This window comes from Ilumatobacter sp. (assembly GCF_046290335.1).
Taxonomy (GTDB): Bacteria; Actinomycetota; Acidimicrobiia; order Acidimicrobiales; family Ilumatobacteraceae; genus Ilumatobacter_A.
Window position 1 is genome coordinate 1 of record NZ_JBKAGH010000011.1, and the last position, 42,435, is coordinate 42,435.

Consider the following 42,435-nt stretch of genomic DNA (forward strand, 5'->3'; position numbering starts at 1 on the left):
TGACTGGGGGTCGTGCGCTGACTGGGGGTCGTGCGCTGACTGGGGGTCGTGCGCTCGCTGGGGGTCGTGCGCTGGCTGGGGCTGCGACGAGGCTCCGGTCGAGTATTCGCACGGTCGGAGTCGGCAGCGACGACCGATGGTGAGAACTCGTCGAACTCGTCGGCGTCACTGCGCCGATGCCAGAAACCGGGAGGCGGTCGCAGCACCGAGGTATTGAGGTCGCTGCCCCGCACGACGGGACGAATCGAGCGCGACCGGCCGACGGCAAGGCCGAAACCTACGCTCGCCTTGCCGACCGCGCCGATCAGCCGGGCCGCTGGTCGGCGCCGCAACAGCACCGACTGGCTCCGTGCGCGATGGATCAGGCCGTCGCCGAGCGACGAGGATCGCGTCGTGGTTGCGGTGTCAGTGCTCACGAGCGCGGAATCCATGATGGGTGATCTCGAGCTGCTCCGATGCCGCCTCGCCGTTGGAGGCAGCGAACGTCGGGCCGCTCCACTTGACCGGGTACGCCTCGTCGAACTCCCAGGACCGTAGCCGAGTGCCGTCGCCATCGAGCAAGGTGATCGCCGCGGACTTGCGTTTGAGTTTGTTGCCGTTCGCAGCGAACTGCTCGCCTGACGCTTCGTTCAACCACGCGAGCAGGTTGTCTTGGCGGGTGAACCCGCGCTTCAGGGAGATGTTCGGCCACGTCATCCGACCGGGCAGCTTGTGCACGAAGCTGTTCTGACCGCCCTCTTGGACCTCTTCGGTCTCGATCGACACCTCGAGTCCGCTCACCTCGTTGAACCACCCGATGTCGAGACCGTCGACTTCGAAGAGGAAACGAGCCGAGTTGGCTCCGTGCTCGTATGGATCAGGCATCGGCGAGTGCGTCCCACGCACGTTGGTTCATGTCAGCGACGAGCTCGATCAGTCGAGCTCGGTCGGCGTGCTCGAGGTCGAGCAGCGTCTGGAGGTCCCAGTGGAGGTGGTAGGCGAGGTAGGCGATCTCGCTCCACAGCGATGATTCGGGATAGAGCTTCACGCCGTGCTCCCGTCACTCTCGAGCGGAGGAGACGACCTCTTCGACTCGTGCGCGCCGCGGTCGAGGAGCGGCAGCCGACGACGCAGCGTCGTCGGCCTCGCGCTCGTCGGTGAGCGCAGCGTCGTCAGTGTCCGGATTCGCAACCGCATCGCTCACCGAGGCGTCGTCCTCGAACCCGGCGTCGTCGTCGAACTGGGTGTCGGCGGGCAGGACACTCTCCTGCAACGCCGCGACGTCGGCCTGATCACCGAAGTTGATGATGCCGTAGAGGTCCTGGAGGAACGCCAGGTCCGCGGCGAAGAGGCCTTCGACCTCCTCGACGCCGACGTCGGGCAGCGTTCCGAGCTCGGTGATGACACGCGCCAACACCAGGATGGTGAGGTACGGGTCATCGGGCCCGTCGATGGTCCGATCCCGAAGGGGTTCGATTTCGTCGCGAGCCGTCGCCAGTCGCATCGTCCCGTGACGATGCAACTGGCCGTCGCTACCGACGTACCCCTTCGGGAGCGTGAACTCGAATTCGGTTCGCAAGACGCCTGCCGTCAGGCCCAGAGCAGGTTTTCGTGACGGATGGTCAACTCCTCGATCATGGCCTCACCCGACTTCGCGTTGAGATCGGACACCGACAGCTTCGAGGGAAAGCATCCTTCGAGGTTGAATCGAGCGATCTCGTCGAGTTGGCGGTTGAGGATGACGATCGACCCGGTCTTGCGCTGCACGGCCGCCCCTGCATCGACGGTGTCGTCGTACCAGTCGTTGACTGCCATGTCGGCGGTGAATCCGCGCTTGAGGACGACCTCGGAGAAGGTCTGACGATCGGGATACTTGATCTCGAGCGTGTTTCCCTTGGCGCTCATCGTCCGGTGGGTGATGACGCTCAGCTCGCTCGACAGGCCGGTGCAGCCCGTGAAGTACCCGAGGTTGACACCGTCGAGTTCGAAACTGAAGTACGAGCCCTGTGCGGCATTGAATTCAGCTGCCATTTACTTCTGCCTTTCGAGGAATTCGATCTGCAAGGTGATCTCTTCGATCATCGCGTCGCCGGAACCGGCATCCAGGTCGGAGCACGACCACTTCGACGGCCAGGCTCGGTTGACGTTCCAGCGAGAGACCTCTTTGCCTCCGAGGTTGTAGATGACGATGGAGCCGTCGGAGTAGGCCTCGTCTCCCTCCACCATCTGCATGTGCCAGTCCCAGAACTCGCGGTTGCCGGTGAACTCACGCTTGAGCGTGATCTCGCTGTACTTCACGGTGCCGGGTGTCCAGCGCGTGACTTCTTGACCCGACGCGTTGACGATGACGCTCTCGACCTCTTCGATGTCGATACTGAGTCCCGACACCTCGGTGAACACACCGCTGGCGACGTTCGAGAACTCGACGTTGAAGAGCGACGAGACGAACGGTGTGGTCTCGGCTGACCCGGGGACGATGGTGGTCACTGCGCGGCTCCTTCGCTGTGGCTACGAATCGACATCAGCTCTCGTCCTTGAACTGGCTGACGCGGAAGATCACGAACTCGGCCGGCTTCACCGGTGCGATACCGACTTCGACGACGACCTTGCCTTCGTCGATCGAGTCCGGCGGGTTCGTCTCGTCGTCGCACTTGACGAAGAACGCCTGCTCGGCGGTGTTGCCGAAGAGCGCTCCGTCGCGCCAGAGTCCCCGAAGGAACGAGTTGACGGTGCGTTTGAGCCCTTCCCAGAGTTTCTGATCGTTTGGCTCGAACACGGCGTACTGCGTGCCGTCCATGATGGTCTGCTCGATCATGTTGAACAAGCGACGAACGTTGATGTAGCGCCAGTCGCTGTTCGACGACAGTGTGCGGGCGCCCCACACTCGGATGCCCTGCGTCCCGAACGGGCGGATGCAGTTGATCCCGATCGGGTTGAGCAGACCCTGCTCGGCCTTGGTGATGTTGGTCTCGACATTGAGCGCGCCACGCACGATCTCGTTGGCCGGAGCCTTCCAGACACCGCGGGTCTCGTCGGTACGGGCCCAGACGCCAGCCAGGTGGCCGGACGGCGGGACCAAGATCTCGCTGTCGCCGTTGGTACCGATCGGGTTCGCCACCTCGATCCACGGGTAGTACAGCGCCGCATATGCGGAGTCGTACATCGCGACGTCGCTGCGCCATTCCTTGATCTGCTGGGGTGACATTCCCGGAGGAGCGTCGAGCACCGCCATGCGGTTGCCCTGACCTTCACAGTGGTTGATCACCGCGAGCTGGACGCTCTTCCACATACCGAGGTCGACGGAACCATCCTCTTGACGGGCGGCCGTGATGAGGTCGGGCACGATGACCATCGTGACCTCGTCGGCGATCGTGAGACCCGAGATGCCGGTACGGGCCGACTCCGACCCGTTGAAGGCACGGCCGGACACGCTGACCGGGGTCGGCTCGGCTGGCTCGATGTCGAACGTTCCGGTCGGCATCGTCTGCAGGTCGGCGGCGAGTTGATCGACGTCGATCTTGGTGTCGACCTTGACCTTGGTGGAAGTGCCGTTGATCGTGCTGGAGATCCCGCCGAGCGTGACACCGCTGTACACCTCGGGCTCGTCGTTGCCCGCTTCGTCGATCGTGATCGAGAACGTCGGAGCGTCGTCGTCACCCGCGTCATCGGCTGGCGACTCCTGCGTGATCGTGATCGACACGTCCGCGTTGGGCTCGACGGTCGTGAACTCGACGGCGGAGCCGAGTGCCCGATCAGCTGACGGCAGAGCAAGCGTGCCGGGCACGCTCGATGGCTCGGTGTGCGGGATCCGCACGATGTACGCCATCGATCCGCCGTTGTTGAAGTAGCCGTAGACCGACAGGGGCAGCATGGCACCCTTGACGAAACCGCCGTAGAGCTTCTCGAATTGGGTCCAGTTGGTCACGAGCCGAGGCTTCAAGCCGTCGGGATCGCTCGAATCGTCGGTCGGAGCTTTGGCGGTGAACCCGACGAACGCCGGAATGGCGGTTGCTCCAGCGGACAGTGACGCACTCGAGGAGGGAACTTCCTCCACATATACGCCAGGGGTGAGATAACTCGGCACTGCTTCCTCCCGTGATCTTTCTGTTGTGTCGGACGCCACGTTGGCGTCCGACGCACGCGAGAACCAGCAGTAGTACACCCGCTCCCGTGAGTGACGTCACAGTAACACTGAGCGGCATCGAGCGGAAGGACCCCGGCGAATTTGACACAAACCTGAGGACTCAGGCGGCTTCGCTGCCGGAGGCACCGTGAAGCGTCAGGGCACCATCTCTTTGGTCGCGCCGGGATTTCCCACGGTGATGACCCCGCCGTAGGCACAGTTGCACATCGACGAGTTGTTGAGCACGGGCATGTTGCCGATCAGCACCGTCGGGCTCCCCGGCACCCACGGCGCGACGGTCATCGGGGTGCACGTACCGGGCGTCAATACACCCAACGCGGCCGCAGTCTGGGCTGCGGTGATGGGATTGGCGAGCGACATGCACACACCGAAGGGGGCAATGTTCATCATCGGCTTGTTGTCGGCGATGTTGGCCGCCGGTTTGCCTTCGATGAACACCTTGTTGGCCGGTGGGACCAGCAACGTCGACGGAGCTGCGCCGAACGAACACGACAGCGTTGCGGTTGCCACCACCGGAATCCCCATGCGTCCACCGTACCGGAACGGACCGGCCCCGTCGCCGCGGCTCGACATGCGGGCACGCCGCCGAGCGCCGCATGCCGCGATGCCGGTGTGGATGCCGGTGTGGATGCCGGTCTGGATGCCGGGCTGGACGCCCGTGTGATTGACTGACCGGCGTGTCGGGAGGTCATGGTGGTAGTTGAAGCAGAGGCGGGTCAGCAGGCGTGGTTCGAGTTCGGCCGCCAGTTGCTGATCGATGTCGCCGCCCGCGCCGAACACAGCGGCCAGAACGAGACCGAGTCACTCGACACCGGCGTGGTCGGCGCCGCCCGAACTCGATTTCACCGATCCTTGTCCGAGAGCGGCGCCTTCGCCACGATCGCCGCGAACGCCGGGCTCGCTCCCGCCGATGCCGAGATCCTCGCACTGTTGGCGACGGCCGAATCGAATCTTGCGTGTGGTCGACTCGTCGCTGCGCTCCATGGGGACACTCGCCGTGCGCGCCTGACGCTCGGGCTCCTCCGCGACGTCTTCGGCCCGAACCACTCGGGTCCGCTCGCGGTCGCACCCGAGGCGCCCATGTGCCGCTCGGCGCTCGTCGACGTCGAGGCCACGGGTCCGTGGGCTGACCATGGTGTCCACCTGCACCCCGGGGTCGTGTGGGCGTTGCTGGGTGACGGTGCACCCGATCCCGAACTGCCTGACGACACCGAAGATCACGTCACCAGCATCAGGCACGCTGACGGCGCCGACTCAGACACCGTGTCGCTGCCGTCGGAATCGGTGCACGACCTCGTCGTGGTCAATGGCCCCGACCGGATGCGTCGCCGCCAGCACGGCACCACGGCCGCCTTCGGTGACCGGTTCCTCTGCGCAGCGATCGCGGACGACACGACGCCGGCACATTGGGCGTCGCTCGTTCGCGAAGCCACCGTGACGGGCCGCGGCATCGTCGTCGATGTCGACGGCACGCTGCCCCGGATCGGCGCTCGATGGATCGAACGGAGCCGGCACCTCTCCTGGGTGATCTCGTCGGCCAACGGCCCCCCGGTCGGAGAGTTGCCGCGCCGCAAGTGGATGAGCGTCGAAGCCGACGCTCGCGCACCGAGCGATGCCGAGTGGGCCACCGCGCTCGGGCCAGACGTCGAGCGAACCCACCGGCTCACGTTCGATCAGCTGCACCGCGTCGCAAGATCGCGCGAGGCCAGCGGCGGCGACCTCGATTCGGCCGTACGACGTCTCGCCAGCGGCAAGCTCGAACAACTGACCCGACGCATCAAACCGACGCGCGGATGGGACGACATCGTGCTGAGTCCCGATCGCCTCGCTGCGCTGCACGGCATCGTCGATCGCTACCGACTGGCGAACCGCATCTACGACGAGTGGGGTTTTTCTGCGTCGCCATCGCGCGGGCTCGTTGCGTTGTTCTCCGGTCCATCCGGCACGGGCAAGACGCTCGCGTCGGAGATCATCGCTGGCGCGCTCGGGCTCGACGTGTTCAAACTCGATCTGTCCTCCGTCGTCAGCAAATACATCGGTGAGACCGAAAAGAACCTCGAACAGATCTTCGACGCGGCAAGCGCTGCCAACATGGTGTTGTTCTTCGACGAGGCAGACTCGCTGTTCGGCAAGCGTTCCGAGGTCAAGGATGCTCGTGATCGCTACGCGAACATCGAAGTGTCGTACCTCCTGCAGCGCCTCGAGTCCTATGACGGGCTCGTCGTCATGGCGACCAACTTCGAAAAGAACGTCGACGAAGCGTTTTTGCGTCGAATCCACGCTCGGGTCGCGTTCGCGCTCCCCGGCGTCGACGAGCGACGCTCGATCTGGGAGCACAACATCCCGCCGAACGCGCCGACCGACGGCCTCGACCTGCAGTGGATCGCCGAGCGGTTCGAGCTCAGCGGTGGCACGATCCGCAACGCCGCGGTGCAGGCTGCGTTCAGCGCTGCCGCGATTGCCGAGCCCATCACGATGCGGGCCATGGTCGCCGGTGTGGCGGGCGAGCTCCGCAAGATGGGTCGGCTTCTGCGCGCCGAGGACTTCGGCGAGTACTTCTCGGCGATCGACCCCTGAGCCGGACGGAGGGTGGCCCCTGATCCGGCCACGGTGCGGCCACGACCTTCGCTCCCATGCGTGACGTTCGTCGGAACCCAGCTCGTCGAAGTAGGTTCGACCGACGTGAGCCGTCCTACGTTGATCGCCCCCTCGGTGTTGCCCGCCGACTTCTCACGCCTCGGTGACGAAGTCGCCGCACTGGAAGCGGCTGGTGTCGACTTGATCCAGTGGGACGTGATGGACGGACAGTTCGTCCCGAACCTCACCTTCGGTCCCGACGTCATCGCCTCCGCCCGCAGCCATTGCTCGGTCCCGTTCGAAGCGCACCTCATGGTCTTGACCCCCGACGTGATGGCCGAGCAGTACGTCCAGGCTGGCTGCTCCCGACTGATCGTGCACGCCGAGGCCTGCACCCACCTGCATCGAACGCTCACCAACATCAACGATCTCGGCGCGACCGCTGCGGTCGCGCTCAATCCGGCGACGCCGGCGTCGGCGGTCGAGCACGTGCTCGATCTCATCGACATGGTGCTGGTGATGACGGTGAACCCGGGATTCGGTGGCCAGGCCTACATCGCGACGATGGAGCCCAAGATCCGCCAGATCCAGCAACTCCTCGAAGCTGCCGGCCGCGCCGACGACGTCCACATCGAAGTCGACGGAGGCATCGGCCCCGAGACGATCGCCGGTGCAGCCGCTGCCGGAGCCAACGTGTTGATCGCAGGCAGCGCCCTGTACAGCGATCCCGAAGGGCTCGGGCACGCGGTGAGCGACCTACGCGCACGCGCCGAAGCTGCACGCGGCTGAGTGTCGCCAGCCCAATGCCGCCGGCCGTTCAGCGTGGCGGGCGAAGCATCCCCCACATGTGCGGGCCGATCTCGGTCGTCGGGTCGTCGCCGAACGACGAGAACCGGTGCACGTGCTCCCCGGCGGGAACGTCCCACTCGGAGATGACGTCGAAGCCATGACGCCGGTAGTACCCCACGTTCACGAGCGTCTCGGTCTCCAGATAGCAGGGAAGGCCCTCTGCGTCGGCACGCTCGAACATCGACTGCATCAGAGCTGCCCCGAGCCCCTGGCGTTGCCAGTCGGGATGGGTACCGAGTAACTGGAGATACCAGTGGTCGTCGGTCGGCGTGTGCGCCTCCATCAAGGGCGCAATGATCGTGAAACGTTCCAGCAGATCTTCGGGGAAGTGCGGCACCACATCGGGATCGGGGTCCGGTGGGATGGGCGGACGCCCTGGCGGAATCCACACGGCGACGGCCGCCGCATCGTCGGTGCACCACACGTCGCCGAGCCGGAGCCAACCCGCCATCGCTTCACGGAAGACCTCGCCGCCGGGAGCGAAGAACTCGTCGTCGTTCGGCCACAGCCACCGCATGATCGGGTCGTCGTGGAAGCTGCGCATTGCAGTGACACAGAGCCGTCCGAGGTCCGAGGGGGTCGCGCGACGAACGAGCATGGCACCGACCGTAGTGGAACGGAACCGCGGCGAAGCTGGTACAACCGGAGCGTGTCCGTCGAACCGACTCCCACGGTGACCATCGGGATGTGCTCGGCGCGCGCCGCGCTCGCCGGAAACCCGTCCGACGGCTACGGCGGACACGTGGTGGCGGTGCCGGTGCCGGCGGTTCGGGCCACGGTTCGGGTCGCTCCCACCTTGCGCTTCGAAATCCACCACTCCCCCACGGTCGACGACACCTTCGACGACCACGATCACCTGGTGGCGAACGTCGACCGCTACGGCTACGGCGATGCGCGCTCGTTGATACTCGCCACGCTGCGAGCGCTACGCCGTCACCTCGATGCTCGGATCGCACCCGTTCGGCTGACGGTCGAGAGCAGCATTCCGCGTTCCGTCGGTCTCGCCGGGTCCAGCGCGATCGTCATCGCGACCATCCGTGCACTCATGCAGACCGAGCCAGACGCCGATTGGGTACGACCGCTCGCGGATCCTGCGGTGCTGGCGGCGCTCGCCCTGAGCGTCGAAGCCGACGAACTCGGCGTGGCTGCCGGCTTGCAGGATCGGGTCGTCCAGGCGTTCGGCGAGCCGATGTCGATGGACTTCTCCAATGTCGCACCGGTGCACGGCGCGGCACTGCTCGCCGGCCGCTACGCCACACTCGCCGCTCCTCCAGGCATCATGTTCGTCGCCGTGCTCGACCAGGCGGCCGGTGAGAGCGGCGTCACCCATCGAGCGCTTCGATCCGAGCACGACGGCGACGGCGGACGCACTCGACGACTCATGGCCGAGATCGCCGAGCAGGGCCGCGCCGCTGCGCTCGCCATCGAGCGGCATGATGCGATCGCGCTCGGCGCAGCGATGGACACCACGCTCGATCTGCGTCAGTCGATGATGGTGCTCGACCCACGTCTGCTCGCCGTGTCCGATGCAGCTCGGGGTCTCGGTGGCCACGCCAACTGGTCGGGCTCGGGCGGCGCGGTCACCGTGTTGGCGCCCAACGACACCGTTGCGACGTCGATCCGGGCGAGCGTCGCCGAACTCGGCGGGCGGATCATCGACATCACCGACTGACGACTACCGTTCGCGTCATGTCAACCTCCAGGTCAGACGTCTTCCACCTCGGTCTTCGACGCGAGCAGCTCCACGGCGCCACGATCGCGATCGTGCCCGGCGACCCGGCACGAGTCGAACGCATCGCCGAGCGCTTCGATCGATCCGAACCCTTGGCGACCGTCCGCGAGTTCACGTCGTGGCTGGGGTGGGCAGGCGGCGTCGCCGTGGTGGTGTGTTCCACCGGGATCGGTGGTCCGTCGACGTCGATCGCCGTCGAGGAACTCGCTCAGCTCGGCGTGCGCACGTTTCTCCGCGTCGGCACGACCGGAGCGATCCAGCCCGGTATCTCGCCGGGCGACGTGATCGTCACCACAGGCGCCGTCCGTCTCGACGGGGCGAGTACGCACTTCGCCCCGCTCGAGTTCCCGGCTGTCGCCGATCACGACTGCGTGGCGGCGCTGATCGCAGCAACCCGTGCCGTCGGCATCGAACCGTCGGTCGGCATCACTGCGTCGTCCGACACCTTCTACCCAGGCCAGGAGCGCTACGACACGTTCTCAGGTCGCGTCACCCGTCGCTTCCGCGGCAGCCTCGAGGAGTGGCAGTCCTACGGCGTACTCAACTACGAGATGGAAGCCGCCACGCTGTTCACGATGTGCGCGACCCAAGGCCTCCGCGCCGGCTGCGTGGCCGGGGTGCTGGTCAACCGTACCGAGGAAGAGACCCCCGACGAACACGCGGCTGGCGAGGTCGAGGCCACGTCGATCGCGGTGGTCGTCGACGCGGTTCGACGCCTCGTCGCTCAGGCCTGAGCGGCGCGGATCGCATCGGCCACCTCGGTGGTGGCGCTCATGCCGAGCCGACTCGCTCCGGCCGCGAGCATCTGCTGCACGTCGTCGAGCGTGCGGATCCCGCCCGAGGCCTTCACCCCGATCGCCGGGCCGACCGTGGCTCGCATCAGCGCGACTGCGGCTTGCGTTGCGCCGCCCGCCGGGTTGAACCCGGTCGAGGTCTTCACGAAGTCCGCTCCGGCATCGACGCTCAGCTCGCAGGCTCGTCGAAGCTCGCCGCCGTCGAGCACTGCGGATTCGAGGATCGCCTTCACCACCAGCCCGGGCGCTTCGGCGCGCACCGTCTGGACGTGACGTACCACACCGGCGTCGTCACCGGAGCGCAGCATGCCGACCGGGATGACCATGTCGATCTCGCGTGCACCGTCAGCAACCGCCGCAGCGGTCTCGGCAGCAAGCGCCGCCGGGCTCGTCGCACCGAGGGGGAATCCGACCACCGAGCATGTCCGCACCTCGCTGCTGGCGAGCCGCTCCGCCACGGTTGCCACCCACAAGCCGTTGACACACACCGATGCGGTAGCCAGTTCGAGCGCCTCGTCGCAGACCGCCAGGATCTGTTCGCGGGTCGCTTCGGGCTTGAGCAACGTGTGGTCGACCATGCGGGCGAACGTCGCCACATCGAGCGACGGCCGGGAACCGGGATCGGGCGGTGCTGCGTCCATGATGCAGGTCTAGCCGATCTCCGACGCCGACACGAGCGCACCAGGTCGGGACGAACGGCCCTGGCGGATACCTTGCTGCACGAGTTGAGTGGAACCATGAACAGGTATCCCGACGGAACGGTCATCCTTTCGAACGAGGAGTGCTGGGAGCTCCTCCGGCGAACGTCCGTCGGCCGGTTGGCGGTCTCGATCGCCGGAAAACCCGACATCTTCCCGATCAACTACCTGACGGACCGCGACGGTCTCGTGTTCCGCAGCGGCGCTGGCACCAAACTTGCCGCCGCAGCGCTCTTGCACGACGTGGCCTTCGAGATCGACGGCTACGAGCCGACGAACCGGATCGCATGGAGCGTGGTGGTGAAGGGCAAAGCCCATCAGGTGGAACGCATGGAGGACGTGTTCGCAGCCGAAGACCTGCCGCTGTTCCCCTGGCTCGCATCGCCCAAGCCCAACTTCGTCCGCATCGCACCGACGGAGATCACGGGGCGCAGGTTCCACATCGTCGATGACGTCTCCCCTGACACCTCGATCGGCTGGGAGGCGGTGGAGGCGAACGCCGCTGCGGTCACCGCAGAGCCCGGCGCCGAGTTCCACCGCGGCGCCCCGAAACTCCATCCGGACTGATCGGGGTCCCAACGGACCCCGAGCGCCAAACGACTCCAGGCGTCCGACACCGATCGCTCGTCACTCACTACGGTCAGGGTCATGTCCTTTCGCCACGATGCCTCGTCCGCCCCGAACGTCGCCGCCGACGTGGTCGCGCACATCCGGCCCGGCACGCAGCTGATCGTGCCGCTCGCGAACGGCGAGCCCGTCGAGGTCCTCGATGCCATCGAAGCTGCGGCGATCGCTGGCGACGACCCTCGCATCGACGCCGTCCGGGTCCACCAGATGCACGCGATCCACGAGCGTCGATACTTCGCCGGCGAGTTCCCCGATCGCCTCAAGCACATCTCGTATTTCCTGTCGCACATCACCCGCCCGCACTTCGCCAACGGCACGGTCGGGTTGATCCCGGCCCACTTCTCCGAGGTGTACGGCCTGATGCGCGGACGCGGCGACGACGCGCTGGTGGTCGCCGCCGCCTCCCCCCCCGACCGCCACGGCTACTTCTCGCTCGGCGTCTCGGCCGACTACACGGCGAGTTTCATCGGGCGAGCCCCGTTCTTCCTGGAGGTCACCGATGCGATGCCGAGAACGTTCGGCCGCAACCAGATCCACATGTCGCAGGTCGCCGGGTGGTGCCGCAGCGATCGACCGCTGGTCGAGGTCGAGCCGAAAGCCCCGAGCGACGTCGACGCCAAGATCGCCGCGTTGGTCGCCGAGCGAATCGCGGATGGTGCGACGATCCAGACCGGCATCGGCGCGATTCCGAACGCGATCATGGCGGCGCTCACCGACCATCGAGACCTCGGGATCCACACCGAGTTGTTGTCCGACGGTGTCATCGATCTGATGGAGGCCGGCGTCGTCAACGGGGTCAAGAAGCGCCTCAATCGCACCAAGACAGTCGGCACGTTCGCGCTCGGCACGGCGAGACTGCACGAATTCCTGCACGAGAACACCGCCATCGAGTTGCACGCCGTGCGCTACGTCAACGATCCACGAATCATCGCCAACGAGACCAACTTCGTGTCGATCAACGCAACGCTGTCGGTCGACTTCCTCGGCCAGTGCGCATCGGAGACGATCGACGGGCACTACTACTCGTCGTCGGGCGGCCAGAACGACTTCGCCAGGGGTGCGATGTACTCCGAAGGCGGCCAAGGCTTCGTCGTGTTGCACTCGACGACGTCGTCGGGTTCGTCACGAATCGTGCCTCGCCTGGCCGCGGGCGACGTCGTGACCACCCCGAAGAACACGGTCGACAAGATCGTCACCGAGTACGGCGTAGCGGAACTGCGAGGCAAGTCGGTTCGAGAGCGCACGCGCGCCTTGATCGACATCGCGCACCCCGACCATCGCGACGCGCTGATGACCGAAGCTCACGCGATGAACTTCGTCTGACGCAACGGCAACGGTCCCGACCTCCTGCCATCGGCACTGGCCACCCGCGTCGGGGCTGCTCGCCACGTCCGTGCGCTCGACCCCGGGACGCGCACCGGCGGGCGGACGAGGGGGTTCGTCCGCCCGCCGGTGACGGGTGGGATGACGGGTCGCGTCGGCGACGCGTCAGGCAGCGTCGGGATCGGTGACCACCACGGCCGTCACCATGCCGAACATGCCCTCGGCTCGCTCGACGTGGGTGAGGATGTGGCAGTGGAACACCCAGGTTCCTTGCGTGTCGGCCTGGAACAGCACCGAGTACCGCTCTCCTGGGGCGACGTTGATCGTGTCGGCCCAGTACGGCTGCTCGAGCGGGAAGCCGTCCTTGGCATAGACCAACTGCGGGAACTGATGCAGGTGCATCGGGTGCGCTGTCAGTCCCTCGTTGTAGTGGTGGATGACGCCCCACTGACCCTCTTCCATCACGATCGGTTCGGTCGCTGGGAAGCTCTTTCCGTTGAGGGTGAGTCCGATGACGCCAGCATCGTTGAGCACCATGGGCTCCTCGAACGCCAGGTCCATCTCTTCTTTGGTGGGGATCTCGATCCCGCTCACCGTGGTCCCGTACGGAATCGGGTTCTCGCCGATGATGAAGGCAGCGAACATGCCGTTGATCACCGACACCTGGCTGTGCAGGTGAGCGTGGTACATGCCGATCGCCGGGTCCTGGGCCACGAACTCGTAGGTGTAGGTCTCACCGGACGGAATCGGGTCCTGGGTGTAGGGCGACACACCGTCCTGGTCGTTCTCGGTGTGGATGCCGTGCCAGTGGATGTCGGTCCCCATCGGCGTCAGGTTGGTCAACTCCACCTGCACCTTGTCGCCGACGTCGACGATGATCTGTGGTCCCGGGACGACGCCGTTGTACGTCCACGCGTCGACGAACTCGCCAGGCGACACCTCCCACGGCGTCACCTCGGCGACGAGCGTGAACTTCTTGGTGCCGTCGGCGAGGATCTCGGGCTCCAGGATCGGGTTGCCCTTACCCTCGGTCGCGGCAGGGAACGCCAGCATCGAGTCGATCATCAGTTGGTCCATCTCCGCCGGCGTGAGACCTGCGTGCGGATCGGCCGAGCCCTCGTGGCTCGCCCCTGGCTCGGTGATGTTCAACTCGGCGACCATGCCGGACGCCTCGTGCCCGGCGATCGAGCAGTACACCTCGTAGGTGCCGGGCTCGAGGTTGCCGAGCTGCAGCGTGTCGACGCCGCGCGACATCAACGAGCGCGTCTGCACACCGAGATCGCGAACGACCAGGTTGTGTTCGATCGCACCAGCATTGACCACGTTGAGCGTGACGTCACCGGTCGGAGCGCTCAGCTCACCCGTGATCGAGAACTCCGCCAGGGAGACCTCGAGCTCCGACGACACGGCGTCCGAGCCGCCACCTCCACCGTTGTCGGAGTTGAACACGGCGATGAACGCCACGAGTACCAGCCCGAGCAGCGCGACGATGAGGAGCGCCATCATCAGCGGGAACACGAGATAGAAGAAACCCTTCGACGCAGCGCTTCCACCGCCTGATGTCGGCGGGCCGGAGGCTCCGGTCGATGGTCGTTCTTCGGTGATGGTCATGGGGTGCATCGTTCCTTTTCGTCGAGGGATGAAGTGGGAACCATTCGACTGTTTCAAACGACACATCCCTAGGGCCTTTGGTCCCTGCGTGGTCTGTGCACGACCGGCCATCACCGCACCGCGGTCGATGATGGTTTCGACGACTCAGTCGAGTTCGGGCGTCGGAACGACCGCCAGCGGGCAGGGCGCAGTCTGCAACAGCCACGTCGTGACCGAGCCGAGCAGGGTGCGACCGACGCCGCCGAGACCACGAGGCCCGACCACGATCAGGTCGGTCCCCTCGAAATGCTCGCTCAGCGTGCCTCGGACGCCGTCGGCGTTGATGCTGCGCACCGCGCGATGTGCAGGGTCCACCGCTTCTGCTTCTGCGAGGAGTCGTTGCTTGGCATGCTCGACGTCATCGGGGTGGCGTTCGACCCCGAGTTCGGGGCTGAGCCACGGGATCACGTCGACCGCGATCGATGCGACGATCTCCGCGTCGGCGGGCATCGTGTCGATCGCCCAGCGCAGCGCCGTCGCCGCATGTTCACTGCCGTCGAAGCCCACGACGACGCGACGACACGATGTCGAGCTCCACCCGGCGGGCACGACCACGACGGGTCCGTCAGCGTGCGTCACGAGATCGTGGCTCACGGAGCCGACCAGTCGGTGCTTGAGTGCACTGATTCCCCGGCGACCCACGACGACGACGCGGTCGGGGCCTGCCCGTTCGAGCAACACATCGGACGGGTGCCCTTCGACGACGACAGGAGCATCGACGACCTCTGCTGGCTCGACGCCGTCGACCACGTCACTCGCGACGACTTCCGCCTCGGCCTGCAGCCCCATCCGGTCGACTTCGATCACGCGCTTGCCGGAAGCGAGCCAGAGCGGCAACGGCAGGTGCCACGAGCTCACGGGTTCGACCCGTTCACCGCGGGCGTGTGCCATCGCCGCAGCCCACTGCAGCGCCGTGCGTGAGTCGTCGGAGCCGTCGATCCCTGCAATCCATCGTGTCATGAGGACATCGTCGCAGCCACGGGGCGTTTCGACCAGAGCCGAAGGGCACAGCGAGCGTTTCGTGCCTGCGGGACCTTTGGCCCTGCCGCCGAGACCGGGAACTCCGTCAGATTGGAGGCATGGCGCAGACGTCGACGACCCGAACGGCACTCCGGCATTCCCCGGTCGAGGGTGCATGGGTCGTCGGCGTAGACGGATCGGAGCGGTCGATCAATGCGGTGCGCTGGGCGTTGGCGCACGCGCCGGGTCGGGCCGAGCTCATTCGGCTTGCCGCGGCGTGGAACATTCCGGCCGCTCCGATGTCGCCTCCGTTCGATCCCGTGCTGTCCGATGTCGCCGGCACACCGATCGAACGAGATCTCCAGGCCGAGCTCGAACGCATCTCGACGGAGTTGGCTGCCACCAGCATCAGCACAACAGACGACTCCGACGAAGCCGGTCCGCGAATCGAAACGGTCGTCGCTCGGGGCGGCGCTGCCGCGGTGCTCCTCGATGCGGCGAGTTCTGCGTCGTTGTTGGTCGTCGGTTCACGGGGCCGAGGTGGCTTCACCCGATTGCTGATCGGCTCGACGAGCACACAGGTCGCGACCCACGCGCTCAACCCGACGGCGGTCATCCCCGATGGCTGCTCGCTCGATCCGGTCACCAAGCTGATCGTGGCCATCGACGGCTCACCGAACTCGATCGCTGCGCTGCGATGGGCGTTGCGATTCGCAGCACCCGGCTCGACGGTCGAGTGCGTGATGGTCTGGGACGTCAGCCCGATCTCTGTCGGCGCCGACCAGTTCTTCTTCCCTCAGGCGAGCGAACTCGCCGAGGAACGCTTCCAGCATCTGGTCGACGATGTCATCGACGAGGTCGGCGTCCAAGACGTCCAGGTGAAGCGTCGCTTCGTGGAAGGTCGTCCTCGCAACGTGCTCGCAGATCTCGTCGGGCCGAGCGAGTTGCTCGTGATGGGTGCTCGCGGGCACGGGGCGATCGGCGCCGCCGTGCTGGGGTCGGTGTCGACGTGGCTTCTGCACCGAGTGCACGCACCGATGGTCGTCATCCCCGATCCTCGCACCGACGACGACTGATCCGGTCGCCGCTGTCGCCTTCGCCCGCGCCGACGACGTCGACTCGACGACGAGGTGTGAAGACCGTGACATCGCTGGTCGTTGGTGCGACCCCGCTGCAGCGGTCATGATGTCAACATGATCCGTGTCTTCCTGCTCGACGACCATGAAGTCGTTCGCCAAGGGGTGAGAGCAGCGCTCGACGCCGAACCCGACTTGCAGGTGGTCGGCGAGGCCGGCGACGCTGCCCATGCGCTCACCGCGATCGCCGAGTGCCAGCCCGATGTGGCCGTGCTCGACGTGCGCCTGGGCGACGGCAACGGCATCGACGTGTGCCGGGAGATCACGTCCGAGTTCCCCGACATCCGCTCTCTCATCCTGACGTCGTTCGAGAGCGATCGAGCGCTCGTCGACGCCGGACTCGCTGGCGCTGCCGGATTCGTCCTCAAACAGATCCGCAGTCGCGAGTTGATCGAAGCGATTCGCCACGTCGCCGACGGCCGCACGCTCCTCGATGACGCCGCCGTGCGGATGGCGATGCGCCGAATGCGCGACAGCGAAGAAGGCCGTCTCTACGATCTGACCCCGCAGGAGCGACGCATCTTCGACTGCATCGGCGAAGGGATGACCAACCGCCAGATCGCGGCCGAGCTGTACCTCGCCGAGAAGACGGTCAAGAATTACGTCTCGAACCTGCTCGCCAAGCTCGGCATGTCACGGCGAACCGAAGCGGCGGCGCTGTCGGCGCGACTCGACGAACGCCAACACCACGACGACTGAGCGTCATGTGGGCCGACCGCGTCACTCGGTGGTCAGCGTCGCGCTGGCTCGACTGGCGGTCGGCACCGACCACGTCACGATCGTGCCGGTCGGGTGGTTGTCGCTCACCGAACATGTGCCCCCCAGCTCAGCGGCCCGCCACATCATGTTGGACAGTCCGCCGCGCGTCTTCGGGTCCCCGGCGATGCCGCTGCCGTTGTCGGACACGATCAGGGTGACCCGATCGGCACTCCGACGCACGACGACGTTGCTCATGTTCGCCTTGGCGTGCCGAGCGACGTTCGACAGCGACTCGGTCAGGGTGGCAACGAGTTCGTCGGCGATGAAGGCCGGCAGATCGTCGATGCGCCCGGCGACCGCCAGCGTCGGTACGAAACCCAGGTGCCGCGACCGTTCGTCGACGATCGACGCGATGTGGCCCGAGAGCGTCACGTCGTGCTCAGGCTGTCCGAGTCGGAAGATCGCTGCTCGCAACTGGCGGATGGTGTCGTCGAGTTCTTCGGTCACCGAGGCCACTCGGTCGAGGGCCGCGGGCGACTCGATGAGGCTGTTGAGCGCCTGCAGTGACATACCCGCCGCAAAGATTCGCTGGATCACCATGTCGTGGATGTCGCGGGCGATCCGCTCTCGGTCCCGCAACAACGCGACGCGTGCCATGGTCTCTTGTCGGTCGGTGACGTCACGCACTGCCGCGATGGTGAACATCTCACCGCCGAGTTCGACCGGGCTCAGACTGATCTCGACCGGGAAGGTGTGTCCGTCGGCGTGCTGACCGAGCAGTTCGAGGTCGGTGCCCATCGGCCGCTTGGTCGGGTGCTTGGCGTAGCTGCGCCGACGGCCAGCGTGATCCCCCCGGAACTCGACGGGGACGAGCGCGTCGACCGACATGCCCACCAGCGTCGAGGCCGGATAACCGAACGTCGCGCAGACGGCTTCGTTCGCGACGTGGATCTCCCCGGCGTCGTCGACCAACAGCAGCCCATCCGGGGACGACTCGACCAGCGCGTGCGCGATTTCATCACCGAAGCGTTGCATCATGACGTCGCCGACTCTAGGTGGCCGGGGCGGCCAGCACCCCAACGTCGGGCGCATCCGGCTTGCTGACGGGAATGTCAGCAAGGTGTTCGACCTGCTCGGCCCTCAGTTGATGGCGTTGTCGCATGCGTCGCCGGCAGCGACGACCGACACGTTGTGCAGCGTCGTCTCAGCGATGGCGGTGAGTGCCTCTGTCGTGAGAAAGCCCTGGTGAGCGGTGATCAACACGTTCGGGAAGGTGAGGAGACGAGCAAAGACGTCATCGGCCAGGATCTGATCACTTCGGTCTTCGAAGAACAGGTCGCCTTCTTCTTCGTAGACGTCGAGCCCCAACGAACCGAGGTGGCCTGATTTGAGCCGATCGAGTGCCGCTTGCGTATCGATCAACGCCCCTCGACCCGTGTTGACGATCATCACCCCGGGTCGCATGGCCGACAGCGTCCCAGCGTTGATCAGGTGATGGGTGTCGTCGGTGAGCGGGCAGTTGAGCGTGATGATGTCAGCGCGACGGAAGGCTTCGTCCATGTCGACGTAGCTGACGCCGAGGCTCAGAAGGTGTGGATCCTGAAACGGATCGACGGCGATCACTTCGCATCGCAGATGCCAGAGCAGCCGAGCGACGATCATCCCGATCTTGCCGGTGCCGATCACGGCAGCCGTCTTGCCGGCCATGTCGAAACCGACGAGGCCGTCCAGCGAGAAATTGCCGTCGCGGACGCGGGAGTGCGCTCGGTGGATGTGACGGTTGAGCGAGAGCATCAACGCGATCGTGTGTTCGGCGACGGCGTTGGGTGAATACGCCGGCACTCGCACGACGGTGATCCCAGCAGCCGTGGCCGCGTCGAGATCGACGTTGTTGAATCCAGCACACCGCAACGCGACGATCCGCGTGCCCCCGCTGGCGAGTTGCTGGAGGACCGGGGCGCTGAGATCGTCGTTGACGAACGCGCAGATCGCCACGGCGCCGTCTGCCAGCGGGGCGGTGCGCTCATCGAGGCGTGTATCGAGGTAGTCGATCTCGATGCGTTCGCCGTCCACCGCGGCATCAAAGCCTCGACGGTCGTAGGGCTTGGTCGAGAACATGGCCATTCGGATCATGACGTCTCCGTTCGTTGAGTCACTCGGTGAGGTTCTGCGCTGGGTCAGCTCGGTTGGCGGGCACCGGGCTCAGTGATCGGCGACGCCGCCGCCCATCAGACTGCCTCCGGCACCGAAGGGCCGTCGATGGTGCGGATGGTTGTCGCCCGGTGGCACCACGATCACGGGTCGATGACTGTTGCGCACCACCCAGTGGCTCGTGCTGCCGAGCAACGGCTCGTCGCTGTGGCCGGCGCCGTGGGAACCGACCACGACGAAGCCTGCATCGACCTCATCCGCGACTCGCAGCAGCACGTCGATCGGCGCACCGTCCTCCACCTTCCACGACCACCGCAACCCGTCGATCTCGGAGAGAACGGCCAAACAGTTGGTCTCCAACGCCTCGACGGCCTCGCTCCTGCCACTACCGGCTCCCGAGGCGATCCGCTCGAGCAGCCCACGCGCATGCACGGCGACGAGCTCGACATCGAGCCGCGTCGAGAGGTCAGCGGCGAAGAGCATGCCTCGTCGGGCTTCGGCAGAGCCGTCGACGCCGACCACGACGGGGTTCGACAGGCTTGCTCCATCGATCGACGACTGGTCACGGGCAGCATCGGCGTTCATGCCCCCATCCTGTCGCACCTCGATGGCCGACGACAGGGGAAAGAGTCATTTCATAGCGAAGGCCCTTGGCGAAGGCCACAGCGAAGACTCGCTTCGCGGCGCGACCTCGGGTTGCGGATCGCTCCTGGGTTCGATGTCGTCAGAGACCAGCGATCTCGAGCGAGGCTCGGATCACGAGGAAGATCCCGATCGCGAGCACCGCGGTCGCGGCGATCGGGACCACCCAGATGCGCGCCGCCCGGATGATCGAGTTGCCGTCCATCGCACCGAAGGCTCGGTCGCGCAGCGCCACCATGCCGAGCCCGACGCTGACGAGTGCGATGGCCATGCCGAGTCCGAAGGCCAGGATCAGCAACCCGCCGAACGCGATGCGGTTGAGTTGGATCGCGCCGAGCAGGACGATGATCGCCGACGTCGAGGGGACGAGCCCGCCCGAGAGACCGAGCATTCCGAGGGTTTTCCAACTGACCTTGCCCGAGAGATCCATCTCGTCGAGATCGAATTTGTGCGTGTGCGGGAAGATCCCGTGACGGTGCCACCCCGCCCCGTGATCGTGGTCATGCCCGTGATCGTGGTCATGCCCGTGATCGTGGTCATGCCCGTGATCGTGGTCATGCCCGTGATCGTGATCGTGATCGTGATCGTGATCGTGATCGTGGTCATGCCCGTGATCGTGGTCATGCCCGTGATCGTGGTCATGCCCGTGATCGTGGTCATGCCCGTGATCGTGGTCATGCCCGTGATCGTGGTCATGCCCGTGATCGTGGTCATGCCCGTGATCGTGGTCATGCCCGTGATCGTGGTCATGCCCGTGATCGTGGTCATGCCCGTGATCGTGATCGTGGTCGTGTCGGACGAGGCCATGATCATGCCCAGGGGTCGTCAGCGGATGGCTGATGGCTGCAGAACCGGTCGCCAAGGCGAGACCCGTTCGAGCAAGAGCGGGCACCTCGTGCTCGTGATGCTCGTGCTCACCGTGCTCGTGCTCGTGCTGCTCGTGATGCTCGTGCTGCTCGTGCTGCTCGTGCTGCTCGTGATGCTCGTGATGCTCGTGATGCTCGTGATGCTCGTGCTCACCGTGCTCGTGATGTTCGTGATGTCCGTCGGAGCGGGTTCTGGCTCGCCATTCCGACACGGCGGTCCACACGAGCCAGATGCCGATGCCCAACACGATGAGCGCCGACAGGCCCTGCAGCCAGGGGTAGACCCGCTCGGGAGCGAACGCGGCACCGGCTGCATACGTGATGATGCCGAGGATCAGCACACCGAGGGTGTGCGACAGCGCGACGGCGATCGCCAAGACCAACGCCTGCAGCTTCGTGCCCTTCGTTCCGACGAGATACGCACCGATCACCGTCTTGCCGTGGCCGGGAGCCAACGAATGCAGCGCGCCGAGAAACGCAGCCAACCCGAGTGCCAACGCCATCGCGCCGATGCCGCCCTCGGCATCCGCGATGAGATTCGAGAAGGCATCGCCGCCGTCATCGTCGTCGTCGCCGGGCTCTGACGTGGGCAACGACGCCGAATCCGCCGAAGTGGAGGCGACGAACTCGAACGACACCGCTCGAGTGTCGGGATTCTCGGACGGGTCCGGGTAATCGGTCAGGCGATCGGTGACGGACTCGTCCGGGACCTCGCCGATGATCTCGGTGCGGTCGGCGACGACGAACACTTCGCGCCAGCCGACTCGACCGCTGTAGTTCGCGTCGTCGAACGTGACCGATCGGGCCGTCGTCGAGACCTCGATGGGGGTCACCCAGTTGCAGACGACACGTAGCGTCGTCAGACCCCCGTCGCCGTCTTCGCGCCGCGTGGTCGCCGTGAGCCCGCTCAGTTCGATCGGACTGCCGTCGAGCGTGACGGTGACGTCGTCGAACAGCGTCGTGCAATGCGCAGCGGGATCGGCTTCGATCGTGTCGCCATCTGCCTGTGTCGGCGTCTCGGCGAGGCTCAGCACGTAGTCGATCTCGATCTCGTCGGGAGCAACTCGAATCGCGGCGTACCGATCGATCGCAAACGGCCCGAACTCGTGCGCCGAGACGGACGACGGGCCCGACATCGCCACGACCACGGTGATGACGGCAGCGACGGCGGCTCGGATCGTCCACCGCCGATGATGATGCCCGACGAGCGATTCGGTGGGTGTGCTCATGTGCGAACGGGGTCCAAACTGTCGGAGGGGTCTACCGCGGCGGCCGGAGCCGAGTCGACGGAGCGAAGCCGTCCGGCCCGCTGCTCGATCGTACGCACTCCAGCGGCTGCCGCGACGGCCAAAGCGACGAACCAGACGTTGCGTGGCCAGACCCGTAAGGGGTTCGCAACCTTCTCGACCGGCCAATCGCCGTCGACGATCAGCTCACCGATCCACGCGACGGCATACCCGGCGAAGATCGCGCCGAGCACGACACCGATCACCGTCACGAAACGGGTCCGGCGCAGCATCAGCAGCGGGACAGCGACGAACACGACGACGAACAGTGCAGCGATCCATGCGCCCACCTGGAACGCGATCAAGCTGACGACGGGCCGCGAACGATCGAGATCCTGCGCGAAAAACGATGCGCCGAGGCCGAGGCCGAAACACGCTCCGGCCACCGCCACCACGAGTCGGCCGGCGCCCCTCGTGGACGGCCGAAGCAACGTCACCACGAGCGCCACCGCCACCACGGCGAGCGCTCCCGCGACGATGAGGCCAGCGGGTCGAGGGGACGGAGTGAGCGCACCCAACCCGGAGATCCACAGGCCGACCGCCGAGAGGCCGGCGAACCATCCGAGTCCGGACCGGCCACGCGCTGCGAGTGCCCGCACAGACGTCGGTGAGGTCTCGCCGCGAGTCGCGGGGACCAGGAGCAGCAACACCGTCGACGCGGCGACCAGCAGCAGGAGATCGATACCGGTGCGCACCGCGTCGGATCCCATGCCGCGAATCTCCGCCATCGACGACAGGGTCGACTCGTCGCCCAGTTCGACCCGCTGCTCGGTCAGGCCGACCGAGAACCCGAGCAGCGGTTCTTCGCCGTTGTCGAACACGGCGCTCTGGAAGTCGTCTTCGATGATCAGCAGCGCATCGCGTTCGGGATCGAACTCGATGATGACAGCGAAGTCGGCGACGAACGTCCGAGGTGCCTCGTCGAAGTCGTCTTCCACCACGAAGTCGAGCACCGCGTACGGCCCGTTCTCGGTGGGCAACACGGAGATGTCGCGGTAGTCGATCGTCCACTCGACCGCGCCGTCGCCGAGGGTCGTGTGGGATGACACGTAACGCTCCATGTCGTCGCGAGAGGCGAGCACGGCATCGACGAGACCTGCGGGATCCTGCGAGAAGTCGACGCCGAGCGCCCGGCCCAGATCGACGACCGGAATCTCGACTCGCCCTTCGACGCCGCGTTCGAACACCGAGACGTACAGGTAGCTCTGCTTGCCCGAATGAGCCGACGCAGTCGACGGCAACAGGCCCACGGCCACGAGCGCGCAGAGCGCGGCCAGCAAGGCAGGCAAGAACGGGGCGGAACGAAGGCGTGGCACAGGAGCGTCGAGGACGTTCGAGAGGCTAGGTCCTCGTCCCCTCCCCCGCCACTCGCGAAGCAGGTTCGACACGCTCCACGCTCGCCACGTCTGTCACGATCGCTCGATGCGCACCAACCAGCGAGTCGTTCTCGTTCGTCGCCCCGTCGGCACCGCGACCCCCGACTGTTTCGAGTTGCGGAAGGAACCACTCGTCGAACTCGAGCCTGGCCAGGTGCGCGTCGGGGTCGAGTACGTGTCGGTGGACGCCGGGACGCGCACGATGCTGCGCGGCGAAGGGTTCCATCAGCAGGTCGGTCTGGGCGACACGATCCGGTCGAGCGCAGTCGGCCGGGTGGTCGAAACGACCGTCGACGACTTCCCGATCGGCCAAGCGGTGCGCGGCGGGTTCGGCGTCCAGACCCTGTCGACGATGCCGGCGACGTCACTCACGGCGATCGACGACTCGATCGGGCCGATCAGCCTCTACCTCGGCGCGCTGTCCGGCTCGACCGGCGTCACCGCCTGGATCGGGGTCCGCGAGATCGGCAAACCTGCAGCCGGCGAGACGTTCGTCGTGTCGGCGGCCGCAGGCGCCGTGGGTTCGGTCGCCGGTCAGATCGCGAAACTCGACGGTGCCCGGGTCATCGGCATCGCCGGCGGCCCTGAGAAGTGCGCGCACCTCGTCGACGTCCTCGGGTTCGACGAGGCGATCGATCACCGTAACGACGACGTCGCAGCCCGGCTTCGAACGTTGTGCCCCGACGGAATCGACGTGTTCTTCGACAACGTCGGCGGCGCGATTCTCGACGCCGCGCTCGACAACCTCGCGATGCACGCTCGGGTCGTCATCTGCGGGGCGGTGTCGCAGTACGACGACATGGACAACGTGACCGGCCCGTCGATGTACCTGCGCCTCGCCGAGCGGCAATCCCGCATGGAGGGCTACGCGTACTTCCACTTTCCCGAACGCATCCCGACCGCGATGGCCCAGCTGTCCGGGTGGATCCTCGATGGGTCCTTGGTCGTGCCGGAGCACGTGCTCGAGGGAATCGAGCGGTATCCCGAAGCGCTCGAGTTCATGTTCAACGGCGGCAACGTCGGCAAACTCCTCGTCAAGGTCGGCTCCATGGTCGGCTCCATGGTCGGGTCCGATGATCCCGCGTGAGGCGGCGCTGCCTACCATCTGCCGGACCGGCGGCGCCCAAGGCCGTCGGACGGGGGACGACTGGAGGAACGCATGAAGTTCGGACTGGCATTCGCGAGCAGCATCGGCATCGAGCAGGACGTCGCGCTCGACATCTGCCGCCGAGCCGAGGCTTCGGGATTCGAGTCGCTGTGGGGAGGCGAACACGTCATCCTCCCCTCGTCGATCGAGTCGAAGTACCCGTACACAGCCGACGGCAAGATCCCGGCCGAGCCCGACACCCCGATTCCTGATCCGCTGATCTGGCTCGCATTCGCCGCCGCGGCGGCGCCGACGCTTCGCCTCGGGACCTGCATCCTGATCGTTCCGCAACGCAACCCGCTCGTACTGGCGAAGGAACTCGCCACGCTCGACCGATTGTCCGGCGGCCGCGTCGAACTGGGACTCGGCGTCGGCTGGCTGCGCGAGGAGTTCGAGGCATTGGGCGTGCCCTGGGAACGCCGCGGTGCCCGCAACGATGAGTACGTCGCCGCGATGCAGGCACTGTGGGCGGGGCCACATGCCGAGTTCCATGGCGAGTTCGTCGACTTCCCGCCGGTGACGTGCAGCCCGCGTCCCGTGCAGGAACGCATCCCGATCCTCGTCGGCGGTGACACGGACGCGGCGATCTCTCGCGCCGTGCGGATCGCCGACGGGTACTTTCCCGGCGAAGGCGACGCCGACCGACTTCGAGCGTTGGTGACCCGGCTGCATCAGGCTGCCGAGGACGCCGGGCGCGATCCGGCGAGCATCGAGGTCAACGCGATGTTCGGCGCACAGATGGCCGATCCGATCGCCGGTGTCGAGCAATTGGCCGACATCGGCGTGGGCCGCGTGATGATCCCCGCGTTCTTCTTCGCCGGCCCGGGCGGGCTCGACCGCCTCAGCGCGTTCGGCGATCAGGTCATCTTGCGCAACGCCTGACAGGTGCCGGTGCGCCATCGGCTCGCCAGCACGCCAACACCCGATCTCTCAGCCACCGATCCGAGGAGCATCACATGAAACCATTCGACCTGAGCGGCAAGGTCGCCGTCGTCACCGGCGGCGGTCAGGGCATCGGTGAGGGCATCGCTCACAGCCTCGCCCGCGCCGGAGCGTCCGTCGTCGTCGCAGCGCGTCACGTCGATCGCATCGAGCGCGTCGCCGGTGACATCACCGCAGCGGGCGGCTCTGCGATCGCGGTGGCCACCGACGTCACCGATCGCGAAGCGCTCACGGCGCTCGCCGACGCTGCTGTCGAGACCTTCGGCGGACTGCACGTCTGGGTGAACAACGCCGGCGGATCACCATTGCGCGCACCCCTCACCGAGATCATCGACGACGACTGGGACGCGTGCCTGACGCTCAACCTCACGTCCGTGTGGCGCGCGTCGGTCATCGCCGCGGCGCGTATGGCCGACGGTGGCAGCATCATCAACATCTCGTCGCCGGCCGGCGATCGCGGCGTGCCGGGAAGCGGTCATTACGCGGCGGCCAAGGCGGGTGTGAACTCGCTCACGAAGACGATGTCGCTGGAACTGGCGCCCTCCGTCCGTGTCAACGGCATCTCGCCGGGCTACGTGCCGACCGAGGTGATGATGACCGCGCTCGACACCGACGAGGAACGTCTCGAACAGATGGCGCTCAAGCGGATCCCGCTGCAGCGTCTGGGCACGCCCGACGACATGGGGTCGACCGCGGTCTTCCTCGCCAGCGACGCGGGCAGTTGGATCACCGGGCAGACGCTGATCGTCGCCGGCGGGCTCTGACCCGCCGACGACGAAGACCTCCTCGACGAAGACCTACTCGACGAAGACCTACTCGACGAAGCCGACGACGTCGACGGCGAAGTGCGCCTCCGCGGAGGTGAAGATGCACAGCGTGCCGTCGGCCGAGAGCTTCACCAGCGTCGCGTTGGCGATGTTGGACGAGGCCTCGTAGTTCAACGACGACGCGGTCGGGGGTTCGTCCGTGCACGGGTACAACGTGGCGAAACCCTTGCCGGACGGACCGACCGCCGCCAGGTTGACCAGCGCTGCCTTGGCTCCCTCGGGGACTCCACCGCGACCGGTCACCTGGACGTCGATGACTCCGGCCGCGGGCACGCGGCCATCGCCGAGACCTGCTCCGTCGACGGTGGAGATGCCCGTACCCGATCGCGTGTCGAGCAGACGGGCCGGATCGAGCGTGCCTGCGTTGGACCCGACGGGAACGAACCCGACGACGTCGATCGCCAGGTGGGTTTCCGACGAGGTGTAGGCGCAGATCGATCCGGTGTCGCTCAGCTTCACGATCGTCGTGTTGGAGATGTTCACGCCGGTCTCGTAGTTGAGCGACGACACCACCGGTCGCGTGGCGCTGCACGGATACAGCGTCACGAAGCCCCGATCGCTCGGCGCCACCGCCGCGACGTTGAGAATCGCCGCGGCTGCGTCGTCGGGGACGCCGGCACGCCCGGCGACGTCGACTTCGACCTCTTCTCCGGCCAGCACGCGGCCAGCACCGAGCGACTCGCCGTCGATCGTCGAGATGCCCGAACCCGAACGAGTGTCGAGCAGACGGGCGGGCTCGAGTGTTCCGACCTTCGAACCGTCGGGGGTGTAGCCGACGACGTCGAGCGCGTAGTGCGCCTCGGCCGACGAGTACAGGCAGATGGTGCCGGTCGGCGACAGCGTGACGAGGGCTGCGTTGGAGACGTTGCTCCCCGCTTCGAAGTTGAGCGACGACGCGACCGGCACCTCGTCGGTGCACGGATACAGCGTCGCGAAGCCTCGGCCGGAGGGTGCGATCGACGCGATGTTCAACGTGGCCGTCGTCGCGTTCGCCGGGACCCCGCCACGCCCGGCGATCTGGATCTGGATGGTGGTGTCGGCCTGCGAACGGCCCCAACCGAGGGCGAGGCCGTCGACGGTGGAGATGCCGTCGCCCGACCTCGTGTCGAGCAGACGCGCCGGGTCCCGCGACAGCAGGTCGGAGAGGATCACGATGACCCGGTTCTGGAAGGTCGCGACGACGATCGCGTCGCCCGAGGTCAGTAGCGGTGACGCCTCGCCGATGAGACCGGGCGGGGTGCCGATCGCGCTGTTGTCGGAGGTGACCGGGCCGGTCACACCACCGCTTCGACCGACGGTGACCGCACCGACGTCGACGTTCGCACCGTCGTCCCACAGATCGCTGGACAGGACGTAGTGGCCGCTCGGCAACACGACGATCTCGCTGTCGCCGTCGACTTCACCGATCTGATCATTCGCCGTGACCCCGTGCAGGCTGTTGTCGGTGGTCACCGGACCGGTGAGCGGGTTCGACGAGTCGACCCAGGTCACGGCACCGACGGCGGCGGTTGCACCGTCGTTCCAGAACGAGCTGTGCACGACGTAGTTGCCGTCGGTGAGTTCGCTCGCACCATCGGACCCCACCGAGTCGTTCACGGTCGTGCCGTGGAGGCTGTTGTCGGTCGTCACCGGACCGGTGATGCCGGTCTGCCCGTCGACGTGGATCACCGCTCCTGCACCCTCGACGGCGCCATTGCTCCACGACGACGCCGTGACCACGTAGTCGCCGTCCGCGAGCGGCGTCACGAACCCGACGCGGTCGCCGCTCGTCGTGCCGTGCAGGCTGTTCGCCGTCGACACGGGTCCGGTGATGCCCGTCGCGCCATCGCCGAACGTCACTGCTCCGACGTTGGTGACGGCACCGTCGTCCCACGAAGCGGTGTACACGACGTAGTTGCCGTTGGTCAGCGCTGCGGTTCGGCCGACTCCGTCGCCAGCCGACGTGCCGTAGAGGCTGTTCGACACCGAGACCGGACCCGAGATGCCCGTGGTCCCATCACCCCAGACCGCTGCGCCGGCGTCGACGATCCCACCGTTGTCCCACACGTTGGCGTTGACGACGTAGTTGCCGTTGGTCAAGGCGACGACACCGTTGACGGCGACCTCATCGTTGGCCGTCGTGCCGTAGAGACTGTTCGCGGCGCTCACAGCGCCCGTGAGGCCGACTTCGGCGTCGACGAAGGTCGCTGCGCCGACGTCGACGAGCACGCCGAGATCCCAGTACTGGCTGCCGACGACGTAGTTTCCGTTGGCCAGCGTCCAGACACCGCTCACGCCGACCCGGTCGCCGGCGGTCGTGCCGTGCAGACTGTTCGCGGTCGTGACCACGCCGACGAGTCCGGTCTCGCCGTCGACCTGGGTGACCGCGCCGACGTCGACGCCTCCCGGTCCGTCCCATGACGTGCTGGCGACCACGTAGTCGGAGGTACCGACCTCGTACGTGCTCCTGCCGACGTAGTCGTTCATCGTTGACCCGATCAGGCTGTTCGACGCGGTGATCGGTCCACTCGTTCCGGTCTCGCCGTTCCCCCAGGTCGACGCGCCGACATTTGCGATCGCGCCGTTGTTCCAGTCGGGGCTACCGACGACATAGTTCCCGTTCGACAACGCGAGGACCGCGCTCCCGCCGATGCCATCGCCCGATGAACCACCATGCAGGCTGTTCGACGTGGTCACCGGACCGGTGATGCCGACGTCTCCCTCGGCGAACGTGACCGCTCCGACGTTGGTCACGGCCCCGAGATCCCAATCTCTCGACCGTACGACGTAGTCGCCGTCGGCGAGCACGGTCACGACGCCGACACGGTCGTCGCTCGACGACCCGTGGAGGCTGTTGGCCGGGCTGACGATGCCGTCGAGGCCCGACGTGCCGTCGATCCAGGTGACCGCGCCGGCGTCGACCACGGTACCGAAGTCCCAGTCCGTCGACTCGATGACGACGTTGCTGTCGCCGACTTCGATCGGCTCACGATCGCCGACACGATCGTCGGTCGTGGAGCCCGTGAGCGTGGAGATCAGTTGATTCGTGGTGCCGTCGAACAGGTGGACGGCGCCGACGTCGGTGGCTCCCTCGATGTCGAAGCCGGGGTCGGTGACGACGAAGTTGCCGTTGGACAACACCAGCACGTTCTCACCGAACCGCTCGCTGCCATCCGGCCCGAGCAGATCGAGTTGGGTCGCGACGGGCGGGCCGTCGGCGCCCGCTGCGTCGGCGCCGACGAGCAGTACGCCGGTCGCTGCGAGCCCGAACGCCGTGAGGGCCTGCGGCCACCGCCGCGCTTGATGATCGCTGCTCGTCGTCGATCGTGTACGTCCCATGTGTTGCTCCCCGGTTCGTTCGTCGCCCACCTGGATCGGTCCGCCGATCGCTGAGCAGTGTACGTCGTACCCGAGAGCGACGTCTGGAGAATACGTGGATCGTGACGCGTCCCGATCCACGTCACCCCTGGTGAGGTACAGTTCGCAACATGTTCGGTTCGAAGCTCGATCTGATGCCCGGCGAGACCATGGTGCTCTCGGCGAACCCCCACTGGTGGTACTTCTGGAAGCAGGCCGCCGCCGGGATCGGCGTCGTCGCGCTGTTCTTGTTGTGGTGGATCGTCGACGTCGACTGGTTGTCGACGCTGTTCGGTTGGCTCACCGTCGTCACGTTCGTCGTGTGGCTGATCAACACCGCATACGAGTTCATCCGCTGGAAGACCACCCGTTTCGCCGTCACCAACCAGCGTGTTGCCTACCAGAGCGGATTCATCCGTCGCGTCGGCGTGTCGATCCCGCTCAACCGCGTGAACAACGTCAACTTCGAGCAGGGAGTCATCGCGCGGCTGACGAACAACGGCGTCGTCACGATCGAGTCGGCCGGCGAAACCGGCGATTCGGTGTTCGAGAACATCGCCGATCCTGACCGCGTGCGAACGCTCATCTTCTCGCAGGTGGAGGCCGACGAAGTCTCCGACTCCAAGCGTGACGCCGCGGCGATCGCCGATGCGCTGCGTGGGCAGGCACCGTCCGGTGGCGGCACGCTCTCGGCGAAGGACCGTCTGAGCGAGCTCGAGCACCTTCATCGTCAGGGCCTCGTTTCCGACAGCGAGTTCGAGACGAAGCGTCGTCAGATCCTCGACGAACTCTGAACCGCATCGCCGGTCACCGCCCGGCGTGTCACTGCCCGGTGTGATCTCGCGCCCGTGATCGCTCAGTCGCGCCAGCGCGACGCCGGCTGATAGTTCGGACCGGCTGTCTCGTCGACCCGTCGCAGGAGCAACTCACACGGCGGTTCGAACGTCGCTGCGAACTCGCGGGAGCGCGCTTCGCCGAGGAGTTCCCACGGCAGCGTCGTCGCCCGGTCGGTGTCGTCCTCGATCTGCCTGCGGAGGGCTCGACCGGCGTCGAGCACGCAGAGTGCGTCACTCGTTCGCTCGGCCAGACCCTTCCCGACGAGTGCATCCCAGCCCGCGTCGATCTCCTCGGGTGTGGCACCGCGAGATGCGGGGAGCCAGTCCGCCTCGTAGTCCATGTGTGCGTTGTGAAGGATGGACGCTTCAGGATGCGTGAGTCCTGCTGCGACCACGATCGCCCAATGCGTGTCGCCACGCCACTCGCGCAGGCAGTTGACGGCATGCCAGCCGGATAGCAGCGAATCGTCGGGGCGCGGGAGGGCGAGATGTGCCGCCATGAACACGCGTCCCATCAGCGGAAGCTGCTCCACCACACGCCAGAGTTCGGCCCCGAATTCGATGAGCGGCTCGACGATGTCGGGGGCGTGCTGATGGAGCCCCTCGACGACCGCTTCGTCGCGGGCCTGCCGGCACGCTTCGAACCGGCGTGGATCGTGCTCGAGCAGGTCGAACACCGCCCGGATTCCCCGCTGACTGATCGTCCCGAAGGCGGCGATCACGGCATCGGGGCCAGCGGCCGCGAGCGGAGCGCAACGCGACGCGAGGTAGCCGAGCGGCTCCGCGAAACCGTCCGGCAAGCCGAGCTCCACATACCGGCGCGTCGCTCCGGGATCCCAGAAGATCCACCCGATCGTCGTCTGGACCGATCGAGCATTTCGTCGGGTGATCTCGAACCAGTCGGGTGAGGCGCTCATCGATCGATCCTGCCACAGCAGGCCACGAGCAACGATGTCCGCACGCTGGAGCGGAGCGCTCGACTGTTGGCGCACGACACGACCTCGTGTATGGTCGACGGCTGCCAACGAGGTCGCCGACATGGGTCGGCGCCCGTCTCAGCAACGCCGGGGCTCCCAAGACGCCCGCGAGAGGAAGACATCTCACCAACGACCGCATCCCTCACGAACACCTTTTCGACGTCCCATGAGCAACGGGACGCCGTTCGATGAGCGACGCCGTTGGAACCGGATCCCCGAGTGGATTCGGGTCTCGTTTCTCGCCGCGTGGCATCGCGGCAACCGTGCTCCTCCTCGTCTTGGGCTGGTGGCTGTTCATTGCCGACACCGCCGCCGACAACGACGTCGTCGAAGGCTTTCGCGTCCTCCTGACCGGCATCGGTGAGCTTCCGTCGCTGCTCTTCGACTTCGACGCCTACCGCAGTTGGTGGGACTGGATGACCCAGGCCGAAGGTTGGAGCCCGATCTTCGACCGAGTCGTCCAGCACATCCAGCTGGTCGCCACCTCCATGGCGTTCGCCGTGGCGATCTCCATCGTGCTCGGCGTGATCGTCCACCGGGTCTCGTCGCTGCGCGGCCCCGTGCTCGGTGTCGCCTCGATCATGTTGACGATCCCGTCGCTGGCGCTGTTCGCTGTCTTCATCTCCGTGCCGTCGATCGGCGTCGGTGACCGGGGCCCGATCATCGCCCTGGCGATGTATTCGATCCTGCCGATCCTGCGCAACACGGTCATCGGGCTCGAAGACGTCGACCGAGCCGTCATCGAGTCCGCGAAGGGCATGGGCCTCAACGCCAGCCAACGCCTGCTACGTGTCGAGCTCCCACTCGCCTGGCCGATCATCCTCACCGGCATCCGAGTGGCGACGCTGCTCAACATCGGCATCGCAGCGATCGCCCCGCTCGTCGGTGGCACTGGCCTCGGCCGCTACATCAACGACGGCCTCCAGCGCTTTCCCGACGTCACGTCGGTCGAACGCATGTGGACCGGCGTCGTGTTCACGATCGTTCTGGCGCTCGTCGCCGACATCGCCTTCAACCTCCTGCGTCGTGTGACGACGTCGAAAGGACTCCGCTCATGACCGACACGCAGACCCCTCCCACGCCGTCCACTCTCGAACGGCCTCGCGCCAAGATCCAGTTGCACGGCGTCGGCAAGGTCTATCCCGGCTCCGACGTGCCAGCCGTCGCCGATCTCGACCTCGAGATCCCCGAAGGTGAGATCCTCGTCCTGGTCGGGCCATCGGGGTGCGGCAAGAGCACGACGCTGCGATTGATCAATCGGATGATCGAACCGACCTCGGGGCGCATCATCTTCGACGGCGAAGACGTCACCACGGTCGACGCCGACCGGCTGCGCCGTCGGATCGGCTACGTCATCCAACAGATCGGTCTGTTCCCGCACCAGACGATCGCGCAGAACATCTCGACGGTGCCGCGCCTCTTGGGATGGGACAAGACGCGCACCGCAGCGCGAGTCGACGAGTTGCTCGAGCTGACCGGGCTGGACCCGAACCAGTATCGAGATCGTTACCCGAAGGAACTGTCGGGTGGTCAAGCACAGCGCGTCGGCGTTGCTCGGGCGCTTGGTGGCGACCCCGAGGTGTTGTTGATGGACGAGCCGTTCGGAGCGATCGACCCGATCACCCGTGACCGGCTGCAGAACGAGTTCCTGCGACTGCAGAGCGAACTGAAGAAGACGATCGTGTTCGTCACCCACGACATCGACGAGGCGATCAAGATGGGCGATCGGATCGCGATCCTCGGCGAGCAGTCGGTGATCCGCCAGTTCGACACCCCGGAGCGGATCCTGGCGTACCCGGTCGACGATTTCGTGAGCGACTTCATCGGTTCGGGTTCGACACTGAAGGGCCTCAACTTCGAACGAGTACGTGATCTCGAACTCGCAGCCGACTGGCCGATCGTGAGCGTCGACACCGACCGGGCGTCGGCCCGTCAGCTGTACGACTCGTCGCCGGAGAAGTGGATGTTGGTGCTCGATCGCGAACAGCGACCGATCCGCTGGGTGCAAGACCGTCATCTCGACGACACGTCGATTCCGCTCGATCAGGCCGGAGCGCGAGTCGAAGCGTTGGTCGCGCCGAACGCGACGCTGCACGATGCGCTCGAAGAGATGTTGCTCTCCAACGCCGGACAGGCCGTGGTGGTCGACGAGAAAGGTCGATGTCAGGGCATCCTCGACATCGAACGTCTCGCCGACGTCCTCAAGCGGCTGCGCAGCCAGGCAAAGAAGCACTACGAGCAACTCGCCGTCGCCGAAGCCGCTGAAGCTGCTGAGGTGCTGGCTGGCGCTGGTGGGACTGGGTCGAACGGAGCGGGGGCGGGCCACTGATGACTTCCGTGCAGGTACCACCTGCTCCCCCGACGACCACGACGCAAGCCGACGAGGTCGAAGACGTCTCCTCACCCGTCGAGTCGCGTGAGCTGCCGCCGGCGATCCGGTTGGTGAAGTCCAACGCCGGGCTCCTGATCACGCCGCTGATCGTGATCGCTGGCAGCATCGCGTTGTACCTCTACAACGCTTCGGCCGACAAGATCTTCCAGGACGAGCGAGCGCTGAACTGGGACCGCAACCTGAGGCCCCAACTCGAACAGCATCTGTCGCTGACGTTCTGGTCGACGATCTTCACGGTCAGCTTGGCCGTTCCCCTTGGGATTCTGCTGACCCGACCCAAGTACAAGCGGGCTGGGTCACCGATTCTCGCCATCGCGACGTCCGGTCAGGCGATCCCTGCGTTCGGACTCCTCGTGCTCGCCTTCGCCTGGCTCGGCCGAGGACCCTGGACCACGATCTGGGCGTTGGCATTGTTCACGCTCCTGCCCGTGTTGCGCAACACGATGGTCGGCCTCGAGCAGGTCGACAAGAGCGTGATCGAAGCTGGTCGTGGCATGGGGCTCACCAAACGCCAGACGCTTCGTCAAATCGAGCTTCCACTGGCCATCCCCGTGATCCTCGCCGGTGTCCGAACGGCACTGGTGATCACCGTCGGTATGGCCGCCCTTGCCTTCCTCATCGGAGGTGGCGGGCTGGGAGCCACGATCAGTGCCGGATTGAAGCTCAGCCGAGATCTGGTCCTGATCACCGGCGCGGTCATGACCGCGCTCGTTGCGTTGTCGGTCGACTGGATCGCCGCGCTCATCGAGAAGACGCTTCGACCCAGCGGCCTGTGACCTCAACCATCACACGTCTGCTTCGACGCGCCCTCGAACGAATACCCGTGAACACCTATAAGGAGACAAATACCATGAAGTCCACACGACAGACGACGCGGCTCTTCGCCGCCGCCGCTGCCATCTCACTCGTTGCCGCCGCATGCGGCAGCGACGATGACGGCGACGCCGTCGACACCACCGACGCTCCGGCTGAGACGTCCGCAACCGACGAGCCGGCCGAGACCTCGGCTCCGGCCCCGAGCGCCGAGTGCGAGACCGCCGTCGACGAAGACGACTCGGTCGCCTCGCTGACCGAACTCGACTTCAGCGGGATCGACGTCAACGTCGGCTCGAAGGATTTCGTCGAGCAGTTCGTTCTCAGCCAGCTCGCCATCGTCGCCCTCGAGGCGGGCGGTGCGAACGTCACCGACTCGACCAACCTCGGCGGCACCGTCGTCAACCGCGACGCATTGCTGGCCGGCGAGATCGATACCTACTTCGAGTACAACGGCACTGGCTGGACCGTGCACCTCGCACAGGAAGACCCCAGCTTCGACCCCGACGTGTTGACCACCGACGTGTGTGTCAACGATCTCGGGGAAAACGACGTTCGTTGGGTCGGTGTGTCGCCGTTCAACAACACCTACGGATTCGCCACCGCCGGTGACTCCCCGGCCGCGGGTCTCGACCTGCAGGGGATGATGGAGTACGTCAACGAGAACCCTGACGCCACCGTCTGCATGGAGACCGAGTACCCGAACCGTCCCGACGGCCTCGTGCTGCTCGAGGAGGCGACCGGCCTCACGATTCCGGCCGGCCAGGAGCAGATCCTCGACGTCGGCGTGATCTACGACGAGACCGCGACCGGCAACTGCACCTTCGGTGAGATCTTCACCACCGATGGCCGCATCCCGGCGCTCGGCCTCGTGGTCGTGGAGGATCCCGGCGTGCACGTGCTCTACAACGTCTCGATGACGATGCCCGACAGCGTGTACCAGCAGGCTCCCGAAGCATTCGAGGCGCTCGCCGACACCCTCCTGTCGGATCTCGACAACGACACGATCGCTGAACTCCAGCGTCGCGTGTCGGCCGATGGCGAAGACCCCCGTGCGGTCGCCGAGGATTACCTCACCCAGCAGGGCCTCATCTGAGCAACCCACCACCGGGTCACGACTGACCCATGACGGCGCGGTGACACACCGAACCGTCGACACGACGAGGGGGACGATCGCGATGCGGTCGTCCCCCTCGTCGCGTCCCTGGGTCGGGAGGCGCTACGGTCGACCACATGACCGACATGCCACCGCCGCCGATGACTCCTCCCCCGCCCCCAGCGTCCGCGATGGGCGGTGTGCAGCAGGGGCCCGTGGGCAAGCGCCGATCGATCGGCTTGGTCATCCTCCTCTCGATCGTGACGTTCGGCATCTGGATCATCGTGTGGTCGTACCAGAACGGCGATGAGATCAAGCGCTTCTCGGGGAATGGGATCGGCGGTATCGGCTATCTCTTCATCACCTTGTTGCTCTCGCCGATCACGATGTTCCTCCTCGCCGGCGAGGTCGAGCAGATGTATCGCAAGGAGGGCAAGGAGCCGCCGATCACGACCATCTGGGGTCTGTGGTTCCTGTTGCCCGTCATCGGCAACATCATCTGGTACGTCCGTATCCAGAACGCGATCAACGATCACTGGACGGCACACGGCCAGACCAACAAGCCCAGCCTCTGAGGCTGTGTTGCCGCGTCGCCGCTGATCCCCCGCTCTGCGGACTGGCGACGCGTGAGCTGTCCGGTCCGACTCCGGCCGCGGCCGACGCGTAGCCTCGGGTCGACCGACCGCTCGACCCGAGCAACGGGCGAGGACGCAGCAGGGAGCCGACCATGGCATGGGATTTCGAGACCGAACCCGAGTTCGAAGCGAAGCTCGCGTGGATGCGCGAGTTCGTGAAAGAGGAGATCTTCCCCCTCGAAACACTCGCGCCCGAGTTTCGCAGCGCCGAGGGGCGAGCCGCCTACGCCAAGGTCACCGAACCGCTGAAACAGCAGGTGAAGGACCAGGGCCTGTGGGCTGCTCACCTCCCACCTGAGTTGGGTGGCGGTGGCTTCGGCCAGGTCAAGCTCGGGCTGATGCACGAGATCCTCGGCCAGTCCGTGCTGGCACCGCGCATCTTCGGCAACAACGCACCCGACTCGGGCAACGCGGAACTGTTGTCGCTCGGCGGGACCGAGGAACAGAAGACGACGTGGATGCAGCCACTCCTCGATCAGAAGATCAGTTCGTGTTTCTCGATGACCGAGCCGGGAGCGGGCGCCGACCCGACGCTGCTCACCACCCAGGCAGTCCGCGATGGCGACGAGTGGATCATCAACGGTCACAAGTGGTTCTCGTCGAACGCGTCGGTGGCCGACATCTTGATCGTGATGGTCAAGACCAACCTCGACGAGGATGCGTCGCCGTACTCGGCGTTCTCGATGATCATCGTTCCGACCGATACCCCGGGTGTCAACATCTTGCGTGATGTGCCGACGATGGATCATCCCCATCAGGTCACGGGCGAGCCCGGTGGTCACGCCGAGATCCTGTACGAAGACGTACGCGTCCCGTTCGACAACGTCGTCGGTGGCGAGGCCGGCATCGGGCAGGGCTTCGCGCTCGCACAGAAGCGACTCGGACCGGGTCGCATCCACCACGCGATGCGATGGCTCGGCCAGTCGCAGCGAGCCTTCGACCTGCTGTGTGAGCGAGCGCTGACCCGCTTCACGAAGGGCTCGATCCTCGCCGACAAGCAGATGGTCCAGGACTGGATCGCTCAGTCGTACGCCGACCGTGAAGCGGCCCGGCTGCTGACGCTGCAGGCCGCGTGGAAGATGGACAAGCTGCACGACGCTGGTGGCACCTACAGCGATGCTCGCCTCGAGATCGCCGTGATCAAGTTCTGGGGCGCCAAGGTGCTCCACGACGTGATCGATCGAGCGATCCAGATCCACGGCTCGCTCGGTTACACGACCGACCTGCCGCTGGAGTCGATGTACCGGGCGGCGCGCGCCGCCCGGATCTACGACGGCCCCGACGAGGTCCACAAGGTGACCGTCGCCCGCCAGGTCTTGAAGCGGTACCGGCCGGCCGATCCGAGCATCGACCACATTCCCACACGGCGCGCCGACGCACTCCAGCGGTACGCCGACGTCCTCGACGAGCTCGCGATCAACTCCTGAAGCCCGTCGTGCACCGCATCGTCGGCGGTGACCAACGGGCCGAACGGCACTGTCGCGACGGCGCGGATCGGACGACGATCGACGCAGGAGGCACGCCGCTGGCTCGGGTGCCGTCACTCGAGCCATCGTCGTCGAACGACATGAGCGATCGAGAGCAACCGGGCGCCGCGAGATGATCCCCACCACGGCGTTGACCTTCGTCGGCGGAGCGGGCACGGTCACGGGGAGCAAGACGCTGCTCGACACTCCGGACGGACGGGTGCTGATCGACTGCGGACTGTTCCAGGGAAAGAAGGAGCTGCGGCTGCAGAACTGGGCCGACTTCCCGGTTCCGCCCGAATCGATCGACGCCGTCGTGCTCACGCACGCGCACGTCGACCACTGCGGGTACGTTCCTCGGCTCGTTCGACTCGGTTTCCGCGGACCGGTGTACTGCACGCCGGGTACGCATCGCCTTGCATCGATCGTGCTGCCCGACAGCGGGCATCTGCACGAAGAGGAAGCCGACTACGCCAACCGCAAGGGATTCTCGAAGCACGAGCCCGCGTTGGCGCTCTACACCGAACACGACGCGGTCGAGAGCCTGGCCCAGTTCCGTTCCGTCGACTTCGACACGCCGCTCGAGGTGGTGCCTGGTGTGACTGCGACGTGGCGTCACGCAGGCCACATCCTCGGCGCAGCGTCGATCGATCTCCATCTGGCGTCGAGCGACCGGCACGTCGTGTTCAGCGGCGATCTCGGCCGCCCGACCCACCCGCTCCTGCTGCCTCCCGCACCGATCGGACGTGCCGACGTGCTCGTCACCGAGTCGACGTACGGCGATCGAGATCATCCGCATGTCGATCCCGACGACACGATCGCGGCGGCGGTGAGCGAAGCAGCGCGACGTGGCGGCGTGGTGGTGATCCCCGCCTTCGCCGTCGATCGCACCGAGATCGTGCTGTGGCACCTCGACCGGCTCGTCAGGTCCGGGCGAGTCCCTGACGTGCCGGTCTTCGTCGACAGCCCGATGGCGAGCCGCACGCTCGACGTGTACCGCGAGGCGGCACGGTCGGGTTCGGGCGAGATCCGCCCCGAGTTCCACGGCACCGAGCTGTTCTCGTCGTTGCAGCTGCGGGAGACCCGATCGGTCGACGCGTCGAAGGAACTCAACGCGCGACACGGACCGATGATCATCATCTCGGCGTCGGGGATGGCGACCGGCGGCCGCGTGTTGCATCATCTGGCGCAGCGCATCGGCGACGACCGCAACGCCGTGCTGCTCGTCGGGTTCCAGGCGCCCGGCACTCGTGGCGATTCCCTGCGGCAGGGAGCACGCGAAATCAAGCTGTTCGGTCAGTATCGGCGTGTGCGCGCCCGGATCTGGTCGATCGAACTGTCTGCGCACGCGGATCAGCACGAACTCCTGGCCTGGGCCGACACCGCCGCTCCCCCGCCCGAGGTGGTCTACGTCAACCATGGTGAAGCCGACCGCAGCGCGGCGCTGGTCGACGCCATCCACGCCCGCACCGACACCCCCGCCGTCGTCCCCGCCCCCGGCGAACGAGTGCTCATCGGCCGCTGACCGCCCCGCACCGGCACCGCGACGTGGCGCCGCGATCGCGTGTCAGGACTCCGAGCGATCGCCGTACTTCGCGCGAATCGCCTCCCGGGCGGCGTCGGGGTCGGCCATCATGTCGATCGGGATCGTCGTCTGCGCGTTGCGTTCGAACGCCTCACGAGTCCGACGGAACGTCGGCACGATCCGTGCGAGTAGCTCCACGACCTTCTGAGGATCGGCACCGTTCGGACTGCTCTGCCGCATCCCTCGAACGTACCGGATCGACTCGCCGACCCCGGGCGGGCCGGACGGCATCTCGACGCGACCGGGATGGACACTCGGCCTCCCGGCCGTCACGTCAGCGCCGGGGAAGGAGCACCGGCACCTCGACGATGTCGAGTTGGCTTGCGTCTTGTGCCGAGTCCTCCCACATGATGATCGATCCGGAGGTCGCCTCGTCGCCGAGCGAGACGTCACCGAGGTCGACGACGATCTCGAAGTCACCCCACGCACCGTTGCCGTTCGTCGCTGTCGCGAACCCCTCGGCCACCACGATCCCGTCCCCGCCCCCACTGGTGATCGCGTAGCGAACGGTCGCTTCGAAGGTATTCGACTCGCCGCGGATCACGAACGGGTCGGTGACTGCGACGCCGGGTGTCGGCAGCTCGATCAGGATCGCCGGCCGGACGTTGGAGAAGTCGTCGCGTGAGAATCCGTCGGCACTCTCGAAGCCGTGGGACAACATCGACGTCTGCGCGATGCCGTCGATCCGGAATGCGACGCGGTCGATACCGTCGAACTGGGTGACGGCGAAGACGACCTGGGCGAGCCGCATCGTCTCGTCGAGCGTTCCACCCGATGCCGTGAACTCACCGGACAGGTCGACCGTTGCGGTGTCACCCTCGACGACGACACCGAGCAGCGTGGTGCCGGCCGGAACGCTGCTGGTCATGCCGATCTCCGCCTCGACGCTGGTCGGCCCGGCGAACGTCTCCTCGAGCGCGTGCTGGATCGGCGAGTCCGCTGCGACATCGCGACCACCCGCGCCGAGTCGCTCTGGCGCACCGGATGCCGGATTGAGGACGCTCCAGCCCCAGTAGACGTTGACGAACATCGTGTCGTCGTCGCCGATCGTGCTGGAATTCGCAGCCGAGGGCTGCGTCGTCGTGGCCTCGGTCGGCACCACCGTGTCGTCGCTGGCGGCGGTCGTTGCTGGCGCGGACGGTTCGGCGACGGTGGTCGCTGTGCTGGTCGCGGTCGTGTTGCTCGCCGCCGGAGTGGTCGTGTCGGCGTCGGTCGCACACGAGGCGAGCAACAGCCCGAGACCGACCACGATCGCCCCGACCGAGATCGGAGATCGCTGCCCACGTCGACGAAGCATGATGCACCTCCGAGGGCCATCATGATCCCAACGTCGCGTGCGCAACAGAGCCGAACGTCCCGGCGCCGTCGATCCTCGCGGACACACCGCTACCCCGCTCACTCACCGCGAGAGTTCGGCCACCAAATCGCTGCCCTGGGCCTGAACGAGCAGACCCAGCATCGCAGTCTGGTGGGCGCAGAGGGACTCGAACCCCCGACATCTTCCTTGTAAGTCTTATTGTGTCCGTTTCTTGACGTTCGCCAACGTGCGTGAACGTGCGCTGACCAGGACTTTTGCTCGTTCGACCGGTCCTGGTCGTCCTTCGATGTACGCTTGTGTTGCTCACCGCGTTGCCCACCGCGCTGCCTGGAGGATCGATGAGTTCTCAACGAGGAAACGGCGAAGGATCGGTCTACAGGGTCCTGAAGCCACGCAAGTCAGGAATGCCTACGGAGCGTTGGGTCGCCCAGGTCATGATCGACGGCCGGAAGCGCCGCACGATCTCCCCCACCGAGGCTGAAGCGAAACGATCATTGCGGCAACTGCTCAAGTCGGTCGACGAGGGCCGACCGGTTGTCGATGGCAATCTCCAGCTCGGCACCTTGATTGACCAATGGGAGGCCAAAGTACTCCCCAACAAGAACCTCAAGGGCTCGACCGTCGGCCGCCACAAGTGGGCCCTGAACATCCTGCGCAACGACCTTGGCGGGGCGAAGGTCCGCACACTGAGCCCCGAGCGGATCGAAAAGGCGCTCACCGACCGGGCGCAGGCCGGGTTCTCGCGATCGTCGCTCAACAAGATTCGTGGCACGTTGTCGCAGGTACTGAAGTGGGGTGTGCGCCGAGACCTCGTCGCGCGAAACGTGGCATCCGTCGTCGAGCTGCCGGCCGAGGCCCGACCGGTGAAGGAGGGCCGCTCACTCTCTCTCGAACAGGCCAAGGATTTCATCGCGGCGAGCGCTGGCACTCCGCTCGAAGCCATGTGGATCGCAATGGTGTATCTCGGCCTACGTCCCGGCGAGGCGGCCGGACTGTCGTGGCCCGACGTCGATTTCGAGCGCAAGACCATTCACATCTGGCGTGCCATCTCACGAGACGAGAACGGCGCGATCATCCTGTCCGAACCGAAGACGACGCAGTCAGTTCGATCGCTCGACGCGCCGGGTCCCGTACTCGACGCCCTGCGCCAGCACCGCCTCGAGCAGAAGCGGCACCAACTCGAGATCGGGGAGATCTGGTCCAACCCCGAAGCATTGATCTTCACCTCCCCCACCGGTCATGCCATCGACCCGATGGTCTGCCGCAAGGAGTTCACGAAGGTGGTCACGACGATCGGCCTCGACGATTGGACGCCCAACGAACTCCGTCACTCGGCAGCGTCGCTGATGTCTGACGCCGGCATGCCGATCGAGCAGGTCGCCGACCAGCTCGGGCACAAGGATCTACGAATGCTGCAGAAGCACTACCGGCACAGGGTCCGACCGACGATCGGTGGAGGCAACGTTCTGGACGCCGCACTCGGCAACTGACTACCGCGACATCCGACGGCGCGGACGAAGATCCCAACTCCTCAACCCATGTAGGAGTCGCCGTTGTTATGACGCTCTCCTGCTGG

General features: G+C 66.2%; 40 protein-coding genes and 1 pseudogene. 20 read left to right on the forward strand and 21 right to left on the reverse strand.

Annotation, left to right across the window (positions count from 1 at the left end; all coding sequences use genetic code 11):
• From ACE37B_RS24230 to ACE37B_RS24265, 8 genes and pseudogenes are all read right to left on the reverse strand, one after another.
• A pseudogene (locus ACE37B_RS24230) lies at positions 1-431 on the reverse strand (hypothetical protein); the annotation flags it as partial.
• Positions 406-864, reverse strand: a complete 459-nt coding sequence (locus ACE37B_RS24235; RefSeq protein ID WP_409925933.1) for a phage tail protein — start codon at positions 862-864, stop codon at positions 406-408. The gene ACE37B_RS24235 and the pseudogene ACE37B_RS24230, both read right to left, overlap by 26 nt.
• A complete protein-coding gene (locus tag ACE37B_RS24240) occupies positions 857-1,027 on the reverse strand; it encodes a DUF6760 family protein (protein WP_409925934.1) in 171 nt (56 codons plus the stop codon). Before ACE37B_RS24240 ends, ACE37B_RS24235 begins: the two co-directional genes overlap by 8 nt.
• Positions 1,028-1,039: 12 nt before the next feature.
• Positions 1,040-1,558 carry a hypothetical protein gene (locus ACE37B_RS24245; RefSeq protein ID WP_409925935.1) on the reverse strand — a complete coding sequence of 173 codons (519 nt, stop codon included), beginning with the start codon at positions 1,556-1,558 and terminating at the stop codon, positions 1,040-1,042.
• Positions 1,559-1,569: 11 nt separating this feature from the next.
• Positions 1,570-2,010, reverse strand: a complete 441-nt coding sequence (locus ACE37B_RS24250) for a phage tail protein (RefSeq protein WP_409925936.1) — start codon at positions 2,008-2,010, stop codon at positions 1,570-1,572.
• Positions 2,011-2,466: a phage tail protein gene (locus ACE37B_RS24255; protein ID WP_409925937.1), complete on the reverse strand. Its 456-nt coding sequence runs from the start codon at positions 2,464-2,466 to the stop codon at positions 2,011-2,013.
• 34 nt (positions 2,467-2,500) lie between these two features.
• Positions 2,501-4,063, reverse strand: coding sequence for a phage tail sheath family protein (locus ACE37B_RS24260; protein ID WP_409925938.1), 1,563 nt, complete (start codon positions 4,061-4,063; stop codon positions 2,501-2,503).
• Between the two features lie 195 nt (positions 4,064-4,258).
• On the reverse strand, positions 4,259-4,648 hold the full coding sequence (locus ACE37B_RS24265; protein ID WP_409925939.1) for a DUF4280 domain-containing protein: 390 nt from the start codon (positions 4,646-4,648) through the stop codon (positions 4,259-4,261).
• Between the two features lie 165 nt (positions 4,649-4,813).
• On the opposite strand from ACE37B_RS24265, the gene ACE37B_RS24270 reads away from it, so the two are divergent.
• Complete coding sequence (locus ACE37B_RS24270; RefSeq protein WP_409925940.1) at positions 4,814-6,700, forward strand: ATP-binding protein; 1,887 nt, start codon at positions 4,814-4,816, stop codon at positions 6,698-6,700.
• Between the two features lie 105 nt (positions 6,701-6,805).
• Positions 6,806-7,489, forward strand: coding sequence for a ribulose-phosphate 3-epimerase (gene rpe, locus ACE37B_RS24275; protein ID WP_409925941.1), 684 nt, complete (start codon positions 6,806-6,808; stop codon positions 7,487-7,489).
• A 28-nt stretch (positions 7,490-7,517) separates the two neighbouring features.
• On the opposite strand, the gene ACE37B_RS24280 is transcribed toward rpe, so the two are convergent.
• A complete protein-coding gene (locus ACE37B_RS24280; RefSeq protein WP_409925942.1) occupies positions 7,518-8,147 on the reverse strand; it encodes a GNAT family N-acetyltransferase in 630 nt (209 codons plus the stop codon).
• A gap of 51 nt (positions 8,148-8,198) precedes the next feature.
• On the opposite strand from ACE37B_RS24280, the gene ACE37B_RS24285 reads away from it, so the two are divergent.
• The gene (locus ACE37B_RS24285) at positions 8,199-9,221 is read left to right on the forward strand and encodes a mevalonate kinase (RefSeq protein ID WP_409925943.1); all 1,023 of its coding nucleotides are present in this window, start codon (positions 8,199-8,201) and stop codon (positions 9,219-9,221) included.
• 17 nt (positions 9,222-9,238) lie between these two features.
• Entirely contained in the window at positions 9,239-10,015 is a 777-nt protein-coding gene (gene udp, locus ACE37B_RS24290; protein ID WP_409925944.1) for a uridine phosphorylase, read from the forward strand.
• On the opposite strand, the gene deoC is transcribed toward udp, so the two are convergent.
• Positions 10,006-10,716 (reverse strand): deoxyribose-phosphate aldolase, encoded by a 711-nt coding sequence (deoC, locus tag ACE37B_RS24295; RefSeq protein WP_409925945.1) that lies wholly within the window; start codon positions 10,714-10,716, stop codon positions 10,006-10,008. The two genes, udp and deoC, sit on opposite strands and share 10 nt — an antisense overlap.
• Before the next feature lie 96 nt (positions 10,717-10,812).
• On the opposite strand from deoC, the gene ACE37B_RS24300 reads away from it, so the two are divergent.
• Both ACE37B_RS24300 and ACE37B_RS24305 read left to right on the forward strand, forming a co-directional pair.
• The gene (locus ACE37B_RS24300; RefSeq protein WP_409925946.1) at positions 10,813-11,340 is read left to right on the forward strand and encodes a pyridoxamine 5'-phosphate oxidase family protein; all 528 of its coding nucleotides are present in this window, start codon (positions 10,813-10,815) and stop codon (positions 11,338-11,340) included.
• An 81-nt stretch (positions 11,341-11,421) separates the two neighbouring features.
• Positions 11,422-12,723 carry an acetyl-CoA hydrolase/transferase family protein gene (locus tag ACE37B_RS24305; RefSeq protein ID WP_409925947.1) on the forward strand — a complete coding sequence of 434 codons (1,302 nt, stop codon included), beginning with the start codon at positions 11,422-11,424 and terminating at the stop codon, positions 12,721-12,723.
• A 165-nt stretch (positions 12,724-12,888) separates the two neighbouring features.
• Here ACE37B_RS24305 and ACE37B_RS24310 read toward each other — a convergent pair whose 3' ends face one another.
• The gene (locus ACE37B_RS24310; RefSeq protein WP_409925948.1) at positions 12,889-14,334 is read right to left on the reverse strand and encodes a multicopper oxidase domain-containing protein; all 1,446 of its coding nucleotides are present in this window, start codon (positions 14,332-14,334) and stop codon (positions 12,889-12,891) included.
• 144 nt (positions 14,335-14,478) lie between these two features.
• Entirely contained in the window at positions 14,479-15,333 is an 855-nt protein-coding gene (locus ACE37B_RS24315; RefSeq protein WP_409925949.1) for a universal stress protein, read from the reverse strand.
• A gap of 119 nt (positions 15,334-15,452) precedes the next feature.
• Here ACE37B_RS24315 and ACE37B_RS24320 point away from each other — a divergent pair, with 119 nt between their 5' ends.
• Positions 15,453-16,409 carry a universal stress protein gene (locus ACE37B_RS24320; protein ID WP_409925950.1) on the forward strand — a complete coding sequence of 319 codons (957 nt, stop codon included), beginning with the start codon at positions 15,453-15,455 and terminating at the stop codon, positions 16,407-16,409.
• 117 nt (positions 16,410-16,526) lie between these two features.
• On the forward strand, positions 16,527-17,168 hold the full coding sequence (locus ACE37B_RS24325) for a response regulator (RefSeq protein WP_409925951.1): 642 nt from the start codon (positions 16,527-16,529) through the stop codon (positions 17,166-17,168).
• A 21-nt stretch (positions 17,169-17,189) separates the two neighbouring features.
• On the opposite strand, the gene ACE37B_RS24330 is transcribed toward ACE37B_RS24325, so the two are convergent.
• The 5 genes from ACE37B_RS24330 to ACE37B_RS24350 all read right to left on the reverse strand — a co-directional run bounded on the left by ACE37B_RS24330 (position 17,190) and on the right by ACE37B_RS24350 (position 23,402).
• Entirely contained in the window at positions 17,190-18,206 is a 1,017-nt protein-coding gene (locus ACE37B_RS24330; protein WP_409925952.1) for a PAS domain-containing sensor histidine kinase, read from the reverse strand.
• A gap of 102 nt (positions 18,207-18,308) precedes the next feature.
• On the reverse strand, positions 18,309-19,298 hold the full coding sequence (locus ACE37B_RS24335; protein WP_409925972.1) for a 2-hydroxyacid dehydrogenase: 990 nt from the start codon (positions 19,296-19,298) through the stop codon (positions 18,309-18,311).
• A 72-nt stretch (positions 19,299-19,370) separates the two neighbouring features.
• Positions 19,371-19,904, reverse strand: coding sequence for a universal stress protein (locus ACE37B_RS24340; RefSeq protein ID WP_409925953.1), 534 nt, complete (start codon positions 19,902-19,904; stop codon positions 19,371-19,373).
• 139 nt (positions 19,905-20,043) lie between these two features.
• Entirely contained in the window at positions 20,044-22,056 is a 2,013-nt protein-coding gene (locus ACE37B_RS24345) for a hypothetical protein (protein WP_409925954.1), read from the reverse strand.
• Positions 22,053-23,402 (reverse strand): hypothetical protein, encoded by a 1,350-nt coding sequence (locus ACE37B_RS24350; RefSeq protein ID WP_409925955.1) that lies wholly within the window; start codon positions 23,400-23,402, stop codon positions 22,053-22,055. Before ACE37B_RS24350 ends, ACE37B_RS24345 begins: the two co-directional genes overlap by 4 nt.
• A 133-nt stretch (positions 23,403-23,535) precedes the next feature.
• On the opposite strand from ACE37B_RS24350, the gene ACE37B_RS24355 reads away from it, so the two are divergent.
• The 3 genes from ACE37B_RS24355 to ACE37B_RS24365 all read left to right on the forward strand — a co-directional run bounded on the left by ACE37B_RS24355 (position 23,536) and on the right by ACE37B_RS24365 (position 26,342).
• Entirely contained in the window at positions 23,536-24,576 is a 1,041-nt protein-coding gene (locus ACE37B_RS24355) for an NADP-dependent oxidoreductase (RefSeq protein WP_409925956.1), read from the forward strand.
• A 72-nt stretch (positions 24,577-24,648) separates the two neighbouring features.
• The gene (locus ACE37B_RS24360; RefSeq protein WP_409925957.1) at positions 24,649-25,518 is read left to right on the forward strand and encodes an LLM class F420-dependent oxidoreductase; all 870 of its coding nucleotides are present in this window, start codon (positions 24,649-24,651) and stop codon (positions 25,516-25,518) included.
• A 74-nt stretch (positions 25,519-25,592) separates the two neighbouring features.
• Positions 25,593-26,342, forward strand: a complete 750-nt coding sequence (locus ACE37B_RS24365; RefSeq protein WP_409925958.1) for an SDR family NAD(P)-dependent oxidoreductase — start codon at positions 25,593-25,595, stop codon at positions 26,340-26,342.
• A 48-nt stretch (positions 26,343-26,390) separates the two neighbouring features.
• On the opposite strand, the gene ACE37B_RS24370 is transcribed toward ACE37B_RS24365, so the two are convergent.
• Positions 26,391-29,723 (reverse strand): hypothetical protein, encoded by a 3,333-nt coding sequence (locus tag ACE37B_RS24370; RefSeq protein ID WP_409925959.1) that lies wholly within the window; start codon positions 29,721-29,723, stop codon positions 26,391-26,393.
• Between the two features lie 149 nt (positions 29,724-29,872).
• On the opposite strand from ACE37B_RS24370, the gene ACE37B_RS24375 reads away from it, so the two are divergent.
• Complete coding sequence (locus ACE37B_RS24375; protein ID WP_409925960.1) at positions 29,873-30,535, forward strand: PH domain-containing protein; 663 nt, start codon at positions 29,873-29,875, stop codon at positions 30,533-30,535.
• Positions 30,536-30,597: 62 nt separating this feature from the next.
• On the opposite strand, the gene ACE37B_RS24380 is transcribed toward ACE37B_RS24375, so the two are convergent.
• Positions 30,598-31,494 carry an SCO6745 family protein gene (locus tag ACE37B_RS24380; protein WP_409925961.1) on the reverse strand — a complete coding sequence of 299 codons (897 nt, stop codon included), beginning with the start codon at positions 31,492-31,494 and terminating at the stop codon, positions 30,598-30,600.
• Positions 31,495-31,742: 248 nt separating this feature from the next.
• Here ACE37B_RS24380 and ACE37B_RS24385 point away from each other — a divergent pair, with 248 nt between their 5' ends.
• From ACE37B_RS24385 to ACE37B_RS24415, 7 genes are all read left to right on the forward strand, one after another.
• Positions 31,743-32,612 carry an ABC transporter permease gene (locus ACE37B_RS24385; protein ID WP_409925962.1) on the forward strand — a complete coding sequence of 290 codons (870 nt, stop codon included), beginning with the start codon at positions 31,743-31,745 and terminating at the stop codon, positions 32,610-32,612.
• Positions 32,609-33,883, forward strand: a complete 1,275-nt coding sequence (locus ACE37B_RS24390; RefSeq protein ID WP_409925963.1) for a betaine/proline/choline family ABC transporter ATP-binding protein — start codon at positions 32,609-32,611, stop codon at positions 33,881-33,883. Before ACE37B_RS24385 ends, ACE37B_RS24390 begins: the two co-directional genes overlap by 4 nt.
• Before the next feature lie 8 nt (positions 33,884-33,891).
• The gene (locus ACE37B_RS24395) at positions 33,892-34,722 is read left to right on the forward strand and encodes an ABC transporter permease (RefSeq protein ID WP_409925964.1); all 831 of its coding nucleotides are present in this window, start codon (positions 33,892-33,894) and stop codon (positions 34,720-34,722) included.
• 74 nt (positions 34,723-34,796) lie between these two features.
• The gene (locus ACE37B_RS24400; protein WP_409925965.1) at positions 34,797-35,855 is read left to right on the forward strand and encodes a glycine betaine ABC transporter substrate-binding protein; all 1,059 of its coding nucleotides are present in this window, start codon (positions 34,797-34,799) and stop codon (positions 35,853-35,855) included.
• A 137-nt stretch (positions 35,856-35,992) separates the two neighbouring features.
• Positions 35,993-36,430 (forward strand): DUF4234 domain-containing protein, encoded by a 438-nt coding sequence (locus ACE37B_RS24405; protein WP_409925966.1) that lies wholly within the window; start codon positions 35,993-35,995, stop codon positions 36,428-36,430.
• 152 nt (positions 36,431-36,582) lie between these two features.
• Positions 36,583-37,917, forward strand: coding sequence for an acyl-CoA dehydrogenase family protein (locus ACE37B_RS24410; RefSeq protein WP_409925967.1), 1,335 nt, complete (start codon positions 36,583-36,585; stop codon positions 37,915-37,917).
• Between the two features lie 172 nt (positions 37,918-38,089).
• Entirely contained in the window at positions 38,090-39,481 is a 1,392-nt protein-coding gene (locus ACE37B_RS24415; RefSeq protein WP_409925968.1) for an MBL fold metallo-hydrolase, read from the forward strand.
• Positions 39,482-39,523: 42 nt separating this feature from the next.
• On the opposite strand, the gene ACE37B_RS24420 is transcribed toward ACE37B_RS24415, so the two are convergent.
• Positions 39,524-39,721, reverse strand: coding sequence for a hypothetical protein (locus ACE37B_RS24420; RefSeq protein WP_409925969.1), 198 nt, complete (start codon positions 39,719-39,721; stop codon positions 39,524-39,526).
• Positions 39,722-39,815: 94 nt separating this feature from the next.
• Positions 39,816-40,838: a GerMN domain-containing protein gene (locus ACE37B_RS24425; protein WP_409925970.1), complete on the reverse strand. Its 1,023-nt coding sequence runs from the start codon at positions 40,836-40,838 to the stop codon at positions 39,816-39,818.
• 425 nt (positions 40,839-41,263) lie between these two features.
• Here ACE37B_RS24425 and xerC point away from each other — a divergent pair, with 425 nt between their 5' ends.
• Complete coding sequence (xerC, locus tag ACE37B_RS24430; RefSeq protein WP_409925971.1) at positions 41,264-42,349, forward strand: tyrosine recombinase XerC; 1,086 nt, start codon at positions 41,264-41,266, stop codon at positions 42,347-42,349.
• The last annotated feature ends 86 nt before the right edge of the window (positions 42,350-42,435 follow it).

What these genes read in the sequence shown, in the direction of transcription:
- ACE37B_RS24235 (WP_409925933.1), bottom strand. Translation starts at nt 864, where the DNA reads ATGCCTGATCCATACGAGCACGGAGCCAACTCGGCTCGTTTCCTCTTC.
- ACE37B_RS24250 (WP_409925936.1), bottom strand. Translation starts at nt 2,010, where the DNA reads ATGGCAGCTGAATTCAATGCCGCACAGGGCTCGTACTTCAGTTTCGAA.
- ACE37B_RS24265 (WP_409925939.1), bottom strand. Translation starts at nt 4,648, where the DNA reads ATGGGGATTCCGGTGGTGGCAACCGCAACGCTGTCGTGTTCGTTCGGC.
- ACE37B_RS24270 (WP_409925940.1), top strand. Translation starts at nt 4,814, where the DNA reads ATGGTGGTAGTTGAAGCAGAGGCGGGTCAGCAGGCGTGGTTCGAGTTC.
- ACE37B_RS24280 (WP_409925942.1), bottom strand. Translation starts at nt 8,147, where the DNA reads ATGCTCGTTCGTCGCGCGACCCCCTCGGACCTCGGACGGCTCTGTGTC.
- udp (WP_409925944.1), top strand. Translation starts at nt 9,239, where the DNA reads ATGTCAACCTCCAGGTCAGACGTCTTCCACCTCGGTCTTCGACGCGAG.
- deoC (WP_409925945.1), bottom strand. Translation starts at nt 10,716, where the DNA reads ATGGACGCAGCACCGCCCGATCCCGGTTCCCGGCCGTCGCTCGATGTG.
- ACE37B_RS24300 (WP_409925946.1), top strand. Translation starts at nt 10,813, where the DNA reads ATGAACAGGTATCCCGACGGAACGGTCATCCTTTCGAACGAGGAGTGC.
- ACE37B_RS24305 (WP_409925947.1), top strand. Translation starts at nt 11,422, where the DNA reads ATGTCCTTTCGCCACGATGCCTCGTCCGCCCCGAACGTCGCCGCCGAC.
- ACE37B_RS24310 (WP_409925948.1), bottom strand. Translation starts at nt 14,334, where the DNA reads ATGACCATCACCGAAGAACGACCATCGACCGGAGCCTCCGGCCCGCCG.
- ACE37B_RS24315 (WP_409925949.1), bottom strand. Translation starts at nt 15,333, where the DNA reads ATGACACGATGGATTGCAGGGATCGACGGCTCCGACGACTCACGCACG.
- ACE37B_RS24320 (WP_409925950.1), top strand. Translation starts at nt 15,453, where the DNA reads ATGGCGCAGACGTCGACGACCCGAACGGCACTCCGGCATTCCCCGGTC.
- ACE37B_RS24325 (WP_409925951.1), top strand. Translation starts at nt 16,527, where the DNA reads ATGATCCGTGTCTTCCTGCTCGACGACCATGAAGTCGTTCGCCAAGGG.
- ACE37B_RS24330 (WP_409925952.1), bottom strand. Translation starts at nt 18,206, where the DNA reads ATGATGCAACGCTTCGGTGATGAAATCGCGCACGCGCTGGTCGAGTCG.
- ACE37B_RS24340 (WP_409925953.1), bottom strand. Translation starts at nt 19,904, where the DNA reads ATGAACGCCGATGCTGCCCGTGACCAGTCGTCGATCGATGGAGCAAGC.
- ACE37B_RS24345 (WP_409925954.1), bottom strand. Translation starts at nt 22,056, where the DNA reads ATGAGCACACCCACCGAATCGCTCGTCGGGCATCATCATCGGCGGTGG.
- ACE37B_RS24355 (WP_409925956.1), top strand. Translation starts at nt 23,536, where the DNA reads ATGCGCACCAACCAGCGAGTCGTTCTCGTTCGTCGCCCCGTCGGCACC.
- ACE37B_RS24360 (WP_409925957.1), top strand. Translation starts at nt 24,649, where the DNA reads ATGAAGTTCGGACTGGCATTCGCGAGCAGCATCGGCATCGAGCAGGAC.
- ACE37B_RS24365 (WP_409925958.1), top strand. Translation starts at nt 25,593, where the DNA reads ATGAAACCATTCGACCTGAGCGGCAAGGTCGCCGTCGTCACCGGCGGC.
- ACE37B_RS24370 (WP_409925959.1), bottom strand. Translation starts at nt 29,723, where the DNA reads ATGGGACGTACACGATCGACGACGAGCAGCGATCATCAAGCGCGGCGG.
- ACE37B_RS24375 (WP_409925960.1), top strand. Translation starts at nt 29,873, where the DNA reads ATGTTCGGTTCGAAGCTCGATCTGATGCCCGGCGAGACCATGGTGCTC.
- ACE37B_RS24380 (WP_409925961.1), bottom strand. Translation starts at nt 31,494, where the DNA reads ATGAGCGCCTCACCCGACTGGTTCGAGATCACCCGACGAAATGCTCGA.
- ACE37B_RS24385 (WP_409925962.1), top strand. Translation starts at nt 31,743, where the DNA reads ATGAGCGACGCCGTTGGAACCGGATCCCCGAGTGGATTCGGGTCTCGT.
- ACE37B_RS24390 (WP_409925963.1), top strand. Translation starts at nt 32,609, where the DNA reads ATGACCGACACGCAGACCCCTCCCACGCCGTCCACTCTCGAACGGCCT.
- ACE37B_RS24400 (WP_409925965.1), top strand. Translation starts at nt 34,797, where the DNA reads ATGAAGTCCACACGACAGACGACGCGGCTCTTCGCCGCCGCCGCTGCC.
- ACE37B_RS24405 (WP_409925966.1), top strand. Translation starts at nt 35,993, where the DNA reads ATGACCGACATGCCACCGCCGCCGATGACTCCTCCCCCGCCCCCAGCG.
- ACE37B_RS24410 (WP_409925967.1), top strand. Translation starts at nt 36,583, where the DNA reads ATGGCATGGGATTTCGAGACCGAACCCGAGTTCGAAGCGAAGCTCGCG.
- ACE37B_RS24415 (WP_409925968.1), top strand. Translation starts at nt 38,090, where the DNA reads ATGATCCCCACCACGGCGTTGACCTTCGTCGGCGGAGCGGGCACGGTC.
- ACE37B_RS24420 (WP_409925969.1), bottom strand. Translation starts at nt 39,721, where the DNA reads ATGCGGCAGAGCAGTCCGAACGGTGCCGATCCTCAGAAGGTCGTGGAG.
- ACE37B_RS24425 (WP_409925970.1), bottom strand. Translation starts at nt 40,838, where the DNA reads ATGCTTCGTCGACGTGGGCAGCGATCTCCGATCTCGGTCGGGGCGATC.
- xerC (WP_409925971.1), top strand. Translation starts at nt 41,264, where the DNA reads ATGCCTACGGAGCGTTGGGTCGCCCAGGTCATGATCGACGGCCGGAAG.